This is a genomic window from Halomonas sp. 113 (genome assembly GCF_904067645.1).
Classification (GTDB): Bacteria; Pseudomonadota; Gammaproteobacteria; order Pseudomonadales; family Halomonadaceae; genus Vreelandella; species Vreelandella titanicae.
In genome coordinates this window covers 2,170,130-2,227,800 of record NZ_LR881453.1, presented here as the reverse complement: position 1 = coordinate 2,227,800, position 57,671 = coordinate 2,170,130, and the positions used below count along the sequence as shown (strand labels likewise).

The window sequence follows — 57,671 nt, the reverse complement described above, 5'->3', positions numbered from 1 at the left end:
GAGGCGGCGTAAATATGGCGCCAGGTGAAGAAATGGCCCATATGAACCACCTTGAGCCACACTTGGCCACAGCACTGGCATTTATCGGCATCACTCGCGTTCACTACATCGCGATCGAAGGACAGGAAGTGGGCGGCGAGGTATTGGCCAAATCGGTTGCTGCCGCGATACAGAAAGTTGAAACGCTTGTTGAAGAGTTGCAGGTAGCGTTGGAAAGCACGCCATCACCTCAACCGGCCTAAATTATAATTAATGGTCTTTCATCGTAAATACGCTGAAGTATAAGGAGCGGCTATCGCTACCCAAGGATGTCCGCTCCTTTATGCCCTTCTGGTACACCTTGAACTAATAGCACATCGCCCTCTGTATTCCGGGTACGCAATGGGCGGATCGCTTTATAAGCAGCCGAGTCATACCAACCTTGCGCATGCTCCATGGAAGGAAATTCAATCACCACCATATCCCCTGTCCACCCTCCCTCAAGCGGAATGTATGGCCCACCATGCACGAGGTATTTGCCCGAGAACGGCGCGAGGGTTGCATCAATGCCTTCTAAATATTGTTTAATTTCAGGATCGAATCGGGTTTCGCGGATAAGAGCAACGGCGTAGGCAGGCATTATCATCATCCTCCATTTCAACGAAAAGAGACACCCGCCCCCAGCACTTCAAAAGTAAAAATAGCATCACGTAGCCTATCTTGCACTGGCAGCCAACCGTGCACCCAACGCGACGAAAAGTGCTCCAAGGGATCTATCCATCCATAAACCAACGCGTGGTTTTCTCTTTAAGTAAGCACCCAACTTAGCACCAGCCAGAACCAAAGGGGGCTCTATTACGGCAGCAACTGCAATAATAAGGCTGCCATGCAATAAAAGCTGTGCCTCGGCTGGGCCAGAGCCTTCCACGATAAATTGCGGCAGGAAAGCCAGAAAGAAGATAGCGACTTTGGGGTTTAGCGCAGATACCAGCATGCCCTGCCAATAAACAGCGGAGAGGTTCTTGTTACCCGGCTTTTCTGCAGCGACAAGCTGATCCCCTTGAGACAGCAACATTTTAATACCGAGCCATATCAGGTAGGCGGCCCCTACCCATTTAACAATCGAAAACGCCAATGCAGAGGTGGCTAAAATAGCCGAAAGACCAACTGCAGCCATTACTACATGGAGCGCCGCTCCTGTCCAAATCCCAAACATAGCGGCAAACCCTTGTCGTCGCCCGCTACGTAATGTTTGCCCCAGTATGTAGGCAATATCTGGCCCCGGCGATAGGTTCAAAAGCACGGCCGCTGATAAAAAAGTCATCCAGTGCAGCAATGTATACTCAAACATAAGCGCTCTCTTGTATTTTTCCGTTGCCAAGCTAAAAGAATGTTAACGTGCTAGCTGGAAAGGTTCAGCTGCCAGGAAACGCCGTATTTATCATTCAACCATCCGAATTTTTCACTAAAGCCGTAATTATCTAGAGGCATCAAAACCTTACCTCCATCGCTCAATGCTTTAAATACGTCTTCTATTTCTTTCTCTGAGCCGCACTCAACGTGTAACGACATTGATGGCGTAAAACTGAACTGATGGTCGTAATAGCTATCCATTGCCAGGAAGAGAGTGCCGTTTATCGAGAAGCGGGCGAGCTTAACTGCCCCTTCGGGACCATGCCCCCCAGCTTCGACACGCTCGATATCGATGATTTTCGAGTTCTCAAATAGCGAAGTGTAAAACTTGATAGCTTCTTCGGCTTTACCGGCCTGATCCCCCACAAACATTAGAGATGTTTTGATAGCCTTCACTTTAACCTCCCATTTCATTTGACGCGCTAAGCGTTACTGTAGAAAGGAGTGCAAAACAGACGCGACATTGACTGCTGTGGTTAAGAGGCATTCTTGAGCGCCTGTTTAATGAAATCCCCTTTCGCCGCCGTATAGGCTTCTCGGTCTGACGTAAATTCCGCCGCCCACAGGCGCTTGTTTTTCTCATAACGTTGCGCCAGTTCAGTATCAGCGCGCAGTCTATTGCGAAAAGCCAATCGCCGATGCCACTCTTCACCGCCATACACCATCAGATGCAGATGATGCGTCCTACGCCCCTCGGCCCATCGCATTAACCAACGCCGCCCGACCAAGGAAGCGTTGTACGCTAATGATGTCGCATATTTGGCACGGCACAACGGCTCCAGCAAGTCATCAGCCTGGTGCATTGACTCTACGCCTGCCAGGATATCGATGATTGGCTTGGCCGAGAGACCATGAACAGCGGTACTTCCGATGTGTTCAATGGCTAGAAATTCATCTGGAAATAAATCCAGCAGCCTGTCTCGCTCCTTCTCGAATAGAGCTGGCCAAGCCATATCATATGGAAATAGCGCGACCTCCTCATGGATGGCTCGATTTAAAGATTCCGTTTCATCCATGGTTGAGGTTCCCTTGTATCGAAAATTGTTGCCTATGCCTCATCTGATAACAGTGGCGGCATTGGGCAATCGAGAATATCGGCCATAGCACGGAACAGCTCGGCTTCGGCAGGCAAAATACGTCCGCTATGTTCAATACAGCGTGCCATCGCTTGCAACAGCGCAGGCTTATGCAAAGGCTTTAAACGCCGCAAACGCTCAACCGCCAGGCTGAGCGCACGCATATCACTTATATCGTCAGTGGCCCTCAATGAGAACGGCAGCTCACTCTCAGCGGCATTGAGCGCGGCGCTTATCTCAACCGGGTCATCTTGCCCGGCGGTGGCAAGCACCGTGAGTAGCATCTGACACTCCCGTTGCAGGTCGTTTATCTTGAGGTTTGAAGGCCCACTGCCTTGCTTGCTGATGTTATTCAACACCAACTGATATAGCGTCCACTCCAACAGGCTGACCTGACCATCTGCCTCGATCAACCGTTCCATACAGAGGCGAAAGTGTTGGGTCTGCTCCATCGAAAGCGAGCGTAACGCTGGCAGCGCCAGTTCAATCAGTGGCAAGCGTAACTGTACATCCAGCCTCAACATTTCAGGGCCATAATCCATCAGCGCTCGGTAAACATCTGGCAGTGCAACTTGATGCAACGCCTTAAGCTGATGCCTACGCATTGTCTTATCCTGGCTGAGCAGCAGTGAATAGATCAGAGCACGAGCGGCATGGGGCTCATGGGCGGCGCTTTTAACCCGCTCAGGCAGCGCATCTAATGTCGCTCTAGCCTGATTAAGATGGCGCTGGTCAGGCTGGCCCATGGTGTTAATGGCAGTTTGAGCAGAGGCACCGGTTAACACAGCCGCCATTGCCCCCGTTCCCGTTGCTGTTCCCGAGCCAAATCTGGGCTCTGCTTCAGACCGCTCACCGTCGCCTTCAATTTCAGGTGCGTGATTCTCGGTTTGCTGGGTGGGCCAGTTCTGATGGCCATTGACAGTGGCTTCGAAGCGGCCATTCCAATCAGGCATGACCCGCTTGATACGATCTTTAATCGGCGGATGGGTGGCCATCATTTGGCTAAACCCCTGCCGTACGCCTTGACCGAAGAACAGGTGGCTGAATTCCGCCGCCTGTGTCGCTTGCAGGTGAGAACCCTGGCTGTGCGAGCCGATTTTAACCAGCGCATTACCAATCCCCTTAGGGTTACGGGTAAACTGCACCGCAGAGGCATCCGCCAGATATTCACGCTGCCGACTGACCGCCGATTTGATCAAATTGCCAAAAAAGGTACCCGCGTAGCCGATCAGCATTAGCACCGCCCCCAGTGCTAAAACGACAGCGCCTGAGTTGTCGCGTTTTCCACCGCCCACCCGTCGAAAACGCATACTGCGCAGCAGTGTACCGCCCAATAAGCCAATAATCAGGATGCCATGGAGGATGCTGATCAGGCGCATGTTCAACCGCATGTCACCATGCAGAATATGGCTAAACTCATGCGCTACGACGCCCTGCAGTTCATCCCGCGTCAGGTTTTGGATCGTGCCACGGGTAATCCCGATCACTGCATCATTGGTTTGATAACCGGCGGCGAAGGCATTGATGCTCTCCTCCTCCAGCACATACACGGAGGGCACTGGCGTACCAGAGGCAATCGCCATCTCTTCGACCACATTGAGAATACGCCGCTCATCAGCATCACGGGTATTAAGATTGATCTCGCGTCCACCAAGGGCTTCTGCCACTACCCGGCCACCACGCCTTAGCTGACTGCGTTTGAATAGCCCGCCCAGCACTACGACGGCCAACACTGCAATAGCAACGCCAGTGACCAGTTCAATCGAGAGTGCCGACCACATTCCCTGAGCAGAAAGATTGGTTTGTGTAGCGGATTGCTCCCCCATTAAATGCAGCGCGATGGTAATTGCCAGCGTGGTAACAGCAATCAGGGCAAGTACTGCCAGTACCATCAAAACGACCAGACGCCCGGTTTTACGACGAGCGTTATCCTGCGCGGTAAAAAAATCCATGTCGCGTTTTCCCTGAGCTTAGAACGACACCGTCGGCGCCGCTTGAATCTGGGCGCTGTCTTCAAACTCTAACAACGAGGCATCCTGCCCATGGCCGAACATGCCCGCCACTGCTACCGGCGGGAAGCTCTGCCGATAGGTGTTGTAGTGCATCACCGCATCATTAAATGACTGCCGCGCAAAGGCCACTTTGTTTTCAGTGCTGGTTAGCTCTTCTGACAATTGCTGCATATTTTCTGAGGCTTTTAGATCCGGGTAGGCTTCCATGACCACATTGAGCCGCCCCATCGCCTGTGTCAGCACGCCCTCTGCACCGCCCAGGTCTGCCATGGCTTTGGCACTGCCTGGGTTTGCCGCGGCCGCTTTTAGCCCAGCGGCGGCTGTATTACGAGCCTCGATGACCGACTGCAGCGTCTCCCGTTCATGGCTGAGGTAACCTTTTGCGGTCTCTACCAGATTAGGAATCAGGTCATGCCGACGCTTAAGTTGCACTTCAATTTGCGCAAAGGCGTTCTCAAAGCGATTTTTCAAAGACACAAGTCGGTTGTAGATACCGATGACGTAAAACGCGATAACGGCGATGATCGCCACAGTGATGATGATAGTGAGCACTATGGTTCTTCCTTATAGTAGGCATTCGTCAGTAAAAGCCGGTCTATGAAAAGCTAGACAATGAATGCCTAGCTAGTGAAAAAAGTAGCCACCAAGTTCAATATCCGACGTTCACACATCACTTTGCAAGCTTAGGGAGAAAGGGAATGTCGACATAGCATTGCTCAAGATCACCTTTCTCATAAAACACTGTGATCGTATCAGTACCTGCTCGAAACGATTATCGAGCAGGGTCTGAAGCTCGCCGCCGGTATACTCTGGGACTTAGGTGAACCTAAAGAACAGGCTTGCAAACAAACGACAACAACCACACATTGCACAGCAACCAAGGCAGAATAAAATGACGACTCCTGAAGAAAACAGCGTCGATAATGAAGCCATTCATTGGGATCAGGATATTAGCTACGGCCAGTACCTGGATCTGGAACCTTTGCTTGCTTGCCAAAATCCGGCTTCTGATGAACACGATGAATTACTCTTCATCGTTATCCATCAAGTATCGGAGCTATGGATCAAACTTTGCCTTCACGAAGCTCATGGTGCCGCAGCGCATATTCAAGAAGATAACCTGCGCCCTGCTTTCAAGATGCTATCGCGGGTTTCCAGAATTCAGGAACAGCTTATCAAGGCCTGGGAAGTGTTGGTCACCATGACCCCCGCCGACTATGCCAGCTTCCGAGACAGCCTTGGCCAAAGCTCTGGGTTTCAGTCCTATCAATATCGGGAAATGGAATTCCTGTTGGGTAACAAGAACGCCAAGCTAATCGAAGCCCACAGATCAAAACCCAAACACTACCAAAAACTTCAGGAATCCCTCCACTCGCCCAGTCTTTACGATATCGTGCTGCAGCTGCTTGCCAAACGCGGTTTCAGCATTCCGGAAAGCAAAACCCAACGCGATTGGAGTATCCCCTACACCGCCAGTAGCGAGGTGGAAGCGGTCTGGACGGAAATCTACCGCAACAGCGAACAACACTGGGATTTATACGAGCTTGCTGAAAAATTGGTGGATGTCGAATTCAACTTTCAGCGCTGGCGATTCAGCCACATGAAAACGGTCGAGCGTATCATTGGCTATAGACGCGGCACAGGCGGAACGGCTGGGGTGAACTATCTGGTCAAAGCGCTGGATCTTCAGTTCTTCCCGGAACTGTGGAGTGTTCGGACGACGATATAAGCACTTGGCGCGCTGCTGCGCACCCAGTTTAACTACCGTCTTGATATTCAAAACAGCGACATACAATTTTTCGGAGCAGCCATATGCCTGTAAGCCTGGATAGTGTTCGTGAGCGTGACCGCCAAGACCCATTGGCAGACTTTAAAAGCCATTTCGCCCTGCCTGAAGGCGTGCTTTATCTTGATGGGAACTCACTGGGCGCTCAACCGAAGGCCGCCAAACAGGCGGTCGATGAGACTCTGGATCAATGGCGCGACCAACTGATCAAAGGCTGGAACCAGGGCTGGTTCGATGCTCCGGAACGCTTGGGCAATCTGCTAGCCCCGGTGATTGGTGCGCAACGCGGTGAGGTAAGCGTCACTGACAATATCACGCTAAATATCTTCAAGCTGCTGGGGTATATCCTCGGCCAAGGCAAGGAGGGTCGCCAGGCGGTTCTTAGCGAAGGCGGCAACTTCCCGACCGATGGCTACATCGCCCAAGGCTATTGCCGGATGAGTGGCGCCGAGCACCGCTTCCTGCCCGAAGGAGGCAACTTGGCCGAACACCTCGACGGTGTAGCCGTGGTGGTACTGAGCCAAGTTAATTACCGTACTGGCAAATTACGCGATATAGCCACCACCACGAAACTGGTGCACGACCACGGCGCGGAAGTCATCTGGGATTTGGCCCATTCCGCAGGCGCACTGCCCATTGATCTAAACGGTTGCGGTGCTCGCTACGCCGTAGGCTGTACGTACAAGTACCTTAACGGCGGCCCTGGCGCGCCAGCTTTTTTATACGTGCATAGCGATCACCAAGACAAAGGTTGGCAGCCGCTTTCCGGCTGGCACGGCCATGCATCGCCCTTCGCTTTTGAAGCGGATTACACCCCAGCGGGGGATATTTCCCGCTTTCGCACTGGCACCCATTCGGCACTTGCCTACGCCGCTCTGGAAGCCTCACTCGCCCTATGGAGCGAGGTGGACATGCAGGCGCTGAGAGAAAAAAGTCTGGCAATGAGCGACCTGTTTCGAGAGTGTTTAAGCGATATTTTTACCACTCATAATATTGACGATATAACCCCATCAGCCAGTGAGCGCGGCAGCCAGGTATCACTGGTGGATAGTCAAAACGGCTACGCTATCGTTCAAGCCTTGATTGCCCGCGGTGTGATCGGCGACTACCGGGAACCCGGCCTAATGCGTTTTGGTTTTACCCCGCTGTATCTCAGTTTTGAAGATGTTTGGCAGGCCGCCCAGCACTTCCGCGAGGTAATGGAAAGCGGTGAGTACCAGGATCCGCAGTTTCATGTGCGTGATGCCGTTACCTAATAGAGGTATGTTATGACTGAAATACCCCTGAACCTCGCCTACTCGCCGAGCCATTTCGCTCGGGATTTCGAAGCCACTTTAACGCGCCAGGCAGCTTTAGGTATCGACCTGGTGGCACGCCACCAGCCGATTACCCTGCGCTACGGTGAAGATCCGGCGGCCCGTCTCAACCTGTTCGTCCCGGAAAGTACCGCGGGCCCCTGGCCATTGATGCTATTTATTCACGGCGGCTACTGGCAGGCGCTGGATAACACCGCGACGGACTTTCTGGCTGAACGCTACCTGGCCCGTGGTATGGCCTTCGCCTCCCTGGGTTACGGCTTAGCACCGGAAACCTCCATTAACACCATGGTGAGCCAATGCATTGAGGGGATTGGGGCGGCATGCAACGCCCTCGCGGATAACGGTGGCGTGTGGTCTATTGTATTAGGCGGCCATAGCGCCGGTGCCCAGCTAGCCTACTGGGTAGCCACCAGTGGTGATATACCCATTGATAAGTTGATACTGGTTAGCGGCGTTTATGACCTAACGCCATTGGTGGATACCTACGTTAACGAAGCGCTGGAGCTCACTCCACCCCAAGCGCTTGCGTTAAGTCCTATATTTGCCGATTCGAGCAAACTACCCTCATGCCAAGTGGTGATCGCCGAAAGCGATCCGCCCGCTTTTCGCCAACAAACACACGATTTTGTTGCAGCGTTAAAAACTAGCCATATCCAAGTCGAGCTCGTGGATATAGCTAATTGCGATCACTTTGATGTGTTAGATGCTCTATGAGTTTGAACAAACAATCGGCAGAAGTACGTACAACAATGACCAACACTAAGCGGTCGAATAACGTAAAAACAGTATCACCCACCCTGTCTCAACCGTGAAGCGCCGCCTCTATTTCCGCGACGTTGATTTTTCTCATCTGCATCATTGCGTCGAATGCGCGTTTAGCGGCGGCAGGGTCAGGGTCGGTAATGGCGTTAATCAGTACAGCAGGCGTTATCTGCCACGATATTCCCCATTTATCCTTGCACCAGCCACAGGCACTTTCCTCGCCACCATTGCTAACAATGGCATTCCAATAGCGATCCGTTTCGGCTTGGTCATTCGTTGAGACCTGAAAAGAGAACGACTCATTATGCGCAACCCCAGGCCCGCCGTTAAGCCCAAGGCACGGAATGCCCAACACGGTAAACTCGACGGTCAATACATCCCCCTGCTTACCCGATGGGAAGTCTCCCGGTGCATGATGAACCGCCCTGACAAACGAATCAGGAAAGGTATCAGCGTAAAAGCGCGCTGCCTCTTCTGCACCACCATCGTACCAAAGGCAAACAGTGTTCTTTGCGGGGGTTGCCATATCACATCTCCACTAAAAACATAGTGTTCATCAAGCCCAGTGAAATATTGGCTGAACTTACCAAGTCTCTTCAGAGCCCGGCGGCCCTAAATCAATCTGCCTATCAGGGGCAATATCCAAGACGCCTTCGATATGTTTTAGCCGTTCCGCCGTGGCATCGTCAGCCGAGCCGGTAATGCAACCGATCTCCTCCAGCACCTCCTGGATATTTAATCCTTCAGCGCTGAGACGTGTGGCCATTTCATTTATCGGTTGATCGCTGGAAATAGTGATCAACCATAGCGCTACCGCTGACATCTGGCGTACCTCCCTAGTAAGTGCACTGGCCGGCCTGAAAGGAGCGCCTGCCCAGTGCGTCGCCCAACATCAAGGCGCTTGTACCAACCCAGCTCCCACGCGGGATTCAGGCGATGGCAGCTCTTGCACCGAAGCCACTAGCTGTTGCCACAGTTTCCTTCCCCGTAATGAGGCATCAGACTGTGCCCACAGTGCCGCGCAGCCTGCCACGTGTGGTGCCGCCATGCTGGTGCCACTGATCGTCTTATGGCGAGTGGGCCGGGGCCATGAGGAGAAGATATCGCGCCCAGGCGCGGCAATTTCGATCTTGCCATGATTGGAAAAGCTGGAAGGCTTCAGGTTCGGATCGAGAGACGCCACCGACATCACGGTAGGCGAGTTGGCAGGCGCCCCTGTATTGGTTGCAGAATTTCCCGCTGCAGCGATAACGAGGCACCCATTACGCAGCGCCGCTTCACCAGCATGGGTGTAGGCGGCCTGCACCGGGCTCTGGCTGCCAAGCGACATCGAGATCACCTCACAGCGGTTGGCGATGGCCCAGTTTAGGCCAGCGAGAACGCCCGCCCCGGTACTGCTGCCCGAGTTGGTCAGCACCTTGCCGACGAAGACCTGCGCCTCATACGCGATCCCGTAACGCTGAGTGTTTTCACCGGGCGCCTGGGGGCCACAGGCCGTGCCGATACAGTGAGTACCGTGCCCGTTAATATCCTGCACCGGCTCCCCGACGAATGAGCGGGTAACGAACTCCCTACCCTCGAAATCCGGGTGGCCAAGATCCATCCCGGTATCCAGAACGGCGACTTTTATACCCGCGCCACTCCAGCGACTTTGCGGCACCTTACAGCGTTTTAGCCCCCAAGTTGGCCGAAGGGCGTCCTCTTCAAGGTTCTCTTCGCCTTCTTCCAAATCCAGCTCAACGCCAAGATCACGAGCGATGGTGCTGGCTGCCCGCAAAAAACCCCGTAGATATTCAGAATTTTCAGAAAAGGCGAAATACTCTGGCTCAATAATTTCGATGGGACTATCCGCTGCAACCTTACCCAGCGCACTCATGCCATGCTGCTGCAGGGCATCGCCGCCTACCAGTGCCACTCCAAGCTCCGGAAATACCATTGCCTCAGCATCTCCGGCATCTTCCAGGCTAACGGCTTGATCGGTGAAATCCCGCGCATCAGCGATGCGAAATTTCTGGGCTTTTAGCGACTTAATGCCTTCTTCTACCCGCCCCTCACGATAGCTAATCAGAAAGCGCCCGGTTTCAAGGCAACTGCCGCCCCGCTCTAAGGCCGCCAATAGCAATTTTTCGGTGCCGCATGAAACAGTGGCGAGTGACTCACCCACTGGCGTATTGCCTTTACCTTTACCTGTCGGTTTTTTCGCCATCGTAGACATCCTTTTCATTTAGCTGTTAAGCGATATGGAATAGGTGAATCATAGACTCCATGCAAGAGAAAGCATGCCTAGCTATGCCACACCCACCATTTCAGCTTAACGCACCTGATATGCTTCGCCAGATCGATTTCAGGCTACGGCCCTTAAACATACAGGGCGCTTAAACGAAGGAGGATAGATCATGGCCGTTATGGGTTAATCTCAGTAGGGAGGCACTCGTCATCGCGGAGTGTTAGCACTTCGAAACCAGAGGATGTGACCGCTACCGTATGCTCCCACTGAGCAGACAATTTCTTGTCACTGGTCACCACCGTCCAGCCATCCCGCTTGGTTTTTATCTTGGCCCTGCCCTGATTAATCATAGGCTCGATGGTAAACACCATCCCTTCTTTCAACGCCAGGCCTCTGCCTCTCTTCCCGTAATGCAGCACCTGCGGCTCTTCATGCATTTCGCGACCAATGCCATGGCCACAATACTCACGAACGACAGAGTATCCGTGTTTTTCGGCATATTGCTGAATTGCGTAGCCTACATCACCCAACGTGGCACCGGGCTTAACCACTTGTATTCCTTGCCACATGGCCTCGTAGGTTTTATCGACCAGTCGCTTGGCATAGGGAGTCACATCGCCAATCAGATACATCTTGCTGGAGTCAGCAATAAAGCCGTCTTTCTCCAGGGTAATGTCGACATTGACGATATCGCCTGTTTTGAGTATTTGCTTCTCGGATGGAATGCCATGGCACACCACGTGGTTGACTGAAGCATTCAATACGTACTGGTAATCGTATTGCCCCTTACTGGCCGGGCGAGCCTGCAATTGATCGACGATATAGCGCTCAGCCCAATCGTTAATAGCCATGGTGGATACGCCGGGCGCTATCCGTTGGTCGAGATGACTGAACACCAATCCGAGTAGCCGTCCGGCTTCCCGCATCAAACGCAACTCCTCCTCGCTTTTTAGCGTCAGCTCACTCACCGACCACCTTCCTTACTTCAACGTCGGCTTGCTTCATTTGCTCACGCATGATGTCAGAGAAGGTCATTCCCGGATTGGCCTCAGCCAGCATGCCCACCTTTATCCAGTACTCTGCCTGGGCATTGATTGAGCGCACCATGACAGTGCTTGCCTTGCGAATATCCTCATGCAACTGGTCATTGATCTTAACGATACCCATCACACCACCTAATATATGAAACGAATATGAAGCATATACGAATCATATATCGCGTAACGATTGGCGGCAAGGCTACCTGATTACGTTGTTACGGGGACACGTTGGCCATAGGTTCCAACGCCAATACTTCTTTGCGCAGCACAAGCTTCGGCTTCTCTAACGAATCGCGCCACTGAACACACTCCTGCTGTTGCTGCGGGTCGTTATCGGGGCTTGCGCCAAAGGCATCCAGCCAGGCCTGACGAGAACACAGGTCTTGATACTCCCCGAGCAGGCGCTGGCGGTGCTTCAATTGGGACAGAAACGGCTCAGGGGTCTCTGGATTCAGATCAGCCAGGTAACGAATCCGCTTCACGCCCTTCCGCAGTTCATGGAACCCGGTGTCATGGGTATCCAGCGAGAGTGCCGCCAGGTCTTCATCGTGGCGTGCGATACGCTCATTCAGTACCGTACGGATACGCTTTGGCGTAAGTTTCGAAAGTGCCTTGCCAACGTCATCGGAAGCGATAAAGTGCTGCCATGCCTCCATCTCCTCAGCATACGCCGGTGCATTTAACTGCTGACATAGCGCCTGGAGGCGTTCCCGCTGGCAAGCCTGGAGCCACTGCATCAATCCCTGGCGACTACCAGAAGTGAGCGGCGGGGGCGTCTTGGCCATATCCTCCAGAAACACATCAATATCACGCAGGTCACTGGTAGCCTGGGCACGTTGCTTGAGCCGCTTAAGCATCTTTTTCAGGCCAGGCACTCGGGTAATGGCGCGCACGGATTCACCCACTGCCCGGCTACGACGCAGATTGACCCGGTACTGGTGCAGGAACTCAGGATCAACACCTGCGATGACACCAGCTTCCAAGGTACGGATCATCTGATACTGGTGCTCCAGCATGTCACGAATGCGGCTGGTAGTGTCGTTATTGCGTTTGGGTGGTCGGGGGGCAAGGCGCTGAAAAAGAGGATAACTGGCCGCTTCCGGGGTCTGGCACCCTGCCAGCTTGGCTCCGCCCTGCCTCACGCTTTCCCAGGAAGAGCCGGACAGCGTGAAATGCAGCACGCTCCCGGTGGGCAGCGAATGCGGCGCGGTCTTGTCGAGCCAACGAGCCAGATCATGCAGCGCCGGGTTATGCCCAATCACCAGCACCCTTTCGGCTTCATTCGGCAGCGATTCGAGCCATGCCTGCAGCCCGCCACCATCGAACGTGTAAAGGTCTTCATCGAAGTGAACCTGATTGACCAGGGTACGATCAGGCAGTTGCGCTGCGATCTCGTCGAAGGTTTCCCGCGTGCGAGCCGCTGTACTGGCGTAAATCCCGCCTTCTAACGCTTGCCAGTGCTGCAGCACATGCGCCATCGCCGCTGCCTGACGTTTACCACGCTTTCGCAACGGTCGTTGATGGTCGGTCATATCGCCACTGGGCTGCTTAGCCTTGGCGTGCCGCATTAGGTATAGGTGCCGCATGGATTCGCTCCCAAGCACAGTGTGATACGCAAAGTTTAGTACACGCCCATCTTCTAGGAAGAGTGCTGACGAGGCTTCACCACAAACCAACTGGCCAACACCAGGCTACCGAATAGCGTGTACACCACCGCAAACACCCACTCTGGAAAAGTGAAATAGAGCAGGCTGTGCAGCCAGTTCTGAATAAACGAGCCCGAATAGGTGACGGCGCCTGCCTCTGCCCTCAGCGCCATTTCCCAGGTGGTTAACGGGCAAACCACGCCAAGCCAAGCCTGAACCACCACATAACCTATGGCGCATAGATGTACGATGCGGAAGGTTTTATTGCGAGCCCACCGCCAGTTGAAGAAATAGCCTGCGTAAATTGTGACCAGGCCTAACACCACGAAGGCCACAAACAGCACGTGGAGAATTAGAAGAATGTCGGCGAGCATTAGCAGCAGTGAGGGGGGCATAGGAAAATGCTACTTGTTACCAACGGGTGAATCTGGTGCTTCGACAACATCGCTGCAGACGACGACTTGGTTCCTCCCAGCGCGTTTGCCAACATAAAGCATCTCATCCGCTCGTTTAATTAAAGACTCCAGATCGGCTTTCTCTGAATCGGTAGCCGCCACGCCAACGGTGACGCTTGGGCGCAGTTTGCCCATCTCTTCTGTTAACGAAAGTTCAGCCACCTTCTTTTTCAAACGCTCTGCTACCATTTGCGCATCGCTCGAGCTGGTGTCTGGGAGTGCGACAACAAACTCTTCACCACCAAAACGTCCTATCACATCCGTTGGGCGCAGCGATTCTGCACAGACTTCGGCAATCTTGGTTAGCACCCAATCCCCATGGCTATGCCCCCAGGTGTCGTTAATGTGTTTGAAGTGATCCACATCGATCATAAACAGGCTGAATGGCACCTTGTGGGTTTGCGAGTGCTGCAACAGATCTTTAGCCAGTTTTATAAAATGGCCGCGATTATTCAGGCTGGTCAGCGCGTCCTGCTCAGCGACTACCCTCAGCTGTTCTTCCAGTGATTTTCGGTGCGCGATCTCTTTGTGTAACTGGTGGTTATTCTCTCGCTCTTCTTGAAGCAGTGCATATTGCTTACGCTGCAGGCATTCCAAGCGCAGCAGGGCGAAAAACCCTACAACGCTGCCCATAATCAGCAACAGTGCGACCAGTAGCGTCGCTATCGGGGCAAGACTTGCGAACAGCACCGCAGCCACTAAAAAGCCAATATTTAAATAGAGGCTGGCCGCTGTCACGACTGTTAGCGGATTGGGAATCAGAAGATAAAACGCCATGGTAGCCACCACCACCGCGGTGATTTGAGTGGGGAGGCTTTCGGGTCGTAGGGGGACAATCAATATAATGCCCGTGGCAAATACCCACAGCGGTAAGGCGTGCAACCAAGCACGGTAATCATTGCCACCCCAGCGCCGCACAACGAGTGCCACCAACAGGCAAATGCTCACCACCACTATTCGCATGGTAAGCAGCAGATAGAACTCCCTGGTAAGGCCCAGCAGGTAGTAATCCGCAATCGCGAACATGCCAAAGACACATGCCGCAACGCCCACAGCAAAGCTAAACTCAAGCCGCACGCTTTCCTGGATAGAGCGGCGATACATCAACTCACGGCTGGCATCGCAAAACTGCCCGGTTAACCCATGCACCTGATACTGTTGTTTCTGTAATGGCACAGCCCCACACTCCCGACGTCACGTGGCAATTTTTCTTATTTTATCAATAACGCGATACCACTCACCTCAACATTCAGCAGGCGTAACCGTACGATAGCTGGCCGTGGCCTTTTCCAGCCCTTGCTGTAATGCCCGAATGCGCGATTCATGGGCAGGATGCGTAGAAAGAAATTCAGGGGGCTGACCACCACCGCTAGCAGCCATGTTGCGCCACAGGGTCACGCTCTGCTGCGGGTCAAACCCCGCACGGGCCATAATTTCCAAGCCCATCAAATCGGCCTCCTCCTCATGGGTGCGGCTGAAAGGCAGGCTAATGCCCAGCTGGGCACCGATACCCAAGGCCTGCATCAGTTGCTGGTTGCCAAATTCCTCTTCCCCTAATAACCCCACCACCAATAACACGGCTTTAATGCCAAGCTGCTGGGTAAGCCGCTCATTGCCATGATCCGCCAACACATGCCCCACCTCGTGCCCAATCACCGCCGCTAGCTGGGCTGGCGTCTCGGCCACTCGCAGTAGCCCGCTATGCACCCCGATGCGTCCACCCGGCAGAGCAAACGCATTGGGGGAAGCATCGTCAAATACCACCACTTCCCAGCGTTCAGGGAAAGCGAGCCCTGGGTAGCTCGCCTCAGCGCCAGCCACCACTTTTTCGGCCACGCACTGCACCAATTGATTAGCCTGCGTATCGCGATTGATCGGCTGGCTATTGCGTAGCTGATTACAGGCATCTTCCCCCATGTCAGCCATTAACGCGTTCGGTACTAACGCCAATTGGGAGCGCCCGGTGGGCGTTTCCCCACAGCCAGCCAAAGAGGCCAGCAACATCAAAAGGAAAAGAGGTAACAGAAATCGCCGATGCATCGGATAGTATCGCCTGGATTAAGAAATGTGCAGTAGAGTGTAAGGCGCTTCGCAGGCGTGGCGCTCGTTGCGTTCATCAACGCTACCCAGCCCAAGGTGCCGGTCGTTATCGTAGGCTACAAACAGGCGGTCATGATCCAGCCCAGTACTAAGCTATAACGAGCCTTCCGCACCTTATGGGGCGGTAGATACCGTCGATGACCTCCCCGTTCCAGTGGCGGGGAGGCACGCCTATATCGCTGTGCTGCAAGATGCTATGCGTTAAGGCTGCAAATCATTCAGGCGTTTGCGCTTCGTCACGCATCACTTCGAGGGAAGTGATTTCAATGGTGAGCGCATCACGCGTTGCTTCTAACTCACTTACCCGATCACCGACTGCTGAAAGTTGGTTATTGGCCTCTTCTATCTGAGTATTTAGCGCTTCAAGGTCAGCTTCAACCTGACTGCGGGCATCTTCTGCCTCTTGACGAGCCTGTTGCGCGGTATCGCTGGCGGCTTCGGCCTCTTCAATCTCGGCGTTGAGCGCTTCAAGGTCTGCTTCAGCCTCGCTGCGAGCGTCTTCTGCGTCTTGACGAGACTGTTGAGCGGCATCGCGGGCGGCTTCGGCCTCTTCTTTCTCTTTTTCTACCTCGGCGTAGTTCTCATTCAGCTCTTCAAGGCTGCTCTGCCGTTCGTCGACCTGCTCATTGAGGGTCTCCACTTCTTCTTCGCGGGTTTCACGCTCGCCCCGTAAAGCCTTCAAATCTTCTTCAGCGTGGGAAATATCTGCTCGCGTCGAAGCTAGCTCGGCTTCAGCATCAGCTTGCTCAACCTCAAGGGCGCTCATTCTCTGCTGCAGTGTTGCTAAATCAAGCTCCGCGGCTTCAACCTCAGACATCTCCGCCTGAATCTGTTGATGCTCCCGCTCGGTTTCAACCAGACGCGCTTCGAGCGCATCCATACTGTCTCCCCGCGACCCAGCAATGGTGTGCGCCACCACGGCCCAGACCACCGCAATAATCGCGATGACCAAGAGCACCTTTACCCGGTTATCGCTCAACAATGCTATCGTTGATGGTTTATTTGTCCCTGTCATTGGTGCAATCCTCTCGCTTAAGCGTTATCGCTAATATAGCAGCTAACGTATCTACGTCAGCAGGCCGTCATCTGCCCCGTTGTTAATATGGAGGAAAGTTTTTGATTCGGCTAGAAACGGTCATTCAACACATTCATGTACCTGAAGCCATGGCTCCGAGGAAAATTTTTCCAATAGCAACGCCTGGCTTAGATACCCCCCCTGCCTAGATCCTTTCACCCCAGGGGTTTTAACGCGCTGCGCAACCGCTGAGTCAGGTGTTCAGGTTGGACTGCATTCAAAGAGACGGAGTCAGATTTTTGAAAATGACAAAACTGAACGATGGCTTCCACAAAAGCAGTAACGACTCTATGTTCATCAAAAGGGTGTGGCTCGAAATATAAGTTCTTGATCTCTAAGTGACTGGTTTTGCGATGGACTTTACAATCCATCCGGCCAACAAATGCATCGCGATAAAGTAGCGGCAGGCAAAAGTAACCATACTGACGCTTGGCTTCGGGCACATAACATTCCAGCTGATAGTCGTATTGAAATAGCGCCCTGAGCCGCTCCCGCTGAATGACACTGTTATCGAAGGGGGAAAGAATCAACATTCGCTCTTTCAAACGAGGAAGAGGGCGTTCGAGCGCTCCCCTTTCCAATATAAATACATCGCCACTGCTCACTTTCACTCTCTCTAAATCACCCTGCGCTAACCTTTCATTTACCAGGGCATTCACAGCTTTGCGTAACTCTGTATTGCGGCGCAGATAAGTCAGCCCTTTGAGTGAAGCAAAGCCATGGCAGCGTAATTGTTGGTCTACAAGATGCGCTGCAAACTCCTCCATGGAGGGCATCTGTAAATTTACGTTGGATGGCAATACCCGCTCGGTTAGATCATATGTCTTTTGAAAGCCGTCGCGGTCGCTGACCATCAGATCGCCTTGCATATACAGCTGTTCAAGTGCCTTTTTGGCTGGCTTCCAGTCCCACCAGCCTGCGCGTTTTATGGTGCTAGCCCCTACATCTCGAGACCGCAGCGGGCCATCTGAACGTATGCGAGCCAACAACTCTCCCATGAGCTTTTTATCAGGTGATCTAAACCAATGCGTTTGCCCGCTTTTGATAGCGTTTTTGTAGGGCAAGGAAAAGCGAAAATCGGTAATGGGTAAAAATGCAGCCGCGTGCGACCAATACTCAAAAATGTCTTTATTGATCAACAGCTGGTTCAGCATGTGTGGCTCAAACCCTGGTACTCGGGAGTGAATAACATGATGATGGGCTCGTTCCACCACAGATATGGTGTCTATCTGAACATAACCCAGGTGGTTAATCGCTTTACGGGCACCGGCTAAGCCACGTCCATAAGGCTTATTCTGCAGCAAACCTTGCGCAGCCAGAGCAAGGCGACGTAAGCGCGACAGCTCTTGTGGGCGTTTAATTTCAGTGATTGTCATACTTGCCTCGAAGCTCGTCATTAACAGTACAAGTTTGCACTTTACCCAATGGCTACACGCCTAGAAGCGGCAAGCGCTTAAGCTTGTGGTACTTCAGAGCCAACTCGATGCAATGCCTTAACGGAACCTGTTCGATATTCACACTCAGAGGGAGCACAATAGCTCTCTTACCCTCATACTCAAATTCATCAGGATATATTTCTTTGAACGTTTCAATCAAACATGTTTGGCAGTGAAAAAATACCTTAATGACGTCTGGATCTTTAGGTTTCCAGTCGATTCGAATGGTAGTGCCCCCTTTGACAAGATAACTAGCTTCTCCCCATTTAAGCACTTCTTCGACATCGCCAAGCTCATCTTCAGCAGCTACTGCCAGAATGAGTTGTCGCACGCTCTCAAGCTGCCACCGTGCGCCTTTCGGGTAGCTTTCAAACTTAGCCTGAACATCTGGATTCACGTTAAACTTACTCCAGGGTTAGCAGCGAGAGGCATAAAATTCATCTATCACACCAAACCGAAAGGCCATCGTTCCACGATAGTCTCAACATGCCGGCTCCCACCATTCTGAGTTACGTCCATAGTGTCTAATTACATCAACCTTGCTTTCAGCATGTTGAGTCACTATCAGTTAGTCAGATTTAGCTGCCAATAGCCAACGTCGTGCCATTGATCGAACTTAAACCCTACCTTTTCAAAATGGGCCACTTTTTTCATGCCCATTTTTTCGTGCAGTGCGACACTGGCTGGGTTGGGAAGCGTTATGCCGCCCATCACCGCATGTATCCCGCCCTCTTTGAGCGTGGAAAAGAGTGTTTCGTACAGTTTTACACCCAAGCCCCTACCGTGCGCCTGATTGGAAAGGTAGACGCTGACTTCAACTGAAAATCGATAGGCGCTTCTCTCTTTCCATTTGGTAGCGTAGGCATAGCCCACCACAGCATCATCTTCCACTGCCACCACCCAAGGCAAACCGGCCCCCTGAACGTTTTCAATCCGGCCTTGAATGTCTGAACCCAATACTGGCTTTTCTTCAAATGAAATAGCGGTATTTTCGATGTAGTGGTTATAAATGTGCGCTATGGCTTCCGAATCACCCTCTACGGCATCTCTGATCATGGTTTATTCCATTTATATTCTGACGGTTTAGGTTCACTGATGAAAAATCGACTTCCGCTTTCTGAATCAGCTAGGGCGCCTTTAACGCTAAGCAGGCGTTACCCGCACCGCGTTGCCAGAAACTCGCCATTGCCAACAGGTACAGTGCACGTGGTGAAATCAGGATCTGCCGATACCAGCGCCATAAAATCAGCCATTTCATCTGCATGGGAAGTGGCGTTATCCACCACAAGCAGTCCGCCCTTGCGTAAAACTCGCTGGATATTCGGCCACCAATTCACATAATCAGAGCGCTTTGAGTCTAAAAAGAGCAGGTCGAAACAGGCATCATCCAGCCTCTCTAGAAAACCACCCGCTTCCCCTCGATGCTGAGTGATGACATCAGAGAGGCCTGAGCGCTCAAAATTTCTCAAGGCCATCTCCAGCTTGAATTCGGAGAGCTCAACGGTGGTAACGTGCCCACCAATCCTCTGCACTGCCTGAGCCAGCCACAAGGTGGAGTACCCATTCGAGGTGCCAATTTCCAGCACTCGTTGGGCATCAGTTGCTTGAACAAGTACCGATAAAAACTCCCCCGTATCACGAGTGATATTGAGCATTCGTCTTGGGCGTTCAGAAATGGCAGCATCGTTTTGTTGGCCAAATTGCTCAAGTTCCGCTAGCAGTTCTTGAAGGGTTTCACTCACAGTTGTCTCCCGATACGAACACATCCAATTTACCGTCTTTTGCTTATACAGGCCGCTTAGCAAGCAGCGCCCAGACACCCGCTGAAGAGAGTAACGTTCCGCCAACCAAGTTGAAGCGACGCTGGGCACGACGCGATGCCAGCATCTTGCGCACCGACGTTGCGAATACGGCGTAAAGAGTGGCATTCAGCGTTGCCAACGCCACAAACGTGATCGCAAGTATCCACAATTGTTGCCCAGCATCGGCGTTCGGGCTGACGAATTGCGGCAAAAAGGCGACGAAGAAGATAATGCCCTTCGGGTTGAGCGCAGTAACGAGATAGGTATTGGTGAAAAGCTTCCAGCGCGAACCTGATACCGCCGGTGTTACTGGCTGCACAGAGGATATACCGGCACGCAATAGTTTGATGCCCATATAGAGCAGGTATAAACCGCCGATCCACTTGATTACGGTGAACCAAAATGCCGAGGTGGCTAACACCGCTCCCAGGCCAAGCAGTGAAAAGAGCAGCGCCGTTGAATCACCCAATGCCACCGCAGCGACAAGCGGAATATTGGCGCGCCTGCCTTGGGCAATAGAGTAGCTGACCACGGTCAAAATCGTCGGCCCAGGAATAGCAAGCAATGCCACTGACGCCAGGGCAAAGGCGAACCAGATTTCAATAGACATGGAAAGCTACCTCACAGGTTGTTAATGCTAAGTTAGCATAAGCTCAACAATGATTGGAGTGCTCTGTGAGGTGCTTATTCCGTCAATTTAAAATACTTAGTTATTTGCTTGCGCCTTTTCCAACTGCTGCGTTAAAGCTGCATCTAACAGCTCTAGCGCCTTAGCGCGATTTGTCCACCAGTCCGTTGACCAGACTCTAAACAGTGACCAGCCCAATCCTTCCAATACGCTCTGGCGTACCTTGTCCCGCTCACGGGCATAGGCTGAGCTGTGGTACATAGCGCCATCACACTCAATACCTGCCAAATAAACACCGGATTTGTCCGGGTGAACAATGCCCATATCGATACGGTAGGCAGAAACGCCGATTTGCGGATGGACTATCCAGCCTTTCTCTTGCAGGCCTCTGGCAACAGCAATCTCAAACGGCGATTCAAAGTCACCCACGGAGCCATGAACGGCAGCGCCGAGTGCTGAAGCACCGCGCTCCGCATATTCTAAAAAGTGCTTGAGATCTGCCACGGCCCGGGCCGAGGTGCGGGATAGATCGATACGCTCCGGGGTCAGAGTGGAGAACACCACCATTTCTGAGCGGGCACGAGTCATAGCCACGTTCAATCGACGCTCACCACCGTTACGGTTTAGCGGGCCGAAGTTCATGGTGACGTGACCGGCCTCGTCTGGGCCGTAGGTGATACTAAACAAGATCACGTCCCGCTCGTCGCCCTGTACCGTCTCCAGGTTTTTTACGAAGACCGGCTCCAGCTCGTCGTCGGAGAATGCCCATTCGATACTTGGGTCTTCCCCGCGGGCTTTATCGAGCAGGTCTTCAATCAAGCTCTGCTGCTCGGTATTGAAGGTCACCACCCCAATGGACTGACGGCACACCGCTTCATCTTCCGAGGTTAGCCGCCTCAAGATCTCGTCTACTATGGCCTTCGCTTCCCCTTGGTTATGGCGTGCTTTACCACGGGCATAAAACCCTTCTGGTCGCACCAGCGAAACGCCCTTGTCCGGGTGTACCGGGGCTGGAAAGGTCACAAGTGAGTTTTCATAGTAACGGCTATTGGAGAACGCAATCAGGCTCTCGCGGCGGGAGCGGTAATGCAGATTCAGTACCCGCTGGGGGATACTAGAGCCCATAAGCTCATCAAGAATACTCTCAAGATCGCCCTCACCGTCAACATCGCCATCCGGGTCATCATCAGAGCGGCCAAAGAAGTTCGTCGGCGGCATCTGTTTGGGGTCGCCCGCCACGATAACCTGTTTGCCCCGCGCCAGAGAACCGACCGCATCCCACACGGTAATCTGCGAGGCTTCATCGAAAATCACCACGTCAAACAGCGCCTGCCCTGGGGAGAGGAACTGAGCGATGGAGAGCGGTGACATCATTAAACAGGGAGCCAGGGTGGTAATCGCATCGGGAATGGTTTCCATCATCTCCCGTACCGGCTTATGGCGCATTTTTTTCTGTAGCTCATGGCGCAGCACGCCCCAGGAGGAGCTTTTCTGGATACCGTCCTGATCGGGAATCTCCCCGGACAAACTCGCCGCGATGTATTGGGCCGTCAGCGCGCTGAAGCGGGTATCCAGCTCGCGGAAATGTTGAATCGAGGCCTGATGCTCAGGCGATGAGAAGGTGCGCAAAACCTCATCTTCACCAATCACTGCTGAAGACCACCAGGCACAGTAGGCCGCTTCGAAAACATCCTCAACCTCATCCGCTGTTACGCTGCCCTGCTCAATGGCTTCTACCAGCGGGCCAAGCTGGCAATCCAACGCCTCAGAACGGCGACGCATCCAGGCACACCACTCTTTCAGCGAAATATGGTGGTCGACAATCTGCTGGCAGTGAGCACTTAACGTCTCCAAGGCAGGCACTTGAGTATCCAGACGCCCATCCAGCGTTGAGCCGATCAGCGTTTCAAACTGCATTTTAAGCGCCGTAAATGCCTCAAGCGTCGCTTTGAAGTCATTGATCACCCGACCTACGGGAGCCTCCGGCGCCAGCAGGTCGTTGGCATCATAGAGCAGCGTACGAATCTTACCCCGCAGCATCGCCAGCGACTCGGCGTCATCAGCAAGCTTGCCCACCGCTACACGGGCACGAGAACCCAATAGCTTCAAGGCGGCCATAGCATCGGGGTCAGAGTTATACGCGTCCCAGCCCCGTAGCCCTTTCAGTACGCCATCCAGGCGATCAATATGGCCGCCCGTTTCGCGCAGCTGCATCAGTACGGGGATATCGTTATCTGGGTTTGGGGTGCCCTGAGCACCGCCTGCGCGCATCTGCTTGACGACGCTGCGCTTGGCAAACCAGCTTTTCGGCCACCAGGTTTCGTTGGCCACCGCCCAGGTTGGGCCAAGCGCCGCTGCATCCAGCGTTTGCCATGCCAGCGGCGCATAGTTGCAGCTCAATTTTTGCTGGGTAGCGATATAGGTTTTAAGCTGAATGACCGCTTCTTCCAGTGCATCCAGCCGATCAGGCGCATCGGGTTCCAGAGCAAAAGAGGCTTGCTGGCGATAGGCATCCAGCAGCACTTGACCACACTCCGCCACGGCGGAAAGCTTGGCCAAATTTACCGTACCCAAGCTAATCCCCAGCGCCTTCTCCAGGGCTGCTAAATCCTGGGACATTTTGTCGGCGCTGGCTTGGAGCTGGCGGGCAACACTGACCACCTCTTCCTGCCACTGAGGCCGCCAGTCATGATGAGTGATAGCCCTTAGCGGGTGATCGACAAGATTGCCAACGGCCTTCGCCTGCACGCTCAACAACGCCGCCATTTCGCGTAAATATTCTAGCTGTTTTTCGTCGTGTATCTCACCGTTGGCCCAGCTTAGCTTTACCTTAGCGGCGAGCTCTGCATCGCGTATTTTGATACCCATCGCGTAATGCGCCGTCAGCCCATTCCGGTGGCGATGATGTAAGGCATTCACAACGCGGTTCAAACGGTCACGCAGGGTTTTCAGGCGCTCGCCCTCCGCCTTCCAGTCGCTTACCGATGTCTGGGAAGCACTATTCCAGGAAGTGCGTAACTGATCCAGCACATCGGCTTTCTTCGCTTTGTTGGAGTGCAGCTCCAGGCAGAACTGCCCAAGGCCGATTTCCCGCAGGCGACGATGTACCACTTCCAGGGCGGCAGTCTTCTCGGATACAAAAAGTACTTTTTTGCCCTTACCCAGCATATGGGCAATCAGGTTGCCGATCGTCTGGCTTTTACCGGTACCCGGCGGCCCGATGATGACAAAGTCTTTACCCCGATCGGCGGTGGCAATCGCCGACATTTGGGAAGAATCCGCAGGCAGAGGTGTCAGCAAATCTGCCGGGGTGTATTCCCGGTCAATATCCTTGGCATCCACAAAGCGAATATCGCTTTCGTAGGGCTCGCGTGGGGTGTCGAGAAGATGCTTCACCACCGGGCTCTCCTTAAGCGCCTCGGAGCGATCCATCAGGTCTTTCCACATCAGATACTTGGCGAACGAGAAGTGCCCAAGCACTACGTCTTCCACTACCTCAAACCCAGGCACTGCCTTAATAGCATGGCGTACCCGGTTCCAGATACCGACCACGTCGACGCCACTCTCATCTTCGGGTAGAGCGCCTGTGAGGCCGTTAATGTCGATGGCAAAATCTTTCTTCAATAGCTCTAGCAGCGTGGTGTTGAAGCGCGGTTCGTCATCATTGGCGACCATTTTCACGCCGCTACGTACCGACTTTCGCTCTAGCGATACCGGTAACAGAATCAGTGGGGCACGGTAACGGCGGCTGCCTTTGTCATTCGGTTTCCACAATAAAAACCCGACCGCCAGAAACAGGGTATTGGAGCCCCCTTCCTTCAGCGACGTTTGCGCTTTGCGGTAAATTTCCACTGAGCGCTTTTCTAGCTCTTCTTGAGTGAGTTCTACCAGCACCTGCTTCTTGGCCAACGCATCGCGGGAATATACATCCTTCAGATCTTCACCCGTTCGCTGGCGATGAATATCCTCATCCTGATCTTGCCCCTGAAGTCGGGGGAAAGGCGCAATAGAAATACGCGCCCCAGTGGCCAATAAATCTTCCAATGCGCTGGGGTCACCGCATACCAACGGCAGGCTACTTTTACTCGGTTTCTGGTTAAGCAACGGGTTACGCGCAGATAGATCCAGCAGCTTACGTTGCCAGCGCTCCAAACGGCCACCCGGTGAGTCTTCAAACACCTCCTGTTCCATATGCACGGTTGCTGCTGGCAACTCGGGGGCGTCTTCCAAAAGCGGCTCGAAAGTGTCAGCTACATTGCTGGCTGCAAAAACGTTTTCTGACTGAGATTTCAGGCTAATGGGGTTGATGCGATGGGCCCGTGCCCGGCGAATATCCACCGCTGCGATAAACTCGTGATCCTTGGCCAACGACACTTGCTTATTGCCCGCCTCAACCGCTTTGGAAAAAGGCGGCGCAGGATGCTGGGTGGTGTAGGTAGTCTCGATCAGAATGAGTTCTTGCAGTGGAATACGCTGGCGAAGGGTTTCTGCCTCATCGACCACCACACTGGCAAGATCCTCTTTTTCCAGCCACAGCCCTACTAGCGCATGTCCTTTAGTAAGCACCACCAGTGGGTTCAACTGGGCCTGCTCCAGCGCTGCTGCGAATAGCAAGGTGGTATCTAGACAGGTCGCCACCCTGGCGCTTTCAATATGGTTGGGGAGGCGAACTTTCTGGCCATTACTCTCAAAGCTGGCGGGCGGCAGCGCGTAGCCTAGCTGCATTTTGACAATGGCGGTGTAAATGGCCGAGGCCATTAGCCATACCTGCTCGCGGCTGTTGGCCTCATAGCCATTAATCTGGTCGGGCTTGCCCGCCTTGCGCAGAATCTGACTGGCATGGCCCAGCAACCGATCCACCGTCGGGTCGTTGGGCGTACAAAACGCCGCCAAAAGCTCTGGCATATAGCCAGCCCCGCCCCACTCATTACAGGCCAACAACTCCACCGGAACTGCGTGCTCAGCCAAAATTTCATCACCCTGGCGAACGCTAAGCGTCACCGAGCCACGCATGGATTCCGTTAACCCCAACAGGAAACCACCGTCTAACTCAAGATCCCGATCTTTTAAAGAGAGCAGCCCACCCGCTGCCAACCGATCCACCGTCCAGGTCTTCTGCTTCACAAACCCAGGAGACGCCGCCAACGTCAAGGTAAGATCAGAGAGTGCCTGCTCTTCATTCAGGTTCTCGATCTGAAGCTCCCGCAGTATCGCAAACGCACTTTGATGGCAGGCAAAGTTGATCTTTTCCACTAGCGTTGCGTGGATCTTGATGATGGGTGATTTCTGGTTAGGCATGGGCTCTCTTATTTAAGATTAAAGCCAGTGGTCGCTCAGGCGTGGTCTATTGGGCCAACTACGGGTGAGGTGATGGGTAGCCGGCAATAAACCGACTATTACCGATTTAGTGGTCAGCTAGGTCATTAATGGCTAGCCGCTTGCCCATAATACAGAGACTGTACTCCCTACCATCCATCTCGGCTATATCAGGAAGGCGCCCCCACTCATGGTAACCAAGAGCCTTTAGCAGCCGAATACTCGGGGTATTATGCGCAAAGACGTAACCGACCAGAGTACGTAAACCCAGTTTTGGTGCCATATTCTCGGCAGCCAATAAAAGCCTTTTGCCTAGCAGCTTACCCTGATGCTCTGGGGCGATATAGATGCTCAGCTCAGCCGTATGCCGATACGCGGGTCTGCCATAGAAACTCTCAAGACTTACCCATGCAACGACCTCTTCGTCCTGTTCATACACCAGTAGCGGACGGCTCTCAGGTTGATGTTGCCGAAACCACTCAAGGCGCGATTCAACGCTAACCGGCTCTGTATCCGCCGTAGAGGATCTTGTTGGGATAGCTGCATTGTAGATATTCACAATTCTGGGCAGATCTAGCTCTTCCGCATGCCTAAGCTCCATTGAAGCCTCCATAAATGGATACGGGAAACACAGATTCAAGTAACACAGTGCTCGCTCTTATCTAGACATCGGCTGAGAAAGCAGAAGTAAATAAAATTTGATTATAGGTAAGGCACTGCTTTTGAACCGTTAATGCTAAGTTAGCATAAGACTCATGATGATTGGAGTATTCTGCTAAGGGCTCAGCGGCTCTATCTATCACGCTTGCTTTTAACCATCACCATATGCCCAGTTGAACGACGATCCAGCGCTCCGGCGCCAGGAAACCGGCCCAGCGCGCGCCCTGGCATACATTGCGGCTTGGACAACGCCTTACCGAAACATGGGTGGAATGGGTCGAGGAAGTCCGGCTCCCGAATGCCACACGTCAACTTCGTTTCGGCACTTTCAGGCAGCGCCATCAGGTCAACCCCCGCGACTGGCGCAAGACCTTCGGCGACAATGCCTGACTATCCTGCTAAATGTCCCCTGACAAAACGTCATCCTGCTATAGAAGTAAGTGGTTTTCCGCGCTATTGATAACACTGGCACAATAAGACCGTCAGAATCGACGTTGCGTATCACTTATCAAAGCAAAGGAGTTGCAAATGAAGCACCATGAAAAACTTGGACAAGTTGGGCGCAAAAGCTTTTCCCTGCTGGCTCGGCTCGGCCGCTACGAACTGGCGATGCTGCTATGCGTCGCGGTACTTTCCGGTGGGATTTGGGGGTTCATCGCGCTGGCCGACGAAGTTATCGAGGGGGACACCCGTAGCATCGATGAGAGCCTACTGCTCGCCCTTCGCAACCCCGCAGATATTAGCGACCCGATCGGGCCGGGCTGGGTTGAGGAAATGGGCCGGGACTTCACCGCACTGGGCGGTGTCGGCGTGCTAGTACTCATCACATTGGGCGCCCTAGGCTACCTGTTACTTGCCAGACACTATCGCGCGGCCCTCTTCGCCTCAATCGCGGTGCCCGGCGGCATACTACTAAGCACTGTGATGAAGATGGGCTTCGATCGCCCTCGCCCGGATCTCGTGCCTCATGAAGCCATGGTCTACACCGCGAGCTTTCCCAGCGGCCACTCAATGATGTCTGCCGTGACCTACCTCACCCTGGCCGCGCTACTTATTCGCGTACAGCCCGCGCTGAGGCTGAAGGCTTACCTTCTGATACTGGCGATATTACTGACCCTACTAGTGGGCATAAGCCGCGTTTACCTTGGGGTTCATTGGCCGACCGATGTACTTGCCGGTTGGACAGCCGGGGCTAGCTGGGCAGCACTGTGCTGGATCGTGATGCACTGGCTTCAGCGGCGTGGGCAGGTAGAGCCGGAAGAGAGCAGTTCGGGCACAGAATAACTTGGCTCTAGCAGAGCTGAGCAACACAGTGTATGTTGCCCAGCCACCTGGACAATTAACAGGAGCTGATTACATTCACACCAGTCTGCCATTCCGGGTCACTACTCTCGGAATCTAAGTATATGGCTCAGCCTTTTGGAGCGCTCTGGAAGGCAAATAGTCGCTTAGCAAGCAGGCGTATCATATCCCACGATTCAGTTATCAACCAGGAGCGGACTTTTAGAAATTCCGGATGTAAAGTGTAAAGCGAGCGCGTTCAACCACTTTACTACTTTAAAAGATCAGTTTTGTTTTTCTGGATATATAGCTGGGTGAATGACATCCGCGTAGAGATAAAGTAGTGCAGCAAGAAACAGCTGTATCTGGTTTGAAGAGTCCACTCCTTTACAGTAGAGAGCTGTAGCGCGTTCGAAATTGATAGCAAGATTTTCTTTGAGATTAGGAGATTCTAACGCCTCCAGGCATTCCGAAATTCGTTCCTGAATTAGAGCTAGATCTCCGGCTGATCGCCCTTGATTGTCTTTGGGAAGATACATTGGCGAACGTGGTTCTCTATCGTATGTGCAAAGCAGGTCGTCCATCAGCGCCAATCCATCAACGTAGTTGTGAAAATCACTAGGGTTCTTCAGCTGTGAAAAATAGTGCAAGGGAAGAGAGATAAATTCCATCGTTAGGGACTCCACTTTAAAAGCTCAATTACGGCGTCGGCTTTGCTCCCAAAGTAGCCGCATGGCTCTCGGAGTTTATCGAAATGGTGGGTATAATTGTCGTTGAACAGCAGTTCGTACTCAGTCTCGTTCAGATCTGGGATCAAGAATTCGCTTGAACCCTTTAGTCCCGAACCAGCTACGGTTACTCCAGCTCTCCCAGCAGTACTCACATCGAAATTCACTCGATAGACTACTGGGTAGAAAAACTCAAGTATTACCCGATCAGCGACTCTTCTTAGATCGTTGGCGATCCGGGGTAAAACTGTTCCGTCTTTTTCCTTTGCCAAAACACCTTTCCTAACAGCTAGCCGGTGTTGGAGAAAAAACTTGTCATGTTCATCGCGATCCTGCCATGGTTGGTAGAGATCCATGTAGATCAGCAGCGGATTAGACGACTTGGGATTACTCTTTCCGTAAGGGTAAAAACTCTCGGCGACATATACATAGTGCTTGCCTTCATATAAGTGCCGATTAATTGAAAGGGTTAGAAATGTAGTCGCCGAATAGTAAGTCTTTTTCATGAATCATCTCCTTTTGTGCTGTCTAATCCAGTACAACTTCAACTACTTATGATTATATTATCAATCAGAAATTGTTGTCACATATCGCCTTAAATGTGTAAGCGCCTTCAATAAGGTTATAATCAGCCACATTAGCCTTTAATATACTTAAATCATATATAGCCAAACCAAACAATATCGTTCATCGGAAAAGTTGCATTACATGCACAACACCTTTTCCAACCTAACAACTTTGAGTCACCAGCTACCCCACCCGCCCCACAAGCGTAGGTTAATTTTCTTCAATCTGCCATGAGCGAAAAATGATTTAATGCTGATGTAACACCGCACTTTAGATGAAACAAACCTATCTCAGAATTATAATTTCCCACTCAGACAAACACTTACACCCAAAGCATAAGACTAGGCAGTGTCTACAAAACTTGGGGAGATCCATTAAGCACTACGAAAACAGGATGTTCAGTCAATTTTTATTATTATTTTTGACTATGCTGCTCATTATTTCATCTAATACCGTTCTGACATGGAGAGAGTCATTCCAGTGCACAAGATTAACCTTCCACATCATGCCGGCATTTTCATTTTGACTTTTAGAGATTGCACAGTGTTCGCTCGCCTCTTAGTTGTTTCTAAAGCTCTATATCGAACCGTTCCAATCGAAATTTTTCGAAACTTCCGCTCTGGGTCGAGCCCCGACTGTAAATTAACTTTAGCACATGACGAGCATGAATTGAGCCATTCTTTGACCTCCACCTGATGGAGGAACATGCCATGAACGTTTTGACTGGAGTGTCTCCTGTACACCTACACCTTGGAATAAAGGCAGGTTAGTTGGGCAGAAGGCGCCTCTGCGTCTTCAAGATATCTGGGCCATACGTGTTCGCCTACAGCTTGCCAAAAAGACGAGAGACCTCGCCCTCTTCAATTTAGCCATCGATAACAAATTACTAGGCTGCGACCTCGTCAATTTACGAATACGGGATATAGCTCATGGTGAGTGCATATCCCCAAGAGCCATTGTGATGCAGCAAAAGACACATAGGCCCGTCCAGTTCGAAATTACCGAGCAGACTCGTATCGCTATTATCGACTGGATACAGCTGGCTCAGCTCCGGAGTGAGGATTTCTTGTTTCCCAGCCGAATCAATCGCGCAAAGCATCTTTCAACGCGCCAATATGCCCGTATTGTGAAAGCCTGGATCACCGAAATACGTCTAGATGCGTCAATGTATGGCACGCACAGGATGCTCCGTACAAAAGCTTCGCTGATATACCGTCGCACGAAAACCTGAGGGCAGTGCAACTACTCCTGGGTCACACGAAGCTGGAAAGCACCGTCAGGTATCTAGGGATAGAGGTAGATGACGCGTTGGAAATGGCAGAACAGACAGAAGTTTGATGAGGATAAACGACGGCCTATTTCGGGCCGTCGTTGTCCGGCCAGGATCGGACGTTTAGGATGTGTTGGTATAACGCTGGAGATGATCCGCCCCACTGACAGGCAACGACCGCCGACAGGGGCCGTGCCGGTTGGTTTATTAGACGTAGCTCGACTTCTGCGATAGATAGTAGACGGATGCTTTTCTTGAAACTCAATCCGGGACGTCACCGTTAGCCAGGCCATTAGTTACCTAGTCGCAGGGCCACATGCTGTAGCAACATAATGGTTTTCCCATCGACAATTATCCCTTCCTGAATCAACTGCAAAGCCTTTGCTAAAGGCAACTCCAGTACTTCTATGTCCTCCCCCTCTTCTTTCAGACCACCTCCTTTGCCTATTCTTAATTCCGCATCGTAATTTGCAATGAAGAAGTAGAGCTTTTCAGTGACCGATCCAGGGCTCATAAAAGCTTCAAAAACCTTTTCAACATGCTGAATACGATAGCCAGTTTCCTCCTCCACCTCGGCACGTATACGTTCCTCGGGCGAAGCATCATCAAGCAAACCTGCAGCGGCCTCAATCAACATGCCATCATGGCCATTGACGAATGCGGGGAAACGGAACTGACGCGTCAGCACGACAGTGTGTCGTTCGCGGTTGAATAGCAAAATGGTAGCACCATTGCCGCGATCATAGGTTTCACGGCTCTGCCGCTGCCATACGTTGTCATGGCGAAGATAGTCGAAGGTCGTTTTCTTCAACACGTACCAATCATCGGACAACACTTTAGTTTCGATGATTCTGACCCGGTTCTCGGTCGCATTCATTTCCTTTCTCTTTGGCATTATGATGAAATTCAGCTTAGTATGCATTATCGTGCATTATCAAGCTATTTCGTGCATAACGAGGTACGTATGCTGACACGTCAGAGGAAAAGCGAAATCTTGGCCCAGCTCCAACGCGATGGCCAAGTCATTTCCAAGGCATTGAGCGAAACATTTGGCGTCTCGGAGGATACGATTAGACGTGATCTGCGGGAGCTCTCTAGCGAAGGGCTTTTACAGCGTGTCCATGGCGGCGCACTACCCGCCTCGCCTGCAGTAGCCAGCTTCGCTCACCGACAGTCGATCGAGTCGGTGACCAAACGCGCCGTCGCCGGAGTCGCAGCCAAGATGGTGACCCATGGTCAAGTAGTGATACTAGACGGCGGTACTACAGCAGTAGAAATGGCACGACAACTACCTAAAGAGCTAGTAGCTACAGTCGTTACCCATAGCCCCAGCATTGCTGTTGAGCTGGTTGGTCACCCTAAAATTGAGGTCATTCTTATTGGCGGGAAGCTTTTCAAGCACTCTATCGTTACCGTGGGCACGGCGGCGATAGAAGCGCTCTCCCACATTCGTGCTGATGTCTACTTTATGGGCGTGACCGGCGTGCACGCTTCTGCCGGTTTGAGCACAGGAGATCTTGAAGAGGCTTATATGAAGCGCGCGCTCGCGGCTCATGCTGCCGAGACGGTGGTACTCGCATCATCGGATAAACTTAACGCCGCATCACAGTACATGATCGGTGACCTCTCCCTCGCTAGTACAATTATTGTTGAGAAAAGTACCGATGTTTCATTGACGAATCCACTTGCCGCAGCTGGTGTTACGATTATTAGCGCTTAATCAATGACAAGTGTAATGAAAAGTGAACCAGTAAGGCTGTATAGATGACTGCTTTGGGTCGACCTGTGCTATGTAGTGTGCTCAGCACCAGGCATGGTCTGAGCCATTCTTTCCTCTCCACCCCTGGAGAGCCACACCATGAACGCCTCACAGTTTTAGTCGTCTGGGTATAAGAGCATGAAGCTACGGCAGGCCATAGCTTCATGTCCCAGCTAGAAGCTCTCCCGGTCACGGATACTGGCCATCGGCGTCGTTGGTCGGATGCTTAGGTGTTCCAGAAGCTGTCAGCGGTTTGAAACGGTCAAACTGAACCCAAAGGGTCATTCCGCCGGTTGCCACCAAGATGGCAGCGAGCGGCAGTCCGGCGGGATTCAACACCACATGAAACGCCACAATCACCGCTATCACAGGCGCAAGCAATGCCAACCCTAGTGCAGGCGCTCGATTGCTCAGCAACAACGAAGCGCCAATCAGTTCGATAACTTTCATCAAGGGCCAGAAAAATCCAACCTCTTTGAGAGCGGCTTCAAAAGCCAGACCATCTACTGATGTTGGTGGGTGGATGAGGTGCGATCCAGTGAATATGTACCAAAACCCATCAATTGCGCCGATCAGGAAGATGCCTCCAAGCACCAGTCTTGGGCCAGTATCAACAAATAGAGTCTTTGCGTTTGGTAGCGAGAGCGCCATCGTGAATTCCTTTCAGCTGTATATTGATCTTTGACCGATACGGGGCCATTATGCTGGGAATTCCGTGTCATAAAAGCAAATAGTATTCATTTAGCATGAATGAAATTCAGATTAGAAACCTGAACCTGAACCTGCTTTTGGTCTTCCGTGTGTTGATGGATGAGGGCAGTGTCAATCGTGCCGCAGAACAACTCGGCCGTACGCCTTCGGCAGTCAGCCATGCTTTAGGTCGGTTGCGCGACCAGCTTGGTGATCCGCTTTTGGTTCGTGTTGGTGGAATTATGCAGCCGAGTCCAAGGGCTCTCGCACTTTACCAAGAGATACAGCCGATCCTCGCCCGGATTGAACGCGCCGTGCAGCCGCCAGCAGAATTTAATCCCTCGAAAAGCACACGTATTTTCAAAATAGCCGGCCCCGGCTTGGACATTGTGGCCACAGAAGTTGTCAGAAGGATGCACAGAGAAGCACCAAACTCCGGCCTTGCATGGCAGCCCTTGTCAAAGGAGACCATGGGTCAGATCGTCAGTGGCGAAATAGACATTGCTTTTGGGAACGCAAACTTCCCTCTCCCGGCAGGATTGAAGGCTAAGGCTCTCCCCCCATTAAAACGCTATGTCTTCGCTCGTCATGGACACCCAGCTTCAAATGACTGGACAACGGAAAGTTGGATGAGTTGGCCTCATGTCGTTGTGCGCGCTCCAGGTGCAACACATGGAACCGTAGAAGAGCGGTTCGACAGCTTAGGTCTGAAACGCCGGATTGGGTTACACGCTGCCAGTTGGTCAGGCATTGGTGCGGTCTTGAACAATACCGACATGCTGGGTAATTTTGTCGCGCTGTGTCTACTGGGAGGCGCTCCGGGTGAAGATATTCAGGTATTTGAGCCTCCCGAACCCTTGCCTGACGTGTCTTTTCGGGTGATGTGGAAATCAGAACTTGATGGTGACCCCGCCACCCGGTGGCTATGCAATATTGTTTTGGCGACATTCGATGCGCTAATCGATGAGGCTGACCGACGCCTCGCAGCATCTAACATCATCAAGCCACGCTAAAGCACCTGTTAGGGTTCTGTTGCAAAATTTACGGGCGACGAGTAGTGGGGTTGGTGACCTCGTCAATTTATGAGTTCGGGTTTATAGCCCATGGCGCGTGCATATTTCCACGAGCCATTGTGATGCAGCAAAAGACACATAGACCTGTCCAGTTCAAAATTACCGAGCAAATTCGCATCGCTATTATCGACTGGATACAGCTTACTCAGCTCCGGAGCGAAGATTTCTTGTTTCCCAGCCGGATCAATAGCACAAAGCATCTTTCAACGCGCCAATATGCCCGTATTGTGAAAGCATAGGTCACTGAAATAGGTCTAGATGCGTCAATGTATGGCACGCACACGGTGCGTCGTACAAAAGCTTCGCTGAGATACCGTCGCGCGGAAAAGATTGAGGGCAGTGCAACTGTTCCTGGATTCGCGCATTAGAGTTATAAACTGATAATCATCCATAGTAATTTTCCTCATTCACTACAATAGTCTATGGAGGTCAGGCCACCATTGCCAAGCACTTTCCAAAACTTTGGCTCCGCCTGTTTTCTTTGATGCAACTCGATCATGAAAGTCTTCCATATTTTTTTCGAGACCCATACCTTTCAAAATCTTTTATTCAATCGAGTCATTTTTCTAACATGTCAATAAAATCAAACCAATCGCCGTTCTTAAAAATATAATTTTCCTTCTCCCCAACTTCAGAAGCACCTAGGGTAAGCATATAATTCACTTGACACAAGCCGTAACAATCATCTATAAACTTCATATAAATAAAGCACTTATCGATTATTTTTTTAGAATAGATTGTTACCAATACAGCTACAACACTACTACCTGTAATGATGTAAAACAATAATAAAAAAATTAAAACATTCCCAATCTCAACCTCGCAAAATGATATTAATCATTACTAGGATTGACGATAATTAATTGGACTACCACCCGCGTTAGCAACTCTACCAATATAAGCTAACACTCTTTAATCGGCCAAGAGCGGGTGTTTAGTGATTCAAAGTGTAAAAGAAACCTTCGTATTCTCTGCAGAATGCTGAAAACTGGCAGTCATACTAAGATTAATTTTCTGCGGCGCATATACGCTAAACATTGTCGAACAGACACTAGAAGTAGACTAGCTAACCCGGCGCAGCAGGAGCTCAATAGTCTTAGCCAAGTGCACCCCGACGTCCATGCCGAACGCTTAGACAGCAATGTCAGGGCGGCGCTTTTCAGCTGTGAGAGAGGCTTAGATAGTTGCTTAAAACCATATGCTCTCGGACTTGACAGTCGGAGCAATTCAGTGCGCGCACATCCAAAAAAAACAGTTGACAAGCTCAGACAACCAATACTAACTTGAATCTGTAATTATAATCTGCCTTCCAATATACCGGAATATATCAAAATCTAATATAACGAAATATTCCAACAAGGAGACTCATAATCATGTTCAAACCCCTAACCCAACTCGGTACCGCTGCGTTCGCCTGTTGCGTATTTGCCAGCGCAGCTCAGGCCGATAAACTTCAGGATGTTCTCGACCGCGGATATCTAATTGCGGGAACCGGAAGCACCAATTCGCCCTGGCATTTCATGGATGCCAATAATGATCTCGTGGGATTCGACGTCGACATGCTTCGGCTGATCGCCAAAGGCTTGTTCGATGATTCCGAGGCGATCGAATTCGTCAACCAATCTGGCGATGCGCGAATCCCAAACCTCGCGACCGACAAGGTTGATGTGGCCTGCCAATTCATGACAGTGACAGCCGGCCGCGCGCAGCAAGTTGAGTTCACGATCCCCTATTATCGTGAAGGCGTGGGCCTGATGCTGATGGCAGACGGCGAATATGCCGATTACGATGCGCTGAAGGCGGGTGGTAGTGACATCACAGTATCGGTACTGCAGAACGTTTATGCTGAGGAAATGGTGCATGCCGCCCTGCCCGAGGCTACGGTCGACCAGTACGATAGCGTCGATCTGATGTACCAAGCGCTGAATTCGGGGCGCGCTGATGCAGCAGCGACTGACCAGTCATCATTGAGATGGTACATGACACAGAATCCGGATCGCTTTTCCGACGCTGGATACGGCTGGAATCCCCAAAGCTATAGCTGCGCGGTCAAGCCCGGCGAGCAACGCTGGCTGAACTTCGTGAATTCGGTTCTGCACGAAGCGATGACAGGTGTTGAATTCAACACCTATGCGGCTTCCTTTGAAGAGTGGTTCGGCGTGCAGCTCGACCCGCCCCAGATCGGTTTTCCGATCGAGTATAAATAACACAAGACATCCTGGGGCGATTTATGGACTACGATTTCAATTTTGCAGCGGTGTGGCGAGACTTTGACATCTTGCTCTCCGGCTTGGGACTGGGGTTGGTATTAGCCGTGATATCCATCGCGATCGGTTGTCTGATCGGGCTGTGTTTAGCCTTTGCGATGCTATCGAAAAAAAGGCTCATCCGGTGGGCTGCAACAGTCTATGTCTCGGTATTTCGAAACACGCCGATCCTAGTGTTAATCCTCTTTACCTTCTTCGCCCTGCCTGAGTTCGGTATTAACCTTGGCAAAATTGAAAGCTTCATCGTCACGCTTTCGGTCTACTCAGGTGCTTACTTAACCGAGGTCTTTCGTTCTGGCCTCGTCTCGTTGCCCCCAGGGCTTCGAGAGGCCGGGCTGACAGTCGGATTGACCGAGTTCCGAACCAAGATTTTAATCACAATTCCGGTCATGTTCCGTCGCGTTCTGCCTGCGCTCGGCAATAACTTCATTTCTCTGTTCAAGGATACCTCGCTCGCTGCGGTCATTGCCGTTCCTGAGCTTACTTTCTACGCCCGCAAGATCAACGTGGAGACTTTCCGTGTCATCGAGACTTGGCTGGTCGCAAGCCTTATGTACGTTATCGCCTGCTCAATCATTGCCGCAATTCTGCGGCGTACCGAAAACCGTCTGGCGATCCCGAAATAGGTGTCCGAATGGATATAATGCAAGCCCTTGATGCCATCTGGTCGGCGCGTTGGCCGCTTCTAGATGGCTTTGGCAATACAATCCTAATTTCAGCTGTGTCGATCCTGCTGGGCACGCCCCTCGGCGTCGGCGTCGGACTGATTCTCTCATATGGAAACAGAGTCTTACGGTTCGTCGTACGCCTATATTCCGATTTCCTGCGTGGCACGCCGGTCTTCGTACTGATTCTTGCCTGTTTCTATATTCTATCGATAGTAGGAATTCAGCTTTCAGCCTTTCAAGCAGGTGTCTTCGCGCTCACACTATTCTGCTCATCGCATGTCGGAGAAATCGTTCAAGGCGCCCTGAAGACCATCCCCAAGGGTCAGACTGAGGCAGCGAAATCTGTGGGACTGACATTTTTTGGAACGTTCTTCTCAGTGCTCCTTCCGCAGGCACTTCGAATGATCCTGCCTACCTGGGTGACCACTGCCACTGAAATTGTGAAAGCTTCGACGCTGCTCTCGGTCATTGGCGTGGTCGAGTTATTGCTGGCGACGCAGCAAGTGATCTCCCGCACATATCTTAGTCTCGAACTCTATTTCTTTGCCGGACTTGTCTTCTTCCTTATCAACTTTGCGATTGAAAAAGCCGGACGCTTCGTCGAGCGCAAAGTCTCGCTGCCCAACTGAGGTTCACATTGACTATTCCCGTTCTAGAAATCACAAATCTGCATAAAAAATTCGGCGAGGTCGAAGTGCTCAAGGGCATCGACCTAACCATGCAAAGTGGTAATGTCGTGAGTCTGATCGGCTCGAGCGGATCAGGAAAGACAACCCTGCTCCGCTGCGTTAACCTGCTGGAAGACTACGAGGATGGCGTCGTCGCTGTTGAGGGGGAACAGATCGGTTACAAGCAGCACAAAGGTCGGCGCATCCGGCTTAAAGAAAGGGAAATCGCCCGCCAGCGCGCCATGACCGGCATGGCTTTCCAGCATTTCAACCTTTTCCCGCACATGAGCGCGATACATAATGTCATGCTGGGTCTGATCAAAACTCGCAAGACCCCGAAGGACGAAGCCTACGCTGCCGCCGAAGGTTGGCTGGACCGTGTGGGCATGAAGAATTGGAAGGATCATTACCCGGGCCAACTTTCCGGTGGCCAACAGCAGCGCGTCGCCATCGCCCGCGCGATCGCCATGAACCCTGTGCTCATGCTCTTTGACGAGGTGACCTCCGCGCTTGACCCGGAATTAGTCAGCGAGGTACTGGCAGTCGTCAAGGATCTCGCCTCCGATGGCATGACGATGCTCTTGGTTACTCACGAGATGCAGTTCGCTCACGACGTGTCGGACACAGTCGTCTTCATGCAGGATGGACGCATTGGCGAGCAAGGTCCGCCCGAACAACTCTTCCACAATCCGAAGTCAGAGCGTCTAGCGGCATTCCTCAAAAGTTCAAAGTTTTGAATAAGGGTAAAACATGAGTATTAAAAGATACGGTGTAAACGAATCCAAGGGCTCCGGGCGTCAGGCGCTGCCGTTTGCTAAAGCGACAGAGGCCGACGGCTGGCTCTATGTTTCTGGCCAGACGCCGATGGTAGAGGGTGAGGTGATTGACGGTGGAATTGTTCCACAGGCCCATCAGGCGATCAGCAACATGATTTCGATAGTGGAGGCAGCTGGCTATAGCGTTGCTGACATCATGCGAGTAGGTGTCTGGCTCGACGACCCACGCGATTTCTGGAGCTTTAACAAGATCTTTGCCCAGTACTTCGGCGACCACCCCCCAGCCCGAGCCTGTGTTCAATCCGCAATGGTCGTCGACTGCAAGGTCGAAGTTGACTGCATTGCCTTTCGCAAGACGACCTGACCAAAATGCCCTGCAGAGGGCACACCCAACGAAGAAATGGCCGGTACCTGAATGAGCAATGTGAAATCTGCCTCTCCCACCAGAACGAAGGAACGCGGGCTGGAGCGCGCCTTCTTGATCCTCGACTACCTTTGCATAACCAGCGAGCCACAGCGACCCATCGATATTGCAACCGGCATGGGGGCACCAAAGTCCTCAATATACGAACTGGTCGGCCTGCTGACGGCAGCAGGTTTACTGGAACGAACTGACTCTGAAGGACGGGTTTTCCTCGGACGCAAGCTGCACTACTGGGGGCTAAACTATTTGAAGCACTTCGACATAATGGGTCTTGCCCGACCAGTACTGGAATGGATCACGGATCAGACGCGGGAGACATCACAGTTATGTATGCTCGAGCGAGATAAGTACTTCGTAGCGATGATGAACGAGGGTAACCGACCGTTCAGGATCAGTGCTGATGTCGGTGAACGGACGCCCATCCCCTGGACTGCGTCGGGCCGTTTGCTTCTCGGCAACCTTTCGGCGGAGGAGATCTTGGCGCTGATTCCACCTGAGGACTTTGTAAGTCCCCACGGGGGCCATATTGATCCTCAAGAGTTTGTCGAAAGCGTGCAGACGGCCTGGAACGAGCAATTTTTCTCTTTTGACAGCATCGCTGACAATTTCACCCATTGTTTTGCGGCACCAGTTCTAGATGCCGAAGGAATTTGCCAGAGCACCGTCTGCATCATCGCCCCCAAGCAAGACGCGATGGAAAACTATGCTCTTTATCGCGCAACTCTCATTCAGGCTGGAAAGAGATTGTCGCATCTGCCCAATTTTCAGACTCCTAAATTTAAGGCCCAGTTGCGAGATAACCTGACAGCCAAAACTTAAGGAAGTCTTTAGAGGATGAGTAGAATTGTGAATGATCACAAACTTGCTCTTCAGCAATGCCATTACTCTCATGAGATTAGCTGATGCATATCAACGATATCGACACTCCCTCTGTTCTAATCGACCTCGACCGGGTCGAAGCGAACTTGAAACGCGCGCAGGATTATGCCGATACGCATGACCTGCCTCTTCGGCCTCACGTGAAAACCCACAAGCTTCCGGAAATGGCTCAGAAACAGGTAGCTCTAGGAGCGATCGGCATCACTTGCCAGAAGATCGGCGAGGCCACAGCAATGGCCGATGGTGGGCTGACCGATATTTTCTTGCCCTACAACATCATCGGCACTTCCAAGCTCGACAGACTGGTCAACTTACATGCCCGCGTGACTTTATCAGTTACCGCCGATAGCACCGATACAGTCGCGGGTTACGCCGCCCGGTTCGACGCAGCCGAACCCCTGAATGTCCTAGTGGAATGCGATACCGGCGCGGGGCGCTGTGGTGTGCAGACTCCGGAAGAAGCGGTCGAGCTCGCCCGACAAATTAACGATGCACCAGGACTGATCTTCGGCGGGTTGATGACGTATCCCCCCAGGGGCAACATTGCCGAAGCAGATGCCTGGCTGCATAAGGCCAAGGCCGCGCTGGAGTCGGCGGGCTTGCCACCTAAGGTGATCTCTTCCGGAGGCACTCCCGATATGTATCGCGCCGCCGAAGGAACGGCCACGACCGAGTACCGACCCGGCACCTACATCTATTCCGACCGGATGCAAGTCGCTTTCGGCGTCGGGACTCTCGACGATTGTGCGTTAACGGTGAAGGCCACGGTGGTCAGCCGCCCCAACGTAAATCGCGCAGTAATCGATTCCGGCTCCAAGGCACTGGCTGCCGATGCGGTGCCAGCACCGTACAAAGGCTACGGACATCTGGTGGAGTATCCGCATGCTGTGATCATCGCTCTCTCCGAGGAGCACGCGGTCGTTGACCTGTCCGCCTGCGAGGACAAACCATTAATTGGCGACACAGTACGTGTAATTCCGAACCATGCCTGCGTCGTCACCAACCTTTTCGACATGGTCTACCTGGTGCGTGGTGATACCGTCGAGCGGGAGGCCAAAATCACGTCACGCGGAAATCTGCGGTGACCTCATTCATTTAACGGTGGCATTTTCCCATTGGGGATGAGGATAATCTTACAATACTGCCCGGTATGAGTTGACATCGGGTAGGCGCCGGGGTCACCCCCAGCGCCCTCCCACACCACTGGGCTGCCTGTTGCTTGCCAGGCACTATCGCGCGGCCCTCTTCGCCTCAATCGCGGTGCCCGGTGGTATACTACTCAGCACCATGATGAAGCTGGGCTTTGACCGCCCTCGCCCGGATCTCGTCCCTCATGAAGCCATGCTCTACACCGCAAGCTTTCCCAGCGGCCACTCAATGATGTCTGCCGTGACCTACCTCACCCTAGCAGCGCTGCAAAATCAGCGCTTTTTGGGCGTTCTGTAAGGCAAATAGCCGTTTAAAAGCCAGCGTAGAATATTACGCGGTTCAATTACCGGACAAAAAATAACTTTAGTCAAGGCTAACGAATAAGCTTAACCCTATAGAAACAAAGAATTAGCTTGTAGTAGAACAAGGTGCGGTCTATCAGTCACCTTGCTACTTCCTGAGGATTTCATAAGGCCAGGATGAGGCCAGCTTTTACGTTTTAGCAGGGTATTAACTATATACAATGCGCGTCGACACTTTATGCGCTAACATCAGCTCACGGAAGCTGGTTTCATACAGCTTAACGGGTCAACTAATGGATTAATAGAGGCAAATAGCATGAGCAAAGGAAAAGACAGTAAAAAAGACACTAAAAAGAAACCCCTTCTAACAGCCAAAGAAAAGAAAGCTGCTAAATCATCAAAGAAAAGCGAAACCAACGTACTAGGTAACTAAGCGAACCTAACTCAGCACTACCGCTCACTGCTAAGACTAAATAGCAAAATACAGTAGTGTTAGGCGTTGCTTTTGATAGAACGAAACTTTGTTACCTTACATAATTTCAAACAGTCCCTTCATACTCTTGCCTTTCACTTTTAATTGACCACTACACAAACCACGCCAATAAAAACTGCAAAGGTAAGCGGGCATATAAATACAGCCTGGGTATATCAAAATATTGCTCAGGGTATAATGCCAGATTTATATCGGCAGGATATCTGACGGTGTTTTTCAGCTTAGGGAGACTCAGCAGCTGTTGCACCGCTACACGCGGCAACACGCTTGCCCAGCGTCCTGTGTAAACCTTAATCGCCACTCCAGAACTCACCTATATAGCGAATGGTTTCACAAATAAAGTCTATATTTACCTTAAATAAAAAAACGCTCAGGAAAACGAGGTGGAGAGGAAGGTAAACCGCCCAACCACGCTCTCGTAAATCAAGGGCTCGACCTCAAGCGAACAAGCAGGCATGGTGAGTATTATTATCCACCATCAGCGAACCAACAGGAGGTTACTCAAATGCCGCACTCTCTTACTCAAAACCTGTCTCAAAACCTAGGCAGGATGGGGCTATTATCGCTCTTGGCGTTGTCTCCCAATGCCTTCAGCCAACAACAACCGGGGGCAGCCTCCGGTAATGATGTCACTACCGAGTCGTTCCAGGACTGGGAAGTCCGTTGCCAGCGTAATGCCGAGGGCCCGAGCCCTTGTGCGATGTCGCAATTGATCACTCAACCTGACAGCGACCAGCCCTTGATGCAGGTAATTCTCGACTACCCGCCTCAGATCGATGACCCGGTGATGAGCTTCTTCGTGCCGCTGGGGGTACGTCTGGCCCCGGGCTTGCAATTCAGTGTGGATAACGCTGAGCCAGTCCAATTCCCCTATCAGGTATGCCAGGAGCAAGGGTGCCGTGCTGACGTGCCCATTGAGTCGTCGATGTTGCAGCAACTCCGCAGTGGCAATACAGCAACCCTCAGCATGATTAGTCCACGCGGTGAACGCATGGACATAGATATTTCACTGCTCGGCTTTACTGACGCCAGTACCCACATCGCGCCCTGATCTTAGGGGCCTTAACCGACAAATCCGGCTTAAAAGGGCCGGCAAGTCTACTCAGCCGTTGCCAGCAGGCGTATGTTTACGCCTGCTGGCGTGGTGGCAATTACAGAGGTTACGCCTTCATCATAAGCCAACTGCCATCCCGCACCGAGGCTACCCGCTAACACAACTACTGGAACACCCATTTCCCGTGCGCAGCGGGCAATGCCAATTGGGGTCTTCCCTGCCATACTTTGACCGTCTAGCCTTCCCTCGCCGGTAATGACCAAATCGACAAGCTCAAGTCGTTGTCGAAACCCGACCTGGGTCATCACCAATTCAATACCTGGACGCAGCTCCGCCCCGAGAAAGGTGCGTGCCGCGAACCCCATCCCTCCGCAGCCCCTGAACCGGGTAATTCACGGAAGTCATTTCCCAGAGTCTCAGCCACCTTGCTGGCGAAATGTGCTAGTGCAGCATCCAATATGACGACATCTTTTTCGCTAGCGCCTTTTTGAGGGCCGAATACAACACTGGCACCGCGCTCACCGACCAGCGGATTATCTACATCCACGGCGGTCTCAACGATCACCTCAGACAGACGCGAATCAAGTCCATCAAGCTCCACTTGAGCAAGATTGATCAGAGCCGCCCCACCGGGCGACAGAGGTCGTCCTTGGTCATCAAGCAATCTTGCCCCTAAAGCCTGCAGCATGCCTGCACCCGCGTCGTTGGTCGCACTCCCCCCTAGCATGAGTATTATGCGCTTAGCACCCGCGTTCAGAGCGGCGATAATCAGCTCACCTACCCCATGGGTGGAGCTATGCAGTGCCGTGCGCTCCAGAAGAGTCAGGTGCTGCAGACCACACGCTTCAGCCAGTTCAATATATGCTGTGAAATTAATGGGATGCCAGCCCCACGCTGCCTGACGAAGTTCTCCCAAAGGTCCCTGCACCGTCTGTTAATGCCGCTCCGCTCCTGCTCCTGTAGCGTCAATCAAAGCATCCAAAGTACCTTCCCCACCATCGCCCATCGGGCAAGCATCATACTGTGCAGATGGTAAAGCTCTACAAATACCGTCAGTGATCGCGCTGACGGCCTCGCTAGCCGAGAGAGCATCTTTAAAGCTATCTGGCGCTAGGATGATGTGCATCGCTCACCTCCTCTAGGTTCTCCTTAGGATGGCGTGCCGAGCGGCGGGTGCTGTTTCGCAGCATTGGCGTTACCGGGAGCATGATGTGCTCCGTATTAATGTCGATCTGATTGATTTGTGCCATCAGTAGCTCAGTAGCCTTCAAGACCATTAATTCCACCGGCTGTTTCAGGGTTGTCAGGGAATGACTCGGCCAATCAGCCATCGGTATATCGTCGAAACCAATGACCGATACGTCATCAGGCACTGCAAGCCCGAATTCATGCCGCAAGGTATCAATAGCAGCGATTGCCATCAGATCGTTAGCACAAAACAGCGCATCCGGTGGTGTTGAATTAGCAAACAGGCGCCTCGTTGCATGGCAGGCATCTGCGTACCGGTAGTTACCGACCTCCATCGCATAGCAATCCACACCCACATCGGCAAGTCCTTTCAGAAAGCCGGCTTGCCGCTGGAGGTCGGTGGAAGAGTCTGGCAACCCTGCCAGATAGGCAATACGGCGATGACCAAGGGAGGAAAGGTAGTGACCTGCCCAATACCCCCCGCTGTAGTTATCACTGCCGACTTGGCTTATACCATCAAAATTGACAGTACGATTGATGACAACGAAAGGAATACCAAAATTCGCCACCTCCTCTGCCTGGGCGCTATCCATGGTTATCGCCAGCATCAGCACCCCCTCGACTTGGCTTCTAATTATGTCGTCAATTACCGTAGCGAAACCGTTATCTGACGGAGCAAAGAAAAGCTGAAGATGGTAGCCCTGTTGCTGAAAGTAGCGTGACGCCTTTTCCAGCATGACACTGTAGAAAGGATTTTCGAGGCTGTAAGCCACTACAGCAATGGTACGACTCGATCTGGTAATCAGCGAGCGCGCAATGGAGTTGGGGCGATATCCTAGCTCCCGGGCTGCCTCCAGCACCCTTTTGCGCGTTTTCTCCGCCACCTTGGCATCAGCTGAAAAGCTGCGACTCACTGCTGACTGAGACACACCAGCTAACTTCGCCACATCGCGGGAGGTTACGGATTTTCTTTTCATGCATCACGCTCCCAGAGGGCCGTTTAGATTATATACAGCCCGATTCATCAGAACCAAAGGCAGTGACTTACCGTACTCACTCTCAAACCTTTTCAAGAGACCGATACTGGTCGATCTTTTTCACGTAAACTTTGCTGTTATCTAATGCTCCTTGCACTTCATCATCGGTTAGCTCTCTGACCACCTTAGCGGGCACACCCATAATTAACGAGCGTGGAGGGAATCGTTTGCCCGAGGTGACCAAAGCGCCGGCACCTATGATGCAATGATCACCAATTTCTGCGCCATTGAGTAAAGTTGCGTTCATGCCCACCAGTACGCCATCGCCGATTTTACAACCATGTAACATGGCTAGGTGCCCTACGGTCACCTGACAGCCGATGTCGACCGGGTAACCAGGGTCGGTATGTATCACACAGCCATCTTGCAGATTGCTGCCTTCCCCGACGGTGATAGGTTCATTATCCCCTCGTAGCACTGCGCCAGGCCAGACAGAGACTTCGTGAGCAAGATGAATACGCCCGATAAGCGTAGCTTCTTCCATCACCATGGCACCTGGCGCTATCTCGGGAACGTTACCTTCGAGTCGATATACTGGCATTAAGTACTCTCCCTAGAAGCCGACTTGGTCGCCACCTTTAAGTTGAAGTATCTCGCGTGCTTCGTCGGGCGTTGCTATTTCAAAGGAAAGGCCTTCGAGAATTTCGCCTACTTTGGCTACTTGTGCTGCGTTGCTTTCGGCTAACTTGCCCGGAGAAAGCCATAGTGAGTCTTCAAGGCCGACGCGAACATGGCCTCCAATGGCTGCCGCCTGAGCAGCAATCCGCATCTGGTTGCCTCCGGCACCCAGCACTGACCACTCGTAGTCATCACCGAATAAGCGGTTGGCGGTTCGGCGCATATGCATAACATCCTCGGGGTGGGGGCCGATACCGCCCAGGATGCCGAACACACTCTGCACGAAGACTTTTCCACTAATAATGCCGCGATCCATCAAATTGCGTAAATTGTAAAGATGGCCAATATCGTAGCATTCACATTCAAAGCGAGTGCCGTTCTCTGCACCAAGTGTCATGGCCTTTTCGATATCAGCGAAAGTGTTCTTGAACACTAAGTCGCGACTATTCTCAAGATGGGCGCGCTCCCAATCGTGCTTGAGATCCTCATATCGGTTAAGCATGGGAAAAAGCCCAAAGTTCATCGACCCCATGTTCATAGAGGCAAGCTCAGGCTTAAACTCCATGGCTGGCCGCATACGTTCCTCAACGGTCATGTGAGGGCTGCCACCAGTGGTAAGGTTGATGACCGCGTCGGTAGCTTTCTTGATACGCGGTAGAAACCGCTCGAAGACAGCTGGATCTTGTGTGGGCTTACCGTTATCGGGATCGCGGGCATGAAGGTGAAGTATGGAAGCGCCTGCCTCAGCGGCAGCGATACCAGCCTCGGCAATCTCTTCAGGTGTTACCGGTAGGTGTGGCGACATGGAGGGCGTATGGATGGCACCGGTTACTGCACAGGTGATTATGACTTTACGTTTATTAGCCATCAGAAGTTTCTCCTAGTTAAAGTGAAAAAGTTATTTGGTATCGATATGGCGCTGATGAGCCATCAGCGCCATTAGGCGTCGGTCGCGCCAAGCTTGTCGCTCAGCTAGACCTTCGGAAGGTAGCTGTGACCGGCGTTCTTGGCCCAAGGCAGCCAGGGTTGCGGTATCCCAGGGGTCATCATCGCTGCGCTGACGGTCGACATCGCGGTAAAGTGGCCCATAGCGCTGGCCGTAATCGACGACTCCATTAGGCGCATTGAGGTCGATGGTCTCGAAAGGCCCCATAAACGACCAACGCAGGCCAAGTCCGTGTTTAACTGTCTTATCCAGATCCTCAGCGGAAACATAGCCATCGCGAAACAGGCGTAGCGCTTCGTTCAACAATGCGCCTTGCAAACGATTGAGAATGAAGCCTTGGACTTCCTTCCGAACCAGTATCGGGGTTTGCTGAGCCTGTTCCATCAGTTGCATGGTGCGGTTCACCGCTGCTTCCGAAGTGTCAGGTGATGGGGCTACTTCGACGAGTGGAATCAAGTAAGGCGGATTGACGGGATGTGCTACTAAGCAGCGCTCAGGGTGTTTCAGATGGTTTGTGAACCGAGACGCGGCGATGCCGGAGGTAGAGCTAGCCAACACGGTATCTATGGCCACCACCGACTCAAGTTCTGAATAGATACGTCGTTTGGCATCAATGTCTTCTGGCCCACATTCCTGAACGTACTCAACATCCCTCATAGCATGCGCCAGATTGTTTTCTGTCTGGATGAGAGATAGCGGAACCTCAATATCTTCAATTAGGCCAGCCTGAAATAAGTCTTGAAGAGACTGCCGAATGCCGTCTCGGACTTGGCTGAGAGCGCTAGCATCAACATCATAGAGACATACAGACATCCCGCTTCGTGCAAAGACAATGGCCCAAGCCCGGCCAATCAAGCCTGCGCCGATAATTCCTATACGTGCTGTCATGAGGCTGCTCCTATATCAGTCACAAAGACTCAACGTTGGCGCAGACACTCAGCGCCTGGCCTGAAACATTGGAACCACCAGGTGCCGACAGGAACAGAGCCATAGACGCTATGTCGGAGGGTTCAACCATGCGTCGCATAGATATCTTAGAAAGATTTTCCTGCTCCATTTCGGCATAGCTAAGCCCACGCTTGACCGCACGATCTTCAATGACCTTTTCGATACGCGGTCCACGCACGATGCCAGGTAGAATTGCGTTGACTCTCACCCCTTCTGGGCCGAGCTCAATTGCCAAGCTCTTAGTCAGTCCGACGACAGCCCATTTGCTGGCGGCATAAGGAGTGCGGTATGCAAAGCCCAGGCGACCTGCGACTGATGCCAAGTTGATCAACAGCCCCTGGCTTTCCTTCAGTAACGGCGTCGCGCGGTGAGCAACCCGGTACTGACCATTGAGATTGATGTCGATAGTACGGGTCCAGGCGTCATTATCGATCTCATCGATCCCCGCAGTGGGCCCTGCGATGCCAGCATTATTAACGACGACGTCAAGCCCACCCAGAGAGACGACATCTTGGAACAGCCGGTCGACGTCTTCCTCTTTGCTGACATCCGCCACAGTGTGTGAGATGCCCTCCGGCAGCGAGGCCAAGGCCTGGGTGTCGATATCACAAACGTGCACTCGTGCGCCCGCCTCCTGGAAGGCCTTAGCGATTGCTAAGCCGATACCATTGGCACCAGCGGTAATCAGCACTCTGAGGCCATGGCGTGGCGTTAAACTTTCTACAACGGTCATAAGGTTTCTCTCCTTGGAGGGGTTTACAGCGAAGGCAGCCAAGTAGACAGGAAAGGCAGCAGGCTGATAATCAGAAGATTGATGAGTACGATTCCTACGAAGGGCAGTACGGACCAGGTGAGTCGAGCGATACTAATATTAGCTATCTGTGATGCCACGAAGAGGTTAAGGCCGACCGGTGGGGTGAACATTCCCATGGCCAGGTTGACCACCATTATGATCCCGAAGTGGACAGGGTCGAATCCGAAGCTGATCGCAATGGGTAACAGGATAGGCACGAAGATCAGGATCGCCGCTGCTGCCTCAATAAACATTCCTGCAAACAACAGCAGGAGATTGGCCAGGATAATGAACAGTAGTGGGCTGTCGATGGCCGATATTGCGAATTGGGACACCATATCAGGCACCCTTAGCCGCTGAAGCATACGACCATAGAGTCCTGCAGCGCCGATGATGCTTAGCACAATAGCGCTGGTAACAGCCGATTGTTTGAGGATATCAACCAGGCTGCTCAGTTTGATTTCCTTATAGATGACAAACCCGATCAGGAAAGAGTAAGCCACCGCGATGACTGCGGCTTCAGTCGGCGTGAATATGCCACTGTAGATACCGCCCAAGATGATGACTGGCATAAGGATTGCCAGGATCGCCTTGCGCCCCGCCCGCAGGACGTCCATCCAAGAACTCTTTTCGATACTCCCAGCCAAACCATTCGCCTTGGCGAAGAAGTAGGCAAAGATCAGCAGAGTCAGCGTTACTAGGATGCCGGGCAGAATGCCTGCGATGAACATGTCCCCCACGGACACATTGGCAGCTATCCCGTAAAGAATCAGCGGGATGCTGGGCGGGATAATGACGCCGAGGGCGCCGGAGGCAGCTTGGTTGGCGGCGGTATAGCCTCCAGGGTAACCCTTGGCCAGCATGGCCGGTATCAAGATGGAGCCGATGGCAGCGGTTGTGGCTGCGCCAGATCCTGATATGGCCGCGAAGAAAAGTGAAGTGACGATGGCCACCATCGCCAAGCCGCCCGTCATACTGCCGACCAGGGTGTTGGAGAAGTCGACCAGACGCCGGGATATTCCACCGCTCTGCATCAAGGAACCCGCGAGGATGAAGAAGGGTATCGCCATCAACGGGAAGGAGTTCACCGAAGCGATGAGCTGTTGGGGAACAATCAACATGGGTGATAAATCCCCATGCCAAATAGTTATCGCAGAAGCTAGCCCGAGAGAGAGAGCAATGGGTACGCCGATGATGAACAGCGAAATCAGCAGTAGGAACAAGAGCAGTGCCATGGTCAGTTCACCTCCTGCTTGGGCTGATTGTGAATATTGAGTGCCTCATCAAGCAACAGCCCCAGGCTATTGATCATGATAACCACGCCTCCAACGGGAATGGCCATGTAAGGCCACATCATAGAAATTCTAGTACTGGGTGCTGTCTGGCTGGCGACCCGATCCATCAGGTCGTAACCGTGTTTAATCAAGATAAAGGCGAAGAGAGCGGAACACAGGATGATGGCAATTCGCAGCAGGCGCGCCAGTGTTCTTCCAGCGTGTTCCAGTAAGATGTCCACGGAGATTAGTGTGCCCTTGCGATAGGCATATCCAGCTCCGAGAAAGGTCAACCAGAGCATGGAGAAGCGGGCTATTTCATCTGAGAAGAACAGCGGGCTGCCTACGACAAAACGGGCAAATACCTGCCAGAAGATAAGTACCGTCATCACTAACAACAATCCGGCCAATATCCAGCCGATCAGACGGTTAAACTCATCAATGGCTCTGTGGGCCAGTAGTAGATAAGACTTCATGGCTGCCTCATGCGTCGGAAAAGCGCCCGCAGGACGTCGTGTTACCTGCGGACGTTGTGGGCTCAGTATTCGTAATTGACGGCAGCGTCGACCAGATCCTCACCGATGGTGGGGGCCCATTCTTCAAGGACAGGTTTGACCGCTTCGCGAAACGGGGCAAGGTCGGGATGGGTTACGGTCATGCCCAATTCTTCGAGTTGCCCGAGGTAACGCTGTTCTAACTCCTGGCTGGCCTCACGCTGTACCGGCAAGGCAATCTGGGCCGCCTCCATGATGATCGCCTGGTCTTCTTCGCTGAAAGAATTGAACAGATCCAGGCCCATCATCAGTGGCGCTGGCGAATAGACGTGTTGTGTCATGTTCAGGTAGTCCTGAACTTCGTAGAAGTTAACGTCATAGATGGTGGCCAAGGGGTTTTCCTGGCTATCCATAACACCTTGCTGGAGGGCGGTGTAAACCTCGGTCCATGCCATGGGTGTCGCGTTAGCACCCAGTGCTTCCCAGGTATCGACCTGGACGCGACTTTCCTGTGTGCGGTGGTTAATGCCTTCCAGATCGCTGGGTTTCTCGATTGGACGTACCGAGTTGGTGTTGTGGCGGAAGCCGTTCTCCATCCACGCCAGAAACTTCACGTTCATGCCTTCCTCGGCCAGCCGTGCGAGCTCCTCGCCATGCTCGCTGTCTAGAAAGGCATAGGCATGCTCGTGGTTCTCGAAGACGTAGGGTAAGTCAAAGAGCATGAATTCATCGACGAAGCCTCCCATCGGACCGGTGGAGGAAATGCCCGCATCGATGATGCCAAAGCCCATGCCTTCAACGACTTCGCGTTCAGCACCCAATGCGTTGTCGTAGTGGGGCTCAATGGTCAGTCGGCCTTCTGAGAGGCGCTCAAGCTCGTCACCAAACTTAAGAACCCCAATACCCTGCTGTGAGTCAGGGCCGAGCGGTAGACTCACATTGATAACACGTTCTGCTTGTGCAACAGCTTGGGTTGAAGCGGCCAAAGCGATGGCAGCGGCCAAAGATGTGAGCGGAAGAAAAAGCTTCATACAGCACTCCTAGTTGTAATCCAGCAATAACGCTGTGCGTATTGTCGTTGTAGTCTGTCAGTTGCTTCATACGGGCCTCAGCCGTGATTCTGCAATACTGCTCAAGCCCAATTGAAGTTATAGTAGAGAATGCATACGTATGCAAAAATGTTGGAGATATGCCTTTAAAATCTAGTTGTATCTAACTGATTAAAAAGGAATATACTTTAGTATTAGCCGTGAATACGTAGTCATATATGTTTAACAAATACGGGGTTCATTATTAATATAAGCAGAGTGAAGTAATACGCAAGCTTCCCTGGATTACTTTTTAAAAGGTAATCAATAGCTTATAAGCAAAACGTTGAATGAAGGCAGAGACTCTGCCCCCAATACAATACACCCCACTGTCCGAGACAAAATCTGTCAGGCCTGACTAATGAACAGAAACTCATTTCACTGGGATGCATAGTGCGGTGCTCTTAGATTGCTCTGAGTTGTTGCGTCAGCAGTTTATGGGGTTTCGGTAACAACGAGTTAGAATGTCAGCTTTGAACGGTAGCACCCATACAGGAATTTCCTGTTTCGGCCAGAAGCCGCCATTGAGACTTTCCTGATGTAACGCCAACATTCAGCAGCGGCCTTTACGTAGCGAAGCGGAGAAAAGGCCATCCGGTGGAGGGCCGAAGGCCCAGAACGAACTAGAACTAATGGTTAGATTAAAACAATATCCGCACGGCCTGAGCTGCCTGATGGGGAATCAAAACCGTAAGAGGTGGAGCCTAATGAGGTTTCGCGAGCAGGTGCTGAAAGTCGCCGCCACGCTCACCATGCATGCATTGCGGGTGACCTTGCACCTGGGAGCCGCCGCCGACAATTGGTGGCCAACCCTAATGCGAGGAGGGCCAAGATTGGCCGCATTGTCCTAACCGCCACCACGACCGCCTTTCTTAAGGCATCGTCCAGTGGTCGAGGGGGCCGTGAGCAAGCGCCCCGCCCTCTTTACTTGATATTATAAGCGACAAGTATTTAGAGAATAAATGAGCATATGTGGCGGTGCTGCCATGTCGTTGGCAGAAGAATAAGAACCGGAAGCGTGCGATCAGCCACTTTAACAAGACCGTGATGAATCACACGGGTTACCAGTTGACGGTTATGACCACGCTGATCATTGGGGTGAAGAAAACAGGTCTGTCCCCATTTTTGTCCCCCATTTTCGATACCGGAAGCGAAATGCAGCCGTTGGTCTAATGTTAGAAGAATGGGTATGTGATTTTCGACCTACGGACATGACTGATGACTGACTACTTTGTTCAGGCGTTTATCTACCTGGTGGCAGCGGTAATCGCGGTGCCACTGGCCAGACAGTTCGGGCTGGGGTCGGTACTCGGTTATCTGGTGGCCGGTGTGGTCATAGGACCGGTGACAGGACTGGTGGGTCAGGAGGCCCTTACTCTTCAGCATTTTGCCGAGTTCGGCGTGGTAATGATGCTGTTCCTGGTGGGGATGGAGCTTGACCCAAAATCCCTCTGGGCCATGCGGGTCAGGCTGCTCGGTCTTGGCGGCCTGCAGGTCACACTGACTGCAGCCGCCGCCACCTATTTTGCTTGGTCCCAGGGGATGGCCTGGCAAACAGCCGTGGCAGTAGGGTTTCTCTTCTCCCTCTCTTCAACAGCGATTGTCTTGCAAACACTTACCGAAAGGGGGCTAGTCAAAACCGAAGGTGGCCAGAGTGCCTTCTCAGTGCTGCTTTTCCAGGACATTGCAGTGATTCCCATGCTGGCCGTTATCCCGCTGCTGGCCGTGTCCGAAATGTCCGGTAGTGGCAGCGAGGGCGGGCATAGCAGCCTCAGCCTGGTTGAGAACCTGCCGGGCTGGGCGCATGGGCTGGCCGTTGTCGGCGCGATCGTGATCGTGATTATCTGTGGCCATTACCTGAGTAGGCCGCTGTTCCGCTACGTGGTGCAATCCGGCATGCGGGAAGTATTCACCGCCGCGTCCCTGATGCTGATTATCGGCATCGCGGCGCTCATGAGCCTAGTGAACCTCTCACCTGCGCTCGGCGCATTCCTGGCCGGTGTGGTCCTCGCCAACAGCGAATTCCGGCACGAGTTGGAAGCCAATATCGAACCTTTCAAGGGGCTACTGCTGGGGCTTTTCTTCATGACCGTAGGCGCGGGAATCAATTTCGGCGTTCTGGCGGCTTCATGGGATACGATCTTTCTTCTCGCCCTGGCGGTTATCATTGGCAAGACGCTGATTCTGTTTGGCTTGGCTTTCGCATTCGGCATCCGCGGCAGTGAAGGCTGGTTGTTCAGCCTCGGGCTGGCCCAGGCCGGTGAGTTCGGGTTTGTGCTGCTGACCTACAGTACCCAGAACCAAGTTATCCCTGCAGACACCGCTCAGGTGCTGTCACTGGTGGTGGCCCTGTCCATGTTCCTGACACCGCTGTTGTTCATTGTCTATGACCGGGTGGTGCTGCCACGCTATCAGAAGGCTTCCAATGAAGAAGCAGAGCCGGACGAGATAGAAGAGCAGGCCCCGGTGATCGTGGCAGGGGTCGGCCGCTTCGGACAGATCGTGTGTCGTTTGCTTCGCGCCAACAACATTCCCAGCGTAGCCCTGGACCATGCTCTGGATCAGATCGAAAATCTGCGCCTGATCCAACTGAAAAGTTACTTTGGCGACGCCACCCGCATCCAGCTACTGGAAACCGCCGGCATTGCCGAGGCACGCCTGCTCGTCGTCGCCATCGATGACCGCGACCGGGCCGTGAGCCTGGTGCGTCACGTCAAACAGCTTTACCCAGAGGTCTGGATACTCGCCCGCGCCTTCGACCGCGGCCATGGTTACGAGCTGCGTGAAGCCGGCGCCGACGACGTGGTGAGCGAGACCTACTACTCCGCCCTGGAACTCGGCGGCGAGGCCCTCACGGCCATGGGCGTCCACCCACAACGCGCGCGCCGGATGACCCGCTCCTTTATCGCCAGCGAAAAAGCCCACGAAGATCAACTGTTCGACACATGGCGCAATATAGAAGAAGGCATCCACTTCAGCCCGCGCTACGGGGAGTTGTTCATGAAGCTCGAAGAGGCATTGGATCATGCCATGCGGGAGGACGTACGGCTAACCGAGGACGAAACACTGGCATGGACACCACCAAAGAACAATGGTTGATCGCGAAAACAAAGAGATACTAGAAGGCCGTCCCACGTTTGGTTGCGTCTTTTAATTGTCGACGCGCATCAGCGCTTATCCGCTTCTTGGTTGCGGCGTCGCTGCCGGTAGCCATAAGTAGCGTTTCTGACGGTTTCTTCATCTTCTAATCCGGCCCCCAGGGCACCAGCGATGGTGGCAACCGAAGTCGCGAGCCAAGCAAGGGCAGTATAATCTAGAAGGCTGGCCGCTTGGCCGAGTTGCTCTTCCAGCATGTTGGCCGGAATGAAAACGAGGACCGTGAAACAGAACAGACCCAGTAGGATCGTATAATAGAATATAACCCCAGTACTTAGCGTCAGTACAGTGACCGTATTGTAGAGGCGAACCAAGTGTGGCAGTGGGGAGTTTCTTATCGACTCCCAAAGAGAATGCGCAAGTATGATCCAGGCGATCATCGCCACCATGGAGACTCCCATCAGAAGAACAAGGCGAGGCCAACCATAATTGGCGCTGAGATTCCAAAGGGTGGGAAACACTAGGCCATAGGCACCGGTCGCGAACGCTACGGCGATGACGCCTTTGAAAGCAGGAAAGATGGTCCAGGGGCGGTTGGCGCGAACCATGCCGGCCAGGATGCGAAGATTGCCGTTAATCCATGAATCAGCAATGAAGCGTACGTCGAAGGACTCTCCCTCGCCCGATCGCGTGACCCGCCGTATCGGGAACAACTTCTCGTAGAGGCGTCTGCCCAGTAGTTGCCAGGCACCTTTGCCACGCAGGCTCTCGTGAACTTTATAGGATTGCTCAGTACGCTGCTCTTGGCGAGCACGGTCCTCTTCCGAGCTGCCATGATGCAATTCGTTGACCAGTTGCAGAATCGCTTCGCTAAGGCGACGGCGTACCGCGGTAATGCCGAAAGCGGGTAATGAGATTATTGCAACGCCATGCACCATGCTGGTTTCAGCTATCACGAAGCGTCCAGACTTGTGGATCGGCAAATCGGTAATGCAAATCGCGTAGTCCCACTGCTGATGCCGCTTGTATTCGAGAATACTCCCGATGATATAGGTGGAAACCTCTGCAGCGCCGATCAACGGATCAACGATGAGTTGAACCTCCCAGCTCAACCGGTCATCTACGTAGTTGGCCAGAAGTTCGGGTAACTGGTCGATTACCTTTTCGGCCATCTCAGCGGACATCTCCGGAGCAGGTACTAGGCCCACCACTTTTCGGCATGGGTTAACCGTCTGGATCCCTTCTGCTGCGGGCTGCTTGGTGTAGACCTCGTTTTGAGCTTTGGTCATAAGCGCTCCTTGACGACGTAGCTAGCGGACTTAGGAGTGGGACCCTGTAAAGCCCGCCTAGTATATCCAAGCTTAGATGAAGATCAGCATAGCGCGACTCTCGCTATAGTCATTGGAGAAATTGAAACCGGGCCCCATCAGCCGGCCATGCTCGCTGCCCTATCTCTACCCCAAGAGATTAGATGACTGGGTCCATTAAATGCTGGCATCCCTACCGGACGCTCCACGATTACCCCATTCCGCGTTTCAAGCCGGTAGATAGTATTAAGACTTTTACAACGCCGTGGAATCGTCGTGGGCATGTCTGATCCGACGAACCCTCCACCAGATCAACAGCATCACGACGGGTACCAGTACCGACATCACCGGTGTGACAACATCGTAAATGAATGGAATTCCCTTCAGGAAATAGCCTGAAAGACTCACGACGTAATATGAAATTGCTGCCACAGACAAGCCTTCAACCGTTTGCTGAAGACGCAATTGCAGCTTGACTCGGTTATTCATCGACGCCAGCAAGTCCCGATTCTGGCGTTCCAGTTCGACATCGACCCAGGAGCGCAGTAGTGAGATGTTTCGGGTCAGTTCGTCGGAGAGCTTGGCCTGGCGCTCTTTAACCGAAAGGCAGGTTCGCATCGCAGGCGCAATACGGCGCTGAAGGAAATCCCGCCAGGTGAAGTATCCGGATACGCCCTCCTCCACTAGCGCTGCCAACCTCTCTTCAACAATCTCGTAGTAAGCCCGGCTGGCGCCAAATCGATAGAGATTTGCAGCAACGCAGGCCTCCAGTTTTGCCGCCAGACTGGTCAATTCTGACAGAAGGAGGTGGTTGTCACGCCGCGCTTCCGAGTTCGTCGACATCTCATCAGTCATCATGGCCAGTTGTGACTCCATGCTTCGCAGCTCCTTCGTCATTGACCTGGTCAATGGCAACGACAATAAGGCCAAAGTCCGATAGGTCTCAATCTCCAGAAGACGTTGCGCCAGCGCCCCCGCTCGCGCGGGTTTCAAATCACGCGCAAGGATCAGGATGTGCGTCAGGCCGTCTTCATCCTGTCGGAAATCGGTCAGGATGGCAGCGTTCCCACTTTCTACCAGCGAGTAACAAAGGCTGGAAGGATCGAAGCGATCTACCTCCTTCTCAGTATCTGAATTCCATGGAAGAAAGGTCAGGCGCACGCCCGATACCACCGGGCCGGGAGGGATGAATCCATGCTTGAACGGATTCTCGCCGCATGGTTCTCCGGTTTCGGGATCAAGCTCGGCACACCACAGATACGTCGAATACTCCGAGTGCTTTTCACAATGCAGGTCTCCGTCTTCCCAGGCCAAGCCATGAAATGACGTAGATTGGTCAGGCTCAGCCACGCGGAGACGACCAGACAACTCATTCATTGCCAACTTATCCTTGGTCAGATCTCCTCCCCTCATGAAAGCGAACTGCAACATCTCCCTCGGGGCCTGAATCATGAGGAGTGGGCGTGCATGCACTTCGTTCACGGCCGCAGCCCTGTCGGCATAAGCCGGCATTCCATACACCGTATCGCTTGAGGCCGGCTGATCGTTCGGATTGTGGATCGACTCGGCCATAATGACCTCGGTTGACGGGTAAAGGAAATACAGAGCGGGACTCTAGTAACACTATAGCTCACTACGCGAAGCCCTATGTGCATACCGAAGCCCTGACCGGCTTATACCGACATGGCGAAGTCAGGTAAAACGAATTGACCGATTTCCTCAACGACCTCGCCGGCAGGTCGTTGGCCGTATTTCAAATTGATAATCACATGGTTTACGCCGATCTCCTGCAAACTGTGGAGCAGCGCAATAAGGTGATGCCGTCCCAGTTGATACCCCAAGTGGATCGGCCGTGGGGGTGTCTGCGGGTTATCTGTCAGGTCGAGGTAAAGTGACTGGCTGAAGGGTTTGAACAGCTCGCCACATTCATCACGAACCGCCGTGCGCCAGCTCTCGACAACCACTTGCTGGGACTTCGGGGGGCGCGGATAACTGATCCACCCATGACTGTAGCGGGCGATCCACTCCAGCGTCTGGCGGCTATGGCCGGTCACGAAGAATGGAATTTCCGCTGTGGTTGGCTTGGGAATCAGATCGGCTCC

Annotated in this window: 56 protein-coding genes and 2 pseudogenes (2 of these 58 running past the window's edge); 19 read left to right on the top strand and 39 right to left on the bottom strand. The window is 52.6% G+C overall.

Annotated features, from left to right (window positions below; genetic code table 11):
* Positions 1–242, top strand: the final stretch of a protein-coding gene (locus YERSI8AC_RS10420) for an FMN-dependent NADH-azoreductase (RefSeq protein ID WP_159176713.1). It extends 460 nt beyond the left edge of the window; the window shows 242 of its 702 coding nt (coding positions 461–702); its start codon lies off the left edge, out of view; it ends in the stop codon at positions 240–242.
* A 56-nt stretch (positions 243–298) separates the two neighbouring features.
* Here YERSI8AC_RS10420 and YERSI8AC_RS10415 read toward each other — a convergent pair whose 3' ends face one another.
* The 6 genes from YERSI8AC_RS10415 to YERSI8AC_RS10390 all read right to left on the bottom strand — a co-directional run bounded on the left by YERSI8AC_RS10415 (position 299) and on the right by YERSI8AC_RS10390 (position 5,035).
* Positions 299–619 carry a DUF1330 domain-containing protein gene (locus YERSI8AC_RS10415; protein ID WP_141441187.1) on the bottom strand — a complete coding sequence of 107 codons (321 nt, stop codon included), beginning with the start codon at positions 617–619 and terminating at the stop codon, positions 299–301.
* 75 nt (positions 620–694) lie between these two features.
* Positions 695–1,330, bottom strand: coding sequence for a LysE family translocator (locus YERSI8AC_RS10410; RefSeq protein WP_159176712.1), 636 nt, complete (start codon positions 1,328–1,330; stop codon positions 695–697).
* 50 nt (positions 1,331–1,380) lie between these two features.
* Positions 1,381–1,788 carry a VOC family protein gene (locus tag YERSI8AC_RS10405; RefSeq protein WP_141441189.1) on the bottom strand — a complete coding sequence of 136 codons (408 nt, stop codon included), beginning with the start codon at positions 1,786–1,788 and terminating at the stop codon, positions 1,381–1,383.
* An 80-nt stretch (positions 1,789–1,868) separates the two neighbouring features.
* The gene (locus YERSI8AC_RS10400; RefSeq protein WP_159176711.1) at positions 1,869–2,408 is read right to left on the bottom strand and encodes a GrpB family protein; all 540 of its coding nucleotides are present in this window, start codon (positions 2,406–2,408) and stop codon (positions 1,869–1,871) included.
* A gap of 32 nt (positions 2,409–2,440) precedes the next feature.
* Complete coding sequence (locus tag YERSI8AC_RS10395) at positions 2,441–4,420, bottom strand: M48 family metallopeptidase (RefSeq protein ID WP_159176710.1); 1,980 nt, start codon at positions 4,418–4,420, stop codon at positions 2,441–2,443.
* An 18-nt stretch (positions 4,421–4,438) separates the two neighbouring features.
* Entirely contained in the window at positions 4,439–5,035 is a 597-nt protein-coding gene (locus tag YERSI8AC_RS10390; RefSeq protein WP_170834116.1) for a LemA family protein, read from the bottom strand.
* A gap of 337 nt (positions 5,036–5,372) precedes the next feature.
* Here YERSI8AC_RS10390 and kynA point away from each other — a divergent pair, with 337 nt between their 5' ends.
* The 3 genes from kynA to YERSI8AC_RS10375 all read left to right on the top strand — a co-directional run bounded on the left by kynA (position 5,373) and on the right by YERSI8AC_RS10375 (position 8,299).
* Complete coding sequence (gene kynA, locus YERSI8AC_RS10385; RefSeq protein ID WP_027959205.1) at positions 5,373–6,209, top strand: tryptophan 2,3-dioxygenase; 837 nt, start codon at positions 5,373–5,375, stop codon at positions 6,207–6,209.
* Between the two features lie 83 nt (positions 6,210–6,292).
* Positions 6,293–7,522, top strand: coding sequence for a kynureninase (kynU, locus tag YERSI8AC_RS10380; protein WP_159176709.1), 1,230 nt, complete (start codon positions 6,293–6,295; stop codon positions 7,520–7,522).
* Positions 7,523–7,534: 12 nt separating this feature from the next.
* A complete protein-coding gene (locus YERSI8AC_RS10375) occupies positions 7,535–8,299 on the top strand; it encodes an alpha/beta hydrolase (RefSeq protein WP_159176708.1) in 765 nt (254 codons plus the stop codon).
* A gap of 88 nt (positions 8,300–8,387) precedes the next feature.
* On the opposite strand, the gene YERSI8AC_RS10370 is transcribed toward YERSI8AC_RS10375, so the two are convergent.
* The 17 genes from YERSI8AC_RS10370 to YERSI8AC_RS10290 form a co-directional block, all read right to left on the bottom strand.
* A complete protein-coding gene (locus YERSI8AC_RS10370) occupies positions 8,388–8,873 on the bottom strand; it encodes a VOC family protein (protein ID WP_159176707.1) in 486 nt (161 codons plus the stop codon).
* A 57-nt stretch (positions 8,874–8,930) separates the two neighbouring features.
* Positions 8,931–9,170, bottom strand: coding sequence for a hypothetical protein (locus YERSI8AC_RS10365; protein WP_159176706.1), 240 nt, complete (start codon positions 9,168–9,170; stop codon positions 8,931–8,933).
* Between the two features lie 69 nt (positions 9,171–9,239).
* On the bottom strand, positions 9,240–10,553 hold the full coding sequence (locus YERSI8AC_RS10360) for a S8 family serine peptidase (RefSeq protein ID WP_159176705.1): 1,314 nt from the start codon (positions 10,551–10,553) through the stop codon (positions 9,240–9,242).
* A gap of 197 nt (positions 10,554–10,750) precedes the next feature.
* The gene (gene map / locus YERSI8AC_RS10355; RefSeq protein WP_041158375.1) at positions 10,751–11,542 is read right to left on the bottom strand and encodes a type I methionyl aminopeptidase; all 792 of its coding nucleotides are present in this window, start codon (positions 11,540–11,542) and stop codon (positions 10,751–10,753) included.
* The gene (locus YERSI8AC_RS10350) at positions 11,535–11,741 is read right to left on the bottom strand and encodes a ParD-like family protein (RefSeq protein WP_022523750.1); all 207 of its coding nucleotides are present in this window, start codon (positions 11,739–11,741) and stop codon (positions 11,535–11,537) included. Before YERSI8AC_RS10350 ends, map begins: the two co-directional genes overlap by 8 nt.
* An 88-nt stretch (positions 11,742–11,829) precedes the next feature.
* On the bottom strand, positions 11,830–13,200 hold the full coding sequence (locus YERSI8AC_RS10345) for a CHAD domain-containing protein (protein ID WP_159176704.1): 1,371 nt from the start codon (positions 13,198–13,200) through the stop codon (positions 11,830–11,832).
* 53 nt (positions 13,201–13,253) lie between these two features.
* Positions 13,254–13,655, bottom strand: coding sequence for a DUF2784 domain-containing protein (locus tag YERSI8AC_RS10340; RefSeq protein WP_159176703.1), 402 nt, complete (start codon positions 13,653–13,655; stop codon positions 13,254–13,256).
* A gap of 9 nt (positions 13,656–13,664) precedes the next feature.
* Entirely contained in the window at positions 13,665–14,891 is a 1,227-nt protein-coding gene (locus tag YERSI8AC_RS10335; RefSeq protein WP_159176702.1) for a GGDEF domain-containing protein, read from the bottom strand.
* Positions 14,892–14,957: 66 nt separating this feature from the next.
* Positions 14,958–15,755, bottom strand: a complete 798-nt coding sequence (locus YERSI8AC_RS10330; RefSeq protein ID WP_159176701.1) for a M48 family metallopeptidase — start codon at positions 15,753–15,755, stop codon at positions 14,958–14,960.
* A gap of 274 nt (positions 15,756–16,029) precedes the next feature.
* Positions 16,030–16,830 (bottom strand): hypothetical protein, encoded by an 801-nt coding sequence (locus tag YERSI8AC_RS10325; protein WP_138800268.1) that lies wholly within the window; start codon positions 16,828–16,830, stop codon positions 16,030–16,032.
* Between the two features lie 215 nt (positions 16,831–17,045).
* Positions 17,046–18,266 carry a winged helix-turn-helix domain-containing protein gene (locus tag YERSI8AC_RS10320; RefSeq protein WP_236557284.1) on the bottom strand — a complete coding sequence of 407 codons (1,221 nt, stop codon included), beginning with the start codon at positions 18,264–18,266 and terminating at the stop codon, positions 17,046–17,048.
* Between the two features lie 52 nt (positions 18,267–18,318).
* Complete coding sequence (locus YERSI8AC_RS10315; protein ID WP_159176699.1) at positions 18,319–18,723, bottom strand: DUF1801 domain-containing protein; 405 nt, start codon at positions 18,721–18,723, stop codon at positions 18,319–18,321.
* Between the two features lie 167 nt (positions 18,724–18,890).
* A complete protein-coding gene (locus tag YERSI8AC_RS10310; protein WP_138800265.1) occupies positions 18,891–19,382 on the bottom strand; it encodes an arsinothricin resistance N-acetyltransferase ArsN1 family B in 492 nt (163 codons plus the stop codon).
* Between the two features lie 98 nt (positions 19,383–19,480).
* Complete coding sequence (locus YERSI8AC_RS10305; protein ID WP_201304209.1) at positions 19,481–20,068, bottom strand: O-methyltransferase; 588 nt, start codon at positions 20,066–20,068, stop codon at positions 19,481–19,483.
* A 43-nt stretch (positions 20,069–20,111) separates the two neighbouring features.
* Entirely contained in the window at positions 20,112–20,738 is a 627-nt protein-coding gene (locus tag YERSI8AC_RS10300) for a LysE family translocator (RefSeq protein WP_027959191.1), read from the bottom strand.
* A gap of 96 nt (positions 20,739–20,834) precedes the next feature.
* On the bottom strand, positions 20,835–26,054 hold the full coding sequence (locus tag YERSI8AC_RS10295) for a DUF4011 domain-containing protein (RefSeq protein WP_159176697.1): 5,220 nt from the start codon (positions 26,052–26,054) through the stop codon (positions 20,835–20,837).
* Positions 26,055–26,160: 106 nt separating this feature from the next.
* Positions 26,161–26,673 (bottom strand): GNAT family N-acetyltransferase, encoded by a 513-nt coding sequence (locus YERSI8AC_RS10290; protein ID WP_201304208.1) that lies wholly within the window; start codon positions 26,671–26,673, stop codon positions 26,161–26,163.
* A gap of 587 nt (positions 26,674–27,260) precedes the next feature.
* Between YERSI8AC_RS10290 and YERSI8AC_RS10285 the strand changes: the two genes are divergently transcribed.
* Positions 27,261–28,016 carry a phosphatase PAP2 family protein gene (locus tag YERSI8AC_RS10285; protein WP_159176695.1) on the top strand — a complete coding sequence of 252 codons (756 nt, stop codon included), beginning with the start codon at positions 27,261–27,263 and terminating at the stop codon, positions 28,014–28,016.
* Positions 28,017–28,297: 281 nt separating this feature from the next.
* Here YERSI8AC_RS10285 and YERSI8AC_RS10280 read toward each other — a convergent pair whose 3' ends face one another.
* The 3 genes from YERSI8AC_RS10280 to YERSI8AC_RS10270 form a co-directional block, all read right to left on the bottom strand.
* Positions 28,298–28,684, bottom strand: a complete 387-nt coding sequence (locus YERSI8AC_RS10280; RefSeq protein ID WP_159176694.1) for a hypothetical protein — start codon at positions 28,682–28,684, stop codon at positions 28,298–28,300.
* A 2-nt stretch (positions 28,685–28,686) separates the two neighbouring features.
* Positions 28,687–29,247: a hypothetical protein gene (locus tag YERSI8AC_RS10275; protein ID WP_159176693.1), complete on the bottom strand. Its 561-nt coding sequence runs from the start codon at positions 29,245–29,247 to the stop codon at positions 28,687–28,689.
* Between the two features lie 1,623 nt (positions 29,248–30,870).
* A complete protein-coding gene (locus tag YERSI8AC_RS10270; protein ID WP_027959186.1) occupies positions 30,871–31,455 on the bottom strand; it encodes an NUDIX domain-containing protein in 585 nt (194 codons plus the stop codon).
* An 87-nt stretch (positions 31,456–31,542) separates the two neighbouring features.
* Between YERSI8AC_RS10270 and YERSI8AC_RS10265 the strand changes: the two genes are divergently transcribed.
* Positions 31,543–32,298 carry a DeoR/GlpR family DNA-binding transcription regulator gene (locus YERSI8AC_RS10265; RefSeq protein WP_159176692.1) on the top strand — a complete coding sequence of 252 codons (756 nt, stop codon included), beginning with the start codon at positions 31,543–31,545 and terminating at the stop codon, positions 32,296–32,298.
* 228 nt (positions 32,299–32,526) lie between these two features.
* Here YERSI8AC_RS10265 and YERSI8AC_RS10260 read toward each other — a convergent pair whose 3' ends face one another.
* Positions 32,527–32,988, bottom strand: a complete 462-nt coding sequence (locus YERSI8AC_RS10260; protein WP_159176691.1) for a hypothetical protein — start codon at positions 32,986–32,988, stop codon at positions 32,527–32,529.
* Positions 32,989–33,083: 95 nt separating this feature from the next.
* Between YERSI8AC_RS10260 and YERSI8AC_RS10255 the strand changes: the two genes are divergently transcribed.
* The 10 genes from YERSI8AC_RS10255 (at position 33,084) to YERSI8AC_RS10210 (ending at position 42,777) form a co-directional block, all read left to right on the top strand.
* Positions 33,084–34,040 (top strand): LysR family transcriptional regulator, encoded by a 957-nt coding sequence (locus tag YERSI8AC_RS10255; RefSeq protein WP_159176690.1) that lies wholly within the window; start codon positions 33,084–33,086, stop codon positions 34,038–34,040.
* Positions 34,041–35,473: 1,433 nt separating this feature from the next.
* On the top strand, positions 35,474–36,307 hold the full coding sequence (locus YERSI8AC_RS10250; protein WP_035537439.1) for a transporter substrate-binding domain-containing protein: 834 nt from the start codon (positions 35,474–35,476) through the stop codon (positions 36,305–36,307).
* Between the two features lie 23 nt (positions 36,308–36,330).
* Positions 36,331–36,993 (top strand): amino acid ABC transporter permease, encoded by a 663-nt coding sequence (locus YERSI8AC_RS10245; protein WP_027959182.1) that lies wholly within the window; start codon positions 36,331–36,333, stop codon positions 36,991–36,993.
* Between the two features lie 8 nt (positions 36,994–37,001).
* Entirely contained in the window at positions 37,002–37,664 is a 663-nt protein-coding gene (locus YERSI8AC_RS10240; RefSeq protein WP_027959181.1) for an amino acid ABC transporter permease, read from the top strand.
* A gap of 8 nt (positions 37,665–37,672) precedes the next feature.
* Positions 37,673–38,440, top strand: a complete 768-nt coding sequence (locus tag YERSI8AC_RS10235; protein WP_269318346.1) for an amino acid ABC transporter ATP-binding protein — start codon at positions 37,673–37,675, stop codon at positions 38,438–38,440.
* A 13-nt stretch (positions 38,441–38,453) separates the two neighbouring features.
* Entirely contained in the window at positions 38,454–38,843 is a 390-nt protein-coding gene (locus YERSI8AC_RS10230; RefSeq protein WP_101148361.1) for a RidA family protein, read from the top strand.
* 51 nt (positions 38,844–38,894) lie between these two features.
* Entirely contained in the window at positions 38,895–39,722 is an 828-nt protein-coding gene (locus YERSI8AC_RS10225) for an IclR family transcriptional regulator (RefSeq protein ID WP_159176689.1), read from the top strand.
* 83 nt (positions 39,723–39,805) lie between these two features.
* On the top strand, positions 39,806–40,867 hold the full coding sequence (locus YERSI8AC_RS10220; protein WP_159176688.1) for a D-TA family PLP-dependent enzyme: 1,062 nt from the start codon (positions 39,806–39,808) through the stop codon (positions 40,865–40,867).
* 70 nt (positions 40,868–40,937) lie between these two features.
* Entirely contained in the window at positions 40,938–41,228 is a 291-nt protein-coding gene (locus tag YERSI8AC_RS10215) for a phosphatase PAP2 family protein (protein ID WP_236561335.1), read from the top strand.
* A 1,003-nt stretch (positions 41,229–42,231) separates the two neighbouring features.
* A complete protein-coding gene (locus tag YERSI8AC_RS10210) occupies positions 42,232–42,777 on the top strand; it encodes an invasion associated locus B family protein (protein ID WP_159176687.1) in 546 nt (181 codons plus the stop codon).
* Positions 42,778–42,824: 47 nt separating this feature from the next.
* On the opposite strand, the pseudogene YERSI8AC_RS10205 reads toward YERSI8AC_RS10210, so the two are convergent.
* The 9 genes and pseudogenes from YERSI8AC_RS10205 to YERSI8AC_RS10165 all read right to left on the bottom strand — a co-directional run bounded on the left by YERSI8AC_RS10205 (position 42,825) and on the right by YERSI8AC_RS10165 (position 51,109).
* A pseudogene (locus YERSI8AC_RS10205) lies at positions 42,825–43,906 on the bottom strand (glycerate kinase).
* A complete protein-coding gene (locus YERSI8AC_RS10200; RefSeq protein WP_008957891.1) occupies positions 43,881–44,945 on the bottom strand; it encodes a LacI family DNA-binding transcriptional regulator in 1,065 nt (354 codons plus the stop codon). The pseudogene YERSI8AC_RS10205 and the gene YERSI8AC_RS10200 overlap by 26 nt, the downstream one beginning before the upstream one ends.
* A gap of 82 nt (positions 44,946–45,027) precedes the next feature.
* On the bottom strand, positions 45,028–45,546 hold the full coding sequence (locus tag YERSI8AC_RS10195; protein WP_159176686.1) for a gamma carbonic anhydrase family protein: 519 nt from the start codon (positions 45,544–45,546) through the stop codon (positions 45,028–45,030).
* A gap of 12 nt (positions 45,547–45,558) precedes the next feature.
* Complete coding sequence (locus tag YERSI8AC_RS10190; protein ID WP_159176685.1) at positions 45,559–46,491, bottom strand: 3-keto-5-aminohexanoate cleavage protein; 933 nt, start codon at positions 46,489–46,491, stop codon at positions 45,559–45,561.
* A gap of 30 nt (positions 46,492–46,521) precedes the next feature.
* Complete coding sequence (locus YERSI8AC_RS10185) at positions 46,522–47,457, bottom strand: 3-hydroxyacyl-CoA dehydrogenase (RefSeq protein WP_022523773.1); 936 nt, start codon at positions 47,455–47,457, stop codon at positions 46,522–46,524.
* 19 nt (positions 47,458–47,476) lie between these two features.
* Complete coding sequence (locus YERSI8AC_RS10180; protein ID WP_022523774.1) at positions 47,477–48,250, bottom strand: SDR family oxidoreductase; 774 nt, start codon at positions 48,248–48,250, stop codon at positions 47,477–47,479.
* Between the two features lie 23 nt (positions 48,251–48,273).
* The gene (locus YERSI8AC_RS10175; protein WP_008957886.1) at positions 48,274–49,545 is read right to left on the bottom strand and encodes a TRAP transporter large permease; all 1,272 of its coding nucleotides are present in this window, start codon (positions 49,543–49,545) and stop codon (positions 48,274–48,276) included.
* A gap of 2 nt (positions 49,546–49,547) precedes the next feature.
* Positions 49,548–50,060: a TRAP transporter small permease gene (locus YERSI8AC_RS10170; protein WP_159176684.1), complete on the bottom strand. Its 513-nt coding sequence runs from the start codon at positions 50,058–50,060 to the stop codon at positions 49,548–49,550.
* A gap of 62 nt (positions 50,061–50,122) precedes the next feature.
* Positions 50,123–51,109 carry a TRAP transporter substrate-binding protein gene (locus YERSI8AC_RS10165; RefSeq protein ID WP_159176683.1) on the bottom strand — a complete coding sequence of 329 codons (987 nt, stop codon included), beginning with the start codon at positions 51,107–51,109 and terminating at the stop codon, positions 50,123–50,125.
* 668 nt (positions 51,110–51,777) lie between these two features.
* Here YERSI8AC_RS10165 and YERSI8AC_RS10160 point away from each other — a divergent pair.
* The 3 genes and pseudogenes from YERSI8AC_RS10160 to YERSI8AC_RS10150 all read left to right on the top strand — a co-directional run.
* Positions 51,778–52,017 (top strand): annotated as a pseudogene (locus YERSI8AC_RS10160) (IS1380 family transposase); the annotation flags it as partial.
* A gap of 121 nt (positions 52,018–52,138) precedes the next feature.
* The gene (locus tag YERSI8AC_RS10155; protein WP_053857072.1) at positions 52,139–52,339 is read left to right on the top strand and encodes a hypothetical protein; all 201 of its coding nucleotides are present in this window, start codon (positions 52,139–52,141) and stop codon (positions 52,337–52,339) included.
* A gap of 45 nt (positions 52,340–52,384) precedes the next feature.
* Complete coding sequence (locus YERSI8AC_RS10150) at positions 52,385–54,265, top strand: monovalent cation:proton antiporter-2 (CPA2) family protein (protein ID WP_022523779.1); 1,881 nt, start codon at positions 52,385–52,387, stop codon at positions 54,263–54,265.
* Positions 54,266–54,333: 68 nt separating this feature from the next.
* Here the strand turns inward: YERSI8AC_RS10150 and YERSI8AC_RS10145 are convergent, their stop codons facing one another.
* The 3 genes from YERSI8AC_RS10145 to YERSI8AC_RS10135 all read right to left on the bottom strand — a co-directional run.
* Positions 54,334–55,551 (bottom strand): hypothetical protein, encoded by a 1,218-nt coding sequence (locus YERSI8AC_RS10145; protein WP_022523780.1) that lies wholly within the window; start codon positions 55,549–55,551, stop codon positions 54,334–54,336.
* A 273-nt stretch (positions 55,552–55,824) separates the two neighbouring features.
* Positions 55,825–57,141 carry a DUF3422 family protein gene (locus YERSI8AC_RS10140; protein WP_022523782.1) on the bottom strand — a complete coding sequence of 439 codons (1,317 nt, stop codon included), beginning with the start codon at positions 57,139–57,141 and terminating at the stop codon, positions 55,825–55,827.
* Positions 57,142–57,242: 101 nt separating this feature from the next.
* On the bottom strand, positions 57,243–57,671 hold the 3' end of the coding sequence (locus YERSI8AC_RS10135) for an LLM class oxidoreductase (RefSeq protein WP_022523783.1). Its footprint extends 540 nt past the window's final position; only the last 429 of its 969 coding nucleotides appear in the window; the start codon falls outside the window, past its right edge; the stop codon is at positions 57,243–57,245.

Coding starts and splice junctions, on each gene's coding strand:
- YERSI8AC_RS10415 (WP_141441187.1), bottom strand. CDS start 619: ATGCCTGCCTACGCCGTTGCTCTTATCCGCGAAACCCGATTCGATCCT.
- YERSI8AC_RS10410 (WP_159176712.1), bottom strand. CDS start 1,330: ATGTTTGAGTATACATTGCTGCACTGGATGACTTTTTTATCAGCGGCC.
- YERSI8AC_RS10400 (WP_159176711.1), bottom strand. CDS start 2,408: ATGGATGAAACGGAATCTTTAAATCGAGCCATCCATGAGGAGGTCGCG.
- YERSI8AC_RS10395 (WP_159176710.1), bottom strand. CDS start 4,420: ATGGATTTTTTTACCGCGCAGGATAACGCTCGTCGTAAAACCGGGCGT.
- kynA (WP_027959205.1), top strand. CDS start 5,373: ATGACGACTCCTGAAGAAAACAGCGTCGATAATGAAGCCATTCATTGG.
- kynU (WP_159176709.1), top strand. CDS start 6,293: ATGCCTGTAAGCCTGGATAGTGTTCGTGAGCGTGACCGCCAAGACCCA.
- YERSI8AC_RS10375 (WP_159176708.1), top strand. CDS start 7,535: ATGACTGAAATACCCCTGAACCTCGCCTACTCGCCGAGCCATTTCGCT.
- YERSI8AC_RS10370 (WP_159176707.1), bottom strand. CDS start 8,873: ATGGCAACCCCCGCAAAGAACACTGTTTGCCTTTGGTACGATGGTGGT.
- YERSI8AC_RS10365 (WP_159176706.1), bottom strand. CDS start 9,170: ATGTCAGCGGTAGCGCTATGGTTGATCACTATTTCCAGCGATCAACCG.
- YERSI8AC_RS10360 (WP_159176705.1), bottom strand. CDS start 10,553: ATGGCGAAAAAACCGACAGGTAAAGGTAAAGGCAATACGCCAGTGGGT.
- YERSI8AC_RS10350 (WP_022523750.1), bottom strand. CDS start 11,741: ATGGGTATCGTTAAGATCAATGACCAGTTGCATGAGGATATTCGCAAG.
- YERSI8AC_RS10345 (WP_159176704.1), bottom strand. CDS start 13,200: ATGCGGCACCTATACCTAATGCGGCACGCCAAGGCTAAGCAGCCCAGT.
- YERSI8AC_RS10340 (WP_159176703.1), bottom strand. CDS start 13,655: ATGCCCCCCTCACTGCTGCTAATGCTCGCCGACATTCTTCTAATTCTC.
- YERSI8AC_RS10330 (WP_159176701.1), bottom strand. CDS start 15,755: ATGCATCGGCGATTTCTGTTACCTCTTTTCCTTTTGATGTTGCTGGCC.
- YERSI8AC_RS10325 (WP_138800268.1), bottom strand. CDS start 16,830: ATGACAGGGACAAATAAACCATCAACGATAGCATTGTTGAGCGATAAC.
- YERSI8AC_RS10320 (WP_236557284.1), bottom strand. CDS start 18,266: ATGACAATCACTGAAATTAAACGCCCACAAGAGCTGTCGCGCTTACGT.
- YERSI8AC_RS10310 (WP_138800265.1), bottom strand. CDS start 19,382: ATGATCAGAGATGCCGTAGAGGGTGATTCGGAAGCCATAGCGCACATT.
- YERSI8AC_RS10300 (WP_027959191.1), bottom strand. CDS start 20,738: ATGTCTATTGAAATCTGGTTCGCCTTTGCCCTGGCGTCAGTGGCATTG.
- YERSI8AC_RS10295 (WP_159176697.1), bottom strand. CDS start 26,054: ATGCCTAACCAGAAATCACCCATCATCAAGATCCACGCAACGCTAGTG.
- YERSI8AC_RS10290 (WP_201304208.1), bottom strand. CDS start 26,673: ATGGAGCTTAGGCATGCGGAAGAGCTAGATCTGCCCAGAATTGTGAAT.
- YERSI8AC_RS10285 (WP_159176695.1), top strand. CDS start 27,261: ATGAAGCACCATGAAAAACTTGGACAAGTTGGGCGCAAAAGCTTTTCC.
- YERSI8AC_RS10280 (WP_159176694.1), bottom strand. CDS start 28,684: ATGGAATTTATCTCTCTTCCCTTGCACTATTTTTCACAGCTGAAGAAC.
- YERSI8AC_RS10275 (WP_159176693.1), bottom strand. CDS start 29,247: ATGAAAAAGACTTACTATTCGGCGACTACATTTCTAACCCTTTCAATT.
- YERSI8AC_RS10270 (WP_027959186.1), bottom strand. CDS start 31,455: ATGAATGCGACCGAGAACCGGGTCAGAATCATCGAAACTAAAGTGTTG.
- YERSI8AC_RS10265 (WP_159176692.1), top strand. CDS start 31,543: ATGCTGACACGTCAGAGGAAAAGCGAAATCTTGGCCCAGCTCCAACGC.
- YERSI8AC_RS10260 (WP_159176691.1), bottom strand. CDS start 32,988: ATGGCGCTCTCGCTACCAAACGCAAAGACTCTATTTGTTGATACTGGC.
- YERSI8AC_RS10255 (WP_159176690.1), top strand. CDS start 33,084: ATGAATGAAATTCAGATTAGAAACCTGAACCTGAACCTGCTTTTGGTC.
- YERSI8AC_RS10250 (WP_035537439.1), top strand. CDS start 35,474: ATGTTCAAACCCCTAACCCAACTCGGTACCGCTGCGTTCGCCTGTTGC.
- YERSI8AC_RS10245 (WP_027959182.1), top strand. CDS start 36,331: ATGGACTACGATTTCAATTTTGCAGCGGTGTGGCGAGACTTTGACATC.
- YERSI8AC_RS10240 (WP_027959181.1), top strand. CDS start 37,002: ATGGATATAATGCAAGCCCTTGATGCCATCTGGTCGGCGCGTTGGCCG.
- YERSI8AC_RS10230 (WP_101148361.1), top strand. CDS start 38,454: ATGAGTATTAAAAGATACGGTGTAAACGAATCCAAGGGCTCCGGGCGT.
- YERSI8AC_RS10225 (WP_159176689.1), top strand. CDS start 38,895: ATGAGCAATGTGAAATCTGCCTCTCCCACCAGAACGAAGGAACGCGGG.
- YERSI8AC_RS10220 (WP_159176688.1), top strand. CDS start 39,806: ATGCATATCAACGATATCGACACTCCCTCTGTTCTAATCGACCTCGAC.
- YERSI8AC_RS10210 (WP_159176687.1), top strand. CDS start 42,232: ATGCCGCACTCTCTTACTCAAAACCTGTCTCAAAACCTAGGCAGGATG.
- YERSI8AC_RS10200 (WP_008957891.1), bottom strand. CDS start 44,945: ATGAAAAGAAAATCCGTAACCTCCCGCGATGTGGCGAAGTTAGCTGGT.
- YERSI8AC_RS10195 (WP_159176686.1), bottom strand. CDS start 45,546: ATGCCAGTATATCGACTCGAAGGTAACGTTCCCGAGATAGCGCCAGGT.
- YERSI8AC_RS10190 (WP_159176685.1), bottom strand. CDS start 46,491: ATGGCTAATAAACGTAAAGTCATAATCACCTGTGCAGTAACCGGTGCC.
- YERSI8AC_RS10185 (WP_022523773.1), bottom strand. CDS start 47,457: ATGACAGCACGTATAGGAATTATCGGCGCAGGCTTGATTGGCCGGGCT.
- YERSI8AC_RS10180 (WP_022523774.1), bottom strand. CDS start 48,250: ATGACCGTTGTAGAAAGTTTAACGCCACGCCATGGCCTCAGAGTGCTG.
- YERSI8AC_RS10175 (WP_008957886.1), bottom strand. CDS start 49,545: ATGGCACTGCTCTTGTTCCTACTGCTGATTTCGCTGTTCATCATCGGC.
- YERSI8AC_RS10170 (WP_159176684.1), bottom strand. CDS start 50,060: ATGAAGTCTTATCTACTACTGGCCCACAGAGCCATTGATGAGTTTAAC.
- YERSI8AC_RS10165 (WP_159176683.1), bottom strand. CDS start 51,109: ATGAAGCTTTTTCTTCCGCTCACATCTTTGGCCGCTGCCATCGCTTTG.
- YERSI8AC_RS10150 (WP_022523779.1), top strand. CDS start 52,385: ATGACTGACTACTTTGTTCAGGCGTTTATCTACCTGGTGGCAGCGGTA.
- YERSI8AC_RS10145 (WP_022523780.1), bottom strand. CDS start 55,551: ATGACCAAAGCTCAAAACGAGGTCTACACCAAGCAGCCCGCAGCAGAA.
- YERSI8AC_RS10140 (WP_022523782.1), bottom strand. CDS start 57,141: ATGGCCGAGTCGATCCACAATCCGAACGATCAGCCGGCCTCAAGCGAT.